Here is a 45,846-nt window from a genome sequence, read left to right on the forward strand (position 1 = left end):
GAATCACGGATTCCGCGGGGCCGTGGGCCTATGTCGTGCGATCGGGCCCGGCTCGGCGCCGAGACGCGGCTCAGAACCAGTCGGACTCGCGCACGGCCTTCATGGCCAGCCGCCGTTCGTCTTTCTCGAGGCGGTCGAGGTAGAGCAGCCCGTCGAGGTGGTCGGTCTCATGCTGCAGGGCCTGGGCCATGAGCCCCGTGCCCGAGAGCTCGATCTCGTTGCCGTCGAGGTCGATGCCTCGCACCCGGGCGAACGGATGCCGCGGGGTCTTGTGCCACAGACCCGGCACCGAGAGGCACCCCTCGTCCATGAGCTCCTTCTCGCCCATGACCTCGACGATCACGGGGTTCAGGATGTACCCGACTTCGCCGTCGACGTTGTAGCTGAAGGCGCGCAGATTGACCCCGATCTGGGATGCCGCGACTCCCGCGCGGCCCGGCAGCCTGACGCTGTCGAGGAGGTCGACGACGAGTGCGCGCACGCGATCGTCGACCTGTTCGACGGGGGCGGAGACGGTCTTCAAGACAGGGTCGCCGAACAGGCGAATGGGGCGTTCCGGCAAGGGTTCTCCGTTTCAGTGCTCGCGCTCGGCGGGCATGCCTTCGACCACGAGCGCCGCGAGCTCACGGGCCGCGTGCCGGGTGACGGGTCGCAGCTCGTGCCAGTTCACGACGGAACCGGCGGCGAGTTGGGGATCGTATGGGATGCGCACGATCTCGCGCACCCGAGATTGGAAGTGGGCCTCGATCTCGTCGACCTTCACGAGGTGCGTGCCCTGCGTGGCGAGATTGATCGCGACGACGGCATTGCGCACGAGTTCGCCGTAGCCGTTGGCCTCGAGCCACGTGAGCGTCTCGGAGGCGAGCCGCGCCTCGTCGACGCTGCCCCCCGACACGATCACGACCGAGTCGGCGCGCTGCAGGGTCGCCCGCATGACGGAGTGCACGATGCCGGTGCCGCAATCGGTGAGCACGATCGAGTAGTACCGCGCCGCGAGGCCCGCGACGACGTTGTAGTCGTTGTCGTCGAACGCCTCGGAGAGCGTCGGGTCGGTGTCGGACGCGAGGATGTCGAGCCGCGTCTCGTCGCGCGAGACGAATCGTGAGAAGTCGGTGTATCCGCCGATCGACGAGGCCTTCGCGACGACGTCGCGCACGGTCTCGCGGGTCTGACGGTCGACCCGCTCGGCGAGCGTGCCGCGGTCGGGGTTCGCGTCGATCGCGATGACGCGGTCGTCGCGGGCGTCGGCGAGGGCCATGCCGAGGAGCGCCGTGATCGTCGTCTTGCCGACGCCGCCCTTGCGCGTGAGAACGGGCACGAACCGCGCGCCGCCCTCGAACCGTCGCTGGATACGATGGCTCAGGGCCTTGTAGGCCTGCACCTTCGCCGAATCGCCGAGGTTCACGAGGTGCAGGGAGGCCTCGTAGACGAGCCGGTTGAAGCCGCCCTGCGGCGCGGGCCGCGTGGTGCGGTTCAGGTCGATGAGTCGATCGGCCGTGAGCGAATCGGCCGACTCCGGCACCTCGGCCGGCAGCGCGGGCTCACCCGGCACGTCGACGATCGCGACGTGACTGCCGGTGTCGGTGCTCACGCGCTCACGCCGGGTCTTCGTCGCGTCGGAGGCGAGCAGCGCGCTGTACGGCGACGGTTCGCGCCGCGACGCTCCGCGGTAGCCGGCACCGGCCAGGGCCGGCGTGATGACCTCGACCGACGTGGTGCTGGCGCCGCCGCCGACGAGGCTGCCGGGGTTGACCGCGACGTCATCGATGGCCACCGCCACCTCGTCGTCGGGCATCTCGTGCACCGGTGCCGGTGGCAGGTCGACCCGAACGCTCGGGTTCGCTGCCGCGTCGTCTGCCGAGTGCGCGCCGGACACCGTCGACCTGCGAGCCCGGGCGAGTGCGGATGTTCCCGCACTCGACCCTCGACGCGACGCAGTGTCGTCGTTGAAATCGTCTTCAGTCACCGATACCCCTCCTCATCAGTGCCAACCGGTTCTCAGCCTAGCGCGGCCGCACGACGACGAGCAGATCACCCGCCTCGACCTGCTGCGTCTTGGGGATCGCGACGCGCTCGACCACACCGGCGATCGGCGAGGTGATCGCGGCCTCCATCTTCATCGCCTCGATCGAGGCGACGCTCTGGCCCGCGGCGATCTCGGCACCGGCTTCGACCTGCAGCGTCACCACGCCCGAGAACGGCGCGGCGATCTGCCCGGGCTGCGAGGCATCCGCCTTCTCTGCCGTGCGGGTCTCGACGACGATCGACCGGTCGCGAACGAAGACCGGGCGCAACTGCCCGTTCAGGATCGTCATGACCGTGCGCATTCCCTTGTCGTCGGCCTCGCCGATCGCCTCGAGCCCGGCGTAGAGCCGCACGCCGGTCGCGATCTCGACGACGTGCTCGGCGCCCTGACGGAGCCCGTAGAGGTAGTCGGCCGTGTCGACCACCGACAGGTCGCCGAACAGCTCGCGGATCTGCTCGTACTGGCGCGTCGGCGCCGGGAAGAGCAGCGCGTTCAGCATCGCACGCCGAGAGGTGCTGTCGGCCTCGAGGGCGGCGCGCTGGTCTGCCGTGAGCTCGGTCACGTCGATGCGGATGTCGCGGCCCGCGAGCACCTTCGTGCGGAACGGCTCGGGCCAGCCGCCGGGCAGATCGCCCAGCTCGCCGGCCATGAAGCCGATCACCGAGTCGGGCACGTCGTACTTCTCGGGGTTCGCCTCGAAGTCGGCGGGGTCGGCCTTGACCGCGGCGAGGTGCAGGGCGAGATCGCCCACGACCTTCGACGAGGGCGTGACCTTCGGCACCCGGCCGAGGATGCGGTCGGCGGCGGCGTACATGTCCTCGATGAGTTCGAAGTCGTCGGCGAGGCCGAGCGCGATCGCCTGCTGACGCAGGTTCGAGAGCTGACCGCCCGGGATCTCGTGGTGGTACACGCGGCCGGTGGGGCCCGGCAGACCCGACTCGAACGGGCGGTAGAGGCGTCGCACGGCCTCCCAGTACGGCTCGAGATCGGAGACCGCGTCGAGCGAGATGCCCGTGTCGCGCTCGGTGTGCGCTAGGGCGGCGACGAGCGACGATGCCGAGGGCTGGCTCGTGGTGCCGGCCATGGGCGCGCTCGCGACGTCGACGGCGTCGACACCGGCCCGGCTCGCGGCCAGGAGCGTCGCCAGCTGGCCGCCGGCGGTGTCGTGGGTGTGCAGGTGCACGGGCACGTCGAAGCGCTCGCGCAGGGCGCCCACGAGCTTCTCAGCTGCCGTCGGGCGCAGGAGGCCCGCCATGTCCTTGATGGCGAGCACGTGCGCCCCAGCGCCGACGATCTGCTCGGCGAGCTCGAGGTAGTAGTCGAGGGTGTACAGATCTTCGGCCGGATCGAGCAGGTCGCCCGTGTAACACAGCGCAACCTCGGCCACCGCGTGACCGGTCGAGAGCACCGAATCGATCGCGGGTCGCATCTGCGAGACGTCGTTGAGCGCGTCGAAGATGCGGAAGATGTCGACGCCGGTCGACGCGGCCTCGCGCACGAACGCGTCGGTGACCTCGGTCGGATACGGCGTGTAGCCGACCGTGTTGCGACCGCGCAGGAGCATCTGGATGTTGATGTTCGGCAGCGCCTCGCGAAGCGAGCCGAGCCGCTGCCACGGGTCTTCGCCGAGGAAGCGCAGCGCGACGTCGTAGGTCGCCCCGCCCCACGCCTCGACCGAGAGCAGCTCGGGGGTCATGCGCGCCACGTACGGCGCCACGGCCACGAGGTCGCGCGTGCGCACCCGGGTCGCGAGCAGCGACTGGTGGGCGTCGCGGAACGTGGTCTCGGTGACCGCGAGCGGCGTCTGGGCGCGGAGCGCCTGTGCGAACCCGGTCGGGCCGAGCTCGAGCAGTCGCTGGCGCGACCCGGCGGGTGCCGGTGCCGAGAGGTCGATCGCAGGCAGCTTCTCGACGGGGCTGACGGTCGTCGGTGCCGGTCCGTTCGGCTGATTCACCGTGACATCCGCGAGCCAGTTCAGGATCTTGGTGCCGCGGTCTTTCGAGACGCGGCCGCGCACCAGCTGCGGGCGCTCGTCGATGAACGAGGTGCTGAGGTCGCCGGCGACGAACGCGGGGTCTTCGAGCACGGCCTGCAGGAACGAGATGTTCGTCGAGACGCCGCGGATGCGGAACTCGGCGAGGGCGCGCTTGGCGCGGGCGACGGCCGCCGGGTAGTCGCGGCCACGGCACGTGAGCTTGGCGAGCATCGAGTCGAAGTGCGGGCTGATCTGGGCGCCGGGGTTGATCGTGCCGCCGTCGAGGCGGATGCCGGCCCCGCCCGGTGAGCGGTAGGTCGTGATCTTGCCGGTGTCGGGCCGGAAGCCGGCCGTGGGGTCTTCGGTCGTGATGCGGCACTGCAGCGCCGCGCCGCGCAGCCGGATCGACTCCTGCTCGAGGCCGAGCTCGGCGAGCGACTCCCCCGCCGCGATGCGGATCTGAGAGACCACGAGGTCGACGTCGGTGACCTCTTCGGTGACCGTGTGCTCGACCTGGATTCGCGGGTTCATCTCGATGAACACGTGCTGACCCGCCCGCTCGCCCGCGGTGTCGAGCAGGAACTCGACGGTGCCGGCGTTGACGTAGCCGATCGACTTCGCGAATGCGATCGCGTCGCGGTAGAGCGACCGGCGCACCTCGTCGGAGAGGTTCGGGGCCGGAGCGATCTCGATGACCTTCTGGTGGCGGCGCTGCACCGAGCAGTCGCGCTCGAAGAGGTGCACGGTCTCGCCCGAGGCGTCGGCGAGCACCTGGACCTCGATGTGTCGGGGCCGCAGCACCGCCTGCTCGAGGAACATGGTCGGGTCGCCGAAGGCGCTGTCGGCCTCGCGCATCGCCTCTTCGAGGGCTGCGCGAAGGTCTTCCTTCACGGCCACGCGACGCATGCCGCGCCCCCCGCCGCCCGCGACCGCCTTGGCGAAGATCGGGAAGCCGACCTCGTCGGCCTGGGCCACGAGCTCTTCGATGTCGCGCGACGGCGGCGTCGACTTCAGCACCGGCACCCCCGCGGCGATCGCGTGCTCTTTCGCCGTGACCTTGTTGCCCGCCATCTCGAGCACGCGCTTGGGCGGGCCGATGAAGGTGATGCCCGCCGCCTCTGCGGCCTGCGCGAGCTCGGGGTTCTCGGAGAGGAATCCGTACCCCGGGTAGATCGCGTCGGCGCCCGACAGCTGCGCGACGCGGATGATCTCGGCGACGTCGAGATAGGCGCGCACCGGATGCCCCGGCTCGCCGATCTGGTATGCCTCGTCGGCCTTCAGCCGGTGCAGCGAGTTGCGGTCCTCGAACGGATACACCGCGACGGTCTTCGCACCGAGCTCGACGGCGGCTCGGAACGCCCGGATGGCGATCTCGCCGCGATTGGCAACCAGGATCTTCGTGAACATGCAGACCTTTCCGACGGACAGCGCAAAGTGAACAGTCGCACAGCGAACGTTTAGGTATCGCCCGAGTAGTAAAGGTAACGTATCTGTTCGTGCACGTACTCAGCGTCAGTTCTCTGAAGGGCGGTGTCGGGAAGACCACCGTCACCCTCGGGCTGGCGTCCGCAGCGTTCGCGCGCGGCGTCCGCACCCTCGTGGTCGACCTCGATCCGCAGTCCGACGTCTCGACCGGCATGGACATCCAGATGGCCGGTCATCTCAACGTCGCCGACGTGCTCGCCTCGCCCAAGGAGAAGATCGTGCGCTCGGCGATCGCGCCGAGCGGATGGGCCCGCTCGAACCCGCAGTCGACGATCGACGTCATGATCGGCAGCCCCTCGGCGATCAACTTCGACGGGCCGCACCCGTCGATCCGCGACATCTGGAAGCTCGAAGAGGCACTCGCCAACGTCGAGGCCGACTACGAACTCGTGCTCATCGACTGCGCACCGTCGCTGAACGCGCTCACCCGCACCGCGTGGGCGGCGAGCGACCGCGTCGCCGTCGTCACCGAGCCGGGGCTCTTCTCCGTGGCCGCCGCCGACCGAGCCCTCCGCGCCATCGAAGAGATCCGTCGCGGCCTCTCACCCCGGCTCCAGCCGCTCGGCATCATCGTGAACCGCGCCCGCGTGCAGTCGCTCGAGCACCAGTTCCGCATCAAAGAGCTGCGTGACATGTTCGGCCCGCTCGTGCTCTCGCCCCAATTGCCCGAGCGCACCTCGCTGCAGCAGGCGCAGGGCGCCGCGAAGCCGCTGCACATGTGGCCGGGCGAGAGCGCCGAAGAGATGTCGGCGAACTTCGATCAGCTGCTCGAACGGGTGCTGCGCACGGCTCGCATCGGCGAGTTCGCCGGTCTGCCCCTCGACGCCTAGGGCTCGCCCGCGCCTCGCCGCACTCAGCAGGGGCGCAGCAGTCTCAGGAGATCTTGCGCGAGCGCACGCCGCGACGTGCAGCGAGTTCATCCATCGGGTCGGCCGGCTCGGTGCCGATCTCGACGAGTGTCGTCTCGACCTCGCGCAGCACCTTGCCGACGGCGATGCCGAACACGCCCTGGCCGCGGTTGACGAGGTCGATGACCTCGTCGTCCGACGTGCACAGGTAGACGCTCGCACCGTCGCTCATGAGCGTCGTCTCGGCGAGGTGGTCGATGCCGGCCTCGCGGAGCTGGGTGACCGCGGTGCGGATCTGCTGCAGGGAGATGCCGGTGTCGAGAAGGCGCTTCACGAGCTTCAGCACGAGGATGTCGCGGAACCCGTAGAGGCGCTGGGAGCCAGAGCCCTGCGCGCTGCGAACCGTGGGTTCGACGAGCTGCGTTCGCGCCCAGTAGTCGAGCTGACGGTAGCTGATGCCCGCGGCCCGAGCCGCGATCGCGCCGCGATACCCGGTGACATCGTCGTGCTCGGGCATGCCGTCGGTGAAGAGCAACCCGAGGTCGTACCGCGAGCGCGGGGTCCGGTCGAGCTCACTCATCCGATTCGCCCCTCACTCTCCGCCAGCATCCACCGACGCGAGTTCCACGCTACCGAGGGTGCCGGGGTCTGTCGAACACATCCGGCCGAACGTCACGGCGTGTCGCGACTTCATCTCGCGAGTCGGCCGAGCGACGCCCGTACGACGCTCGAATGCACGGCATCGAGATGCCGGGCGAGTTCGAGCCCGCGTTCGACGGCACGCGCCTTGTCGGCGGCATCCGCTCGTCGTGACGGCGCGATCGCGCGCTCGACGAGTGCCGCCTCGCGCTCGGCCGCCGCACGCAGGCCCCGGAGGTGGCGCGGTTCGATGCCGACCTCGCGCAGCGCCACGAGCGAGCGGAGCACGCCGAGCGCCTCGTCGCCGTAGTACTCGGCCGCGGGCAGCAGCGACGCGGAGACCGCGTCGCCGAGCAGAGCGGCGGTGGCACCCGACTGTGCGATGAGCTCGTCGCGGCGGAACCTGCGCGCGCCGGCGAGGAAGGCCGCGGCGCTCGTCGCGCCGGGCAACGCCGGCGTCTCGCCCGCGTCGATCGCCTCGAGGTGCGTGCGGATCACCTTCAGCGGCAGGTAGTGGTCGCGCTGCATCGAGAGCACGACCGTGATGCGCTCGACGTCGGCCGTCGAGAACTTGCGATACCCGGCCGCGGTGCGCGCCGGCGAGACGAGACGTTGCTCTTCGAGGAAGCGCAGCTTCGACGGTGTCAGCTCGGGAAATTCGGGCTGAAGCCGTGCGAGCACCTGACCGATGCCCAGAAGTGGCGCCTGGCCGCTCGCGCGCGTGGACGCAGCGGAAACCGCCACTATTCGCTCGCCACCGGGGCCAGGTCGCGTCGCGAGGCGTAGAAGGTCAGCCGGAACTTGCCGATCTGCACCTCTGCACCGTCGCTCAAGAGCGCGGTCTCGATGCGCACGCCGTCGAAGTAGGTTCCGTTCAGCGAGCTGAGGTCGCGCACCTCGAACGCCGAGCGATGCCGCACGAACTCCGCGTGCTTGCGCGAGACGGTGACGTCGTCGAGGAAGATGTCGGCATCTGGGTGCCGGCCGACGACCGTGACGTCGGTGTCGAGCAGGAACCGGGCGCCGCTGTTGGGGCCGCGACGCACGATGAGCAGCGCCGAGCCGGAGGGCAACGCGGCGATCGCCTCGTGCTCTTCGGCCGTGACGTCGGCGTCGAGCGCGCTCAACTGCGCGGCCGCCTCACGGCTGAAGCCGATGGTCGTGTCGGTGGCACCGCTGACGGTGGCGTGCGTCGACGTTGTCGTCGACGGTTCACCACCGATCTCGTCGGTACCGCCGGTCTGAGTGCTGTCGGAATCCGCCACACTAACCTCCCTGTTCCAGCGTATCCGATCGAGGCTCGTCTGCCACCCGCGGAATACGGATGACGCGAGCGGTCTCGATCGCGTAGATGACACCCGCCCACCAGTAGAGGAACGCCCCCCAGAGGGTGATCGCCCACCCGACCGGTTGACTGACGGCAGCGACGGCCGGGAACGCGAGTCCGAGCATGATCACCGGCAACCCGAAGAACAGCGCGAATGTCGCGACCTTGCCGAGTTGGTGCACGGGCAAGGGCCCGAACCCGTAGTTGGCGAGCACGATGCCGAGGGCCAGCAGGAACACGTCGCGGGCGACGATGACGACGACGATCCACCACGGCACGAGGCCTTGCGCGGCGAGGCCGACGAGGGCGGCGAAGATGTACAGCCGATCGGCCGCCGGGTCGAGAAGCTGCCCGAGGCGGGTCACCTGACCGAGCCGACGCGCGAGGTAGCCGTCGAGCAGGTCGGTCAGGCTCGCCACGATGAGCACGACGAGCGACACCAGGTAGTCGCCGCGCACGATGAAGATCAGGAACACCGGCACGAGGGCCAATCGGAGCATGCTGAGGATGTTCGGGATCGTCCAGATCTCCGAACCGACATCCCCCGCGCGCTCCCCAGCCACGCGTCGATCCTATCGATCCGTAGAATGCCGCCATGGGTCCGCTCATCGTGTGTCTCGTCATCTGCGCAGCGATCACGCTCGCGACATGGGTCGCCTCGATCGCCACTCGCGAGTACTCGTGGGTCGATCGCATCTGGTCGATCGCGCCGATCGTCTACGTGTGGGTGTTCGCCGTCTGGTCGGGGTTCGACGGGCGACTCGTGCTCATGGCGGTGCTCGTCTCGGCATGGGGCATCCGCCTGACCTTCAATTTCGCGCGCAAGGGCGGATACCGGCCCGGCGGTGAGGACTACCGCTGGGCGGTGCTGCGCGGGCGGATGTCGCGTGCCGGGTTCGCCGTGTTCAACCTGTTCTTCATCTCGATCTACCAGAACATCGTGATCCTGCTGTTCTGCCTCCCGGCCGCCACGGTGTTCGCCGGCGGCGGCTCTCCGATCGGTGCGGCCGACGTGGTGCTGTGCGTCGTGTTCCTCGCCCTCCTCGCCGGGGAAACGGTGGCCGACCAGCAGCAGTGGGTGTTCCATCGATGGAAGGCCGCCGAGCTCGCAGCCGGTCGCACCCCGCAACCCGGGTTCCTGCAGAGCGGGCTGTTCCGATTCTCGCGCCACCCCAACTTCTTCTTCGAGCAGGCCCAGTGGTGGGTCTTCTACGGGTTCGCGGTCGCAGCGACCGGCGTCTGGCTGCACTGGTCGGTCGCAGGCGCCGTGCTGCTCACGACGCTGTTCATCGGCTCGACGATCTTCACCGAGTCGATCTCACGCTCGAGATACCCCGACTACGACGAATATCGCGCCCGCACCTCGCCGATCGTGCCATGGCCTCCGCGGCGATCCGCGCCTCGGGTCGACGAGCGCACCGCCTGGCGCTGAAGCGTCACAGACGGGCGGCGAGTCCTGACCACGCCTCGGCGAATCGAGGATGCAGCGGCAGCTCCGCGACCCGATCGACCCCGATCCAGCGCAGCTCGATGCTCTCGGGGTCGCTGACCACCGGTTCGAAACGCTCGGTGGCATCCGCGACGACCGTCGTGTACGACCAGTAGCCGAGGTCGAGCACGGTGCTGAACCGCACTACGACGAGGTGGGGCGGCACACCGGCCTCTTCGCCCGCCTCGCGGACGGCCGCCTCGACGGCGCTCTCGTGCTCGTGCCGCGCACCGCCGGGCATGCCCCAGGTGCCGCCGAAGTGGCTCCAGAGCGCGCGATGCTGCAAGAGCACCTCGGCGTCGGGGTTCACGACGAGCAGGCCCGCCGCCCCGTACCTGCCCCAGTGCTTCGAACCGTCGGGGCCCACGACCCACTCGTCGCCGCTCGCTCCGCTCATGAGTCCAGCATGACGCACGAACGGTCGGAGCGCGGGGGCCGGCCGTAGGCTGGTGGCATGAACGGCGAGTCCCCCGTGCGCGTCGACGCCTGGCTCTGGGCGGTGCGACAGTTCAAGACGCGCTCCGCTGCGACCTCGGCATGCCGTGCCGGGCACGTGCGCGTCAACGGCGAGCGGGCCAAGGCGGCCCAGCCGGTGCGGCCGGGTGACGAGGTGCGCGTGCGGATCGACGGCTTCGATCGCATGCTCGTCGTGCGCCAGACGCTCGTCAAGCGGGTCTCGGCGGCGATCGCCGCGACCGCCGTCGACGACCGCACGCCTCCCCCGCCGCCGCGCGAGACCGTCGCCGTCGTCGCGATGCGGGACCGCGGCGCGGGTCGGCCGACGAAGCGCGAGCGGCGCGATCTCGAGCGCCTCCGCGGTCGTTGAGCGGTTCCGGCGTAGCCTGATCGACGTGCACAAGGAACTCAGTCACGAACCCGACGCCCGCCGGTACGTGCTGCGGGTCGACGGCGACATCGCGAGCGTGCTCGACTACCGCGAGCTCGGCGACACCGTGGCGTTCACCCGGACGTTCACGAATCCGCCGTACCGTGGCAGCGGCCTGGCCGGCGAACTCGTCGAGTTCGCGGCCGACGACGTCGAGACGAACGGGGCGCGACGCATCCTGCCGAGTTGCTGGTACGTGGGCGAGTGGTTCGACCGGCATCCCGATCGGGCCGGCCTGCTCGATCCCCGCTCGGCCTGACCGGGCACCGGCCGAGCTCGTGCCGGGCGGCTCAGTACCAGTTCATCGACTGCGAGTGCGACCACGCGTTGCACGGGGTGCCGTACCCGCGGGCGATGTAGTCGAGGCCCCAGCTGATCTGGGTCGCGGCGTTCGTCTGCCAGTCGGCGCCGGCCGAGGCCATCTTGCTGCCCGGCAGCGACTGCGGAATGCCGGTGGCGCCGCTCGAGGCGTTGTACGCCGTGTACGACCATCCCGATTCCTTCTGCCAGAGCTGACTCAGGCACTGGAACTGCGACTCGTTCCACCCGTACTTCGACGCGGCGAGCGATCGCGCGGTGGCTTTCGCACCCTCGGGCGTGTTCGCCTGTGCGAGCGCGGCGGCCGCTGCAGCGGCCCGTTCGGCCTGCACGCGATCGAATTCGGCGGCGGCGGCCACGGCCTTCGCCGTCTCGGCCCTGGTCTGCTTGGTGAGGTCGACGATCGAGTCGATCGGCAGTCGCTCGTAGTCGCCGAGCGCGGCGACGGACGCCGCGAGACCGCTCGAGTCGACCTTGCCGTCGACGGCGGCGAGCGTGGCGCTCGCGACGGTCAGCGTGTCCTTCGCGCTGTTGCGCGTGCGCGCCTCGGCGATCGCACTGTAGGCGCCGAGTTGTTCGTGCTGCACGCCCATGGTCGCAGTGAGCGCGGTGGTCTCGTCGATGCTCGCTTGCGTGGTGATGGCCGACTGCACGGTGAAGCCGGTGCCGACGATGAGGCCGGCGGCCATGACGGCGCCGGCGGCGATCAGCCGCTTGCGGCCGATACGGCGGCGACGGATGCTGCGGCGCGGGTGCTGCCCATCGAGAGATGCTGCGGAGGCGGTGTCGGTGTCGAGCGTGGTTTCGGGCGTGGTGATGTCGTTGCGCATAGGTTCAGGGGTGCTCGGATCAGGTTGGGGGACGCCCCCGAGCGAGGGCACAAGTCAGACACTCTGCCCCGAGTTTCTGAAGGGTTCCTCACTTCTTCCTGTGCAGACCATGAAAGGGCGCCCCCGGTGCCGCGATACTGGAAGGATGCCCGTCACGCCCGCTCCGCCACGTCCCGCCGCAGAAGAACGGTGCCCGTGCGGCAGCGGCGAGGTCTATGGAGCGTGCTGCGGGCCGCTGCTCTCAGGCGATTCGCAGGCCCCGACCGCGGTGCGGCTCATGCGGTCGCGCTATACCGCCTTCGCCGTCGGCGACGCCGAGTACCTGCGAGCGACCTGGCACCGCGAGACGCGGCCGAGCGACCGCGACCTCGATCTCGACGCCGACACGACGTGGCTTGCGCTGGAGATCGTCGCGACCGAACGCGGCGGGCCGTTCGACCGCGACGGCGCGGTCGAGTTCCGCGCCACCTTCCGTGCCGATGGCGAACGCGGCGTGCTGCACGAGCGGAGCCGGTTCCGGCGCGAGGGAGGGCGCTGGTTCTACCTCGACGGCGAGTTCTGAGCCGGCCCGACGCTCAGTCGCGCTCGGCCTCCGTGCCGAACCCGTCGCGCAGGGCGCGTTCCTCTGACCCCTCGAGCTCTTCGAAGACCGTGATCTGCAGGCCTGCCGGCGCATCGAGTCTCGAGTTGAGCGACCGCCACGGCGTCTCGATCGGCTCGGCGACGATCTCCGCCCCGGCGTCGGCGAGGCGACGGGTCGTGCCGGCGCCGTCGGTCACCTCGAAGGCGAGGCGGATGCGCTGGCTCGGCCGCCCCGCTGCCTCGAGTTCGTCGATCACCCGCTTGTGGGTCGGATTCGCGATCTCGAGCGTGGCCCGGCCTGCCTCGAGGATCGTCACCCGGTCGTCGCCGCCCTCGGCGTACGCCATGAGTTCGGGCATGCCGAGGGCGTCCCGGTAGAACGCCACCGCCCGTTCGTAGTCCTCCGCCTCGATCACGACTCGGAGTTGCAGGACCGGTGGGTGCGCGGCATCCGTCATGACTGCATCCTCCCATCGAATCCTTCGTGATCAGGCCGCGTCGCGGGCGACGGGCCAGCACCGCGTCGTCACGCCGATGGCGTCCCACACGTTGATGACGATGATGAGCGAGACGAGCGCGGCCGTGCGCTCCTCGCCGAAGACGGCGGTCGCGGCGACGAGATCCGCTTCCGGCACGTGGGTCTCCGAGAGCCGGGTGATCGACTCGGTGAGGTGCAGAGCCGCCCGCTCCGCCGCGGTGAACAGCCCCGAGTCGCGCCATACCGCGACGGCGTGCAGCTTCTGGTCTGCGACGCCGGCGGTGCGTGCGCCCTTCGAGTGCATGTCGACGCAGTAGACGCATCCATTGATCTGCGAGGCGCGGAGCCGCACCATCTCGCGCAACTGCGGGTCGAAGTCGACCCGGTCGAGTTCGGCGGTGGCGGCGTGGTCGAGCGAGGCGACCGCACGGGAGAAGCGCGGAACGATCGCATCGAAATCGAGGCGGACAGGGACGGCGACGAGTGCATCGGTGATGGTCATGGTTCAACGCTACGAGCCGATCGGCCCACTGCTACAGTCCAATTCCATGGGCGAATCCTGGGCCATTCCCGGTCTCGATCTGCATCTCGATCTCGACCTGCGCCGAAAGGCGGCGTCGCTCGAGGAGTCGCTCCGCGCGGCGGTTCGCGAAGGGCGACTCGAGGCCGGCACGCGGTTGCCCGCGAGCCGCACCCTGGCCGCCGACCTCGGCATCGCCCGCAACGTGGTCGCAGAGGTCTACGGCGGTCTCGTCGCCGAGGGATGGCTCGAGGCGAGGGTCGGCGCGGGCACCTGGGTCGCCGAGCGGCGCGCGGCCGAGGCGCGGACCTCCACCGCCGACTCGTCGACGCTGCCGTGGTCGGGTCTCGACCTGCGCGGCGGCATTCCGGATGCCTCGTCGTTCCCACGTCGCGAATGGGCGGTCGCGGCACGGCGCTCGGTGCTGGGCCTTCCGGCGTCCTCGCTGGGGTACGGCCCGCCGGAGGGGTCCCCCGGGCTGCGCGCCACACTCGCCGAGTACCTCGCCCGCACCCGCGGCGTCTGGACGGACGGTGTGCGCATCGCCGTCACCCGCGGCTTCGGCGCGGCCCTGGCGACGGTCGCGCGCACGCTCGTGGCGAGGGGGGCACGACGCATCGCCGTGGAGGAGTACGGTCACGAGGCGCATCGCGGCATCCTGCACGCCGCGGGCCTCGAGCCGGTCGCGCTCCCGGTCGACGACGACGGCGCCGTCGTCGGCGACCTGAGCGGCCTCGCCGTCGACGCCGTGCTCCTGACGCCGGCCCACCAGTTCCCGACCGGCGTCGCGCTCTCCCCGTCGCGACGGCTCGAGGTCGTCGCGTGGGCGGAGCACACGGGGGCGTTCATCGTCGAAGACGACTACGACGGCGAATTCCGCTACGACCGGCGGGCGATCGGCGCGCTGCAATCGCTCGCCCCCGACCTGGTCGTCTACCTCGGCACGGCCTCGAAGAGCCTCGCTCCGGCCGTCGGTCTCGGGTGGGCGGTGGTGCCCGAGCGCCTGACCACGGAGTTCGCCGCGCAGCTCGTCGCCGCGAACGGCATCGCCGACGTGTTGAACCAGTCGACGCTCGACGCCTTCATGACGGCGCACGAATACGACCGCACCGTGCGGCGTCGTCGCGCCGAGTATCGTGCCCGTCGCGAAGTCCTCGAGGTGCGCGTCGCCGACGAGCTCCGCAGCTGCCGGATGAACGGCATGCGGGCCGGCCTGCACTGCCTCATCGAGCTGCCGGCCGACGCCGACGAGCGGAGCATCACGGCCGCCGCACTGCGGCTCGGCGTCCGCCTCGACGGGCTCCGTTCGTTCCGGCTCGGCGACGCCCCGTCGCTGCGGTCGCCGGCGATGGTCGTCGGCTACGGAGCCCCGGCGCCGCACCGGTTCGACACGGCCGTCGACCGTGCGATCGCCGCGATCCGTACGGGGCTTGCAACGTCGACCGCGACCGATCGCCGCTGACGCGAATGAGCGCCGACCGGCAGATCAGGCCCGTGCCTCGCCCAGCGCGTCGAGCGCACGATAGGCCCGATCGACGGCACCGCGCAACGCCTCGACGGGGACGGACCAGTCGTCGTGCGCGACGAGCGCCTCGGCCGGCATGAGGCCCGCAGCGTGGGCTGCGCGGAACCGGTCGGCGATCAGCCCGAGCTCGGCCGCCTGCCGTTCGACGAATGCGCGATCGACCACCCGGCCGTGGCCGGGCACCACCCGATCGGTCGGCCGCATGGCGGCGGCGAGGTCGACGAGCGCTCCCGGCCATCCGAGCGGATAGCTGCCCGACCCGTACATCACCGGCCCCGACTCCTCGATCAGGTCGCCGAGGATCCAGACGCGCTCGTCGGGCACGAAGAGCACGAGATCGGTGTCGGTGTGCGCGGGCGGCTGCGGCCGGAGCTCCACCAGGCGGTCGCCGAGGTTCAGCACGTGGGGTTCGGCGAGCGGATGCGTCGGAGGCGTCAGCACCACGTCGGCCCATCGCCGGTCGGGCTCGCGGCTCGGATCGGCGCGCCACGCCTCGAGACGCGGCCCCTCGAACTCGGCGAAGTGCGCCGCGGTGTTCGAGTGACCGTAGATCGAGGCATCCGTCGCCGTGCCCGGCCCGAAGACCTGATTGCCGAAGGTGTGATCGAAATGCGCGTGGGTGTTCACGACCCAGCGCACCGGTCGGTCGAACCTCGCCGCGAGGTCGACGGCGAGCTCCTCCGCCTCCATCGGCGCCGCGCGCGTGTCGACGAGCAGCAGCCCGTCGGCACCCTCGATCACGACGATCGAGATGTCGAACGGATCGTACCGGCGCTGGTGCACGCCGGGGGCGACCGTGAGCCACGCTTCCATGCCCCGAGCGTAGCGGCGCGCCGAGGGCGGGGCGGTGCGCCAGCGGCAAACGCGGCGCAGATCGTGCACAGATCAAAGGCAATCCAGAGGATCACGTCGTAGCGTGGCATCCGTGACCCCGCTCGACGGTACCCCGCCCACCCGCCACGGCACACCGCCCATGCTCACGGCTCGCGCGCAGCGCACGCTCGAGACCATCGACGGCCAGACGCTCGACGAGATGCGGGCCCTGCGTGACGAGACCGAGCGCTTCATGCTGCGCTACAAGTTCGGCATGGACGAGGTGATCACCAAGCTCTCGATTCTGCGCGAGGAGTTCAGCCAGACGCACGACTACAACCCGATCGAGCACATCTCGAGCCGCCTCAAGAGCCTCGACAGCGTCATCGAGAAGATGCAGCGCAAGGGCGTCGACCCGACGTTCGAGACGATCCGCGACACGATCACCGACATCGCGGGCGTGCGCGTGACGTGCAGCTTCGTCTCGGACGCCTACCGCATCTTCGAGCTGTTGACCGCGCAGCGCGATATCAAGGTGCTGCAGGTCAAGGACTACATCGCCGAGCCCAAGCCGAACGGCTACCAGAGCCTGCACGTCATCGTCGAGGTGCCCGTGTTCCTCTCGACCGGCGCGCACCCGGTCGCCGTCGAGGTGCAGATCCGCACGATCGCGATGGACTTCTGGGCGAGCCTCGAGCACAAGATCTACTACAAGTACGACCGCCAGGTGCCGCAAGAGCTGCTCGACGGGCTGACCGATGCCGCACACACCGCCGCCGAGCTCGACACGCGCATGGAGCGACTGCACCGCGAGGTGCGCGGGGCGCCGCGGCCGCCGATCGGCGCCGACGTGCACCCGGTGGCGGGGCGGCCGGGCAACTCCGTCTGAGCGCCCTCGATCGGCAGCGGCGACGGCCGACGACCGACGGATCGATTCAGCCCTGGCCGAGCGCGGCGAACTCCCGGGCGCCCTCGTCGGTGACGCGCAGCGAGCGATCACCTCGTCGGCGCTCGACCCATGCCTCGGAGATCAGCCGTTCGAGCACGTGTGCGCCGAGACGGCCTGCGAGATGCGGGCGGCGCTCGGTCCAGTCGAGGCAGCCGCGCACGGCGGGCCGCCGCGAGCGGCCCTCGGCACCGACGTCACCGACGGCCCCGGCGCCACCGGCGCCACCGGCGCCGACTCCCGCGGCGACACCGAGCCGTCTCGCGAGCGGCGTGCCCGGGTCGAGCACCCGTCCGGGCTCCCCGGCGATGAGCGGTGCGATCGCGCCCTCGCGCACGAGGGCATCGGCGAGCTCGAGTGCCAGCCTGCCCGCGAAGTGGTCGTAGCACGAGCGTGCGAGCGCGAGCCGCTCGGCGGTCACCGACTGCGTGTACGACGAGACCGCACGCCGCGGCGCGATCAGCTGGAGGGCCTCGACGGCGCCGGCGACCTCGGCGCTCGCCAGCGTGAAGTACCGGTGCCTGCCGAGCCGGCGATCGGTCACGAGCCCGCCCGCGAGCAGCTGCGCGAGGTGCGCGCTCGCGGTCGACGCGGTCACCCCCGCCAGCGACGCGAGCTCGCTCGCCGGCAACGACCGGCCGTCGAGCAGGGCCACGAGCATCACGGCGCGGGCCGGCTCGCCCATGAGACGGGCGGGTTCGGCGAGATCGGCGTCTCCGTTCATGCCTCCACGATACGTCGGCGACACTTCGGCGGCCATCGAAGCGACGCGGGGATAGCGTCGAACCATGATCGAGGTGATCGAACGAGCAGAGGTCGAACGCATCTTCCTCGACCCTGCGTCGCGGGTTCCCGAGGCCGGTATCGCATCGCGCGAATCGGCGTCGGTGTCGCCGCTCGCGCGGTTCCGCGCCGGTGTCTCGCGTTTCGTGAACGGCGCCGAGCACGATGCCCGGCGAGCGCGTCTCGACGCGCTGCTCGGCGACCTCGACTCGGCCGCCCTCGCGACGACCGCCCGCGCCGACGCCCTCGCGGGCACACCGATCGGCCGCATCCCGGTCACCGTGCTCGCGCAGGCGCTCGGTTTCGACCGTCCCGACGCGCTCCCGCCCCTCGTGGCGATCGTCGCGGCCGCGTACTCCACCGGAGTTGCCGCGGACCCCGAAGCTGCGGATGCCGCCGTGAGCGCGCTGCTCGAGACATCCGGCCCCGCAGATTACGACGAACGGGTGCTGCGCGTGCAGCTCCTCGTGCAGTCGCACGCGGCCACCACGACGCTCGTCGAGCGGGCGCTCACCCTCGCCCGGTCGCTCGGGGCAGCGGTGTCGACCCGCGAACTGCTGGAGGCAGTGCTCCGCGACGACTCCCCCGTGCCCGCCACGCGGCGGCTGGTCCCCGTACCGCGCGACGCCGGCGAGTCGATCGTCACGCTGCGCCTCGACGGTCCCGACCGCGAGTCGACGGCCGAGCAACCGCCGCGCATCCTCGCGTTCGGCGCCGGCCGCCGTGCCTGCCCTGCACAGCACCACGCCCTGGCGATCGCCGCTGCGATCGTCGAGTCCGCGCGCGGCGACGCGCCGAGCGAACGAGACCTCCCGTCATGCTGACCCCCGCTGAGTTCCACACCCTCCACCGCCCCGGTTCGCCGATACTGCTGCCGAACGCGTGGGATCCGGCCTCCGCGCGGTGGCTCGCCGCCGCAGGGCACCGTGCGATCGGCTCGACGAGCCTCGGTGTCGCCGTCACCGCCGGAAAGCGCGACGGCGTCGGCGAGATCGCCGCCGAGACCTTCGCGCTCGCGAGAGCAGCCGCGGCACACGGCATCGCGCTCAGCGTCGACCTCGAGGCCGGCTTCTCAGACGACCCCGGCGAGGTGGGCCGGTACGTCGCAGAACTCGCCGCGGTCGGCTGCGTCGGCGTGAACATCGAGGACTCGACCGAGCACGGCGAGCTGGTCGACCCCGAACTCGCCGCGGCGAAGGTCGCCGCGATCGCGGCGGCGGCGCCCGGGCTCTACGTGAACGCCCGCACCGACGGGTACTGGGTGGCGAACGAGGGCGATGCCGCCGGCCGCTTCGACGACGTGGTGGCCCGTGGCCGACGGTATCTTGCGGCCGGGGCATCCGGAATCTTCGTGCCCGGCGCGCTCGACCCCGCGACCATCGCCGCTCTCTTCCGGGCGATCGAGGCACCGCTCAACGTGCTCGTGCAGGCCGAGCTGCCGCTCTCGCGACTGGCCGAGCTCGGTGTCGCCCGGGTGAGCACGGGGTCGCTGCTCTTCCGCACCGCGCTCGGATCCGTCACGGCCGCCGTCGAGGCGCTGGGCGCCGACGACGCGACGGCGAACTCGCCGGGCGCGCCGCTTGCGGCGCCCTCGTACGCCGAGGTCGCCGGGCTGCCCCTCGCGACGCTCTGAGGCTATGGCTGCTGCTTCGCCCGGCTCGGCTGCACGCGCATCGGCTCGCCCGGCATCTTCGGGAAGTCGGGCGGGAACGGCAGCTCGCCGAGCCCGTCGTCGAGATCGCGCTGCCACCACTCGAGCAGCACGTCGATGCGCCCGGGCTCGTCGTGCATGCCGTGCCACGGGTCGCCGACGCGCTGCAGGCGCTCGGGCACGGTGCGCACCGTGTGGGCGCCGGGATCGGTCGAATCGAGTTCGTCCCACTCGAGCGGGCACGACACCGAGGCCTGCGGCAGTGGTCGCGGGCAGTACGCGCCCGCCATCGTGCGGTCGCGGTTCGCCTGGTTGTAGTCGATGAAGATGCGGTCGCCGCGCTCCTCCTTCCACCAGTTGGTGGTCACGTCGTCGGGCAGGCGCCGTTCGAGTTCACGGCCGAGCGCGATGACGGCGTGCCGCACGTCGAGGAACTCGTGCTCGGCCTCGATGGGCGCGAAGACGTGGATGCCGCGACTGCCCGAGCTCTTCACGAACGCGGTGAGCCCGACCTCGCCGAGCAGCTTCCGCAGCTCCAGCGCGACCGGCACCGCCTCGGCGAAGCCCGTGCCGGGTTGCGGGTCGAGGTCGATGCGCAACTGGTCGGGATTGTCGGGGTTCTCGGCCCGCGACGCCCACGGGTGGAAGACGATCGTGTTCATCTGCGCCGCCCAGACCGCCCCGGCCGGCTCGTCGATGACGAGCTGCGGATGCATGCGCCCGCTCGGGTAGGTGACCGGCACCGACCGCACCCACTCGGGCGCGCCCTTCGGCGGGTTCTTCGAGAAGAACTGCTCGCCGTCGACGCCGCCCGGGAATCGCTGCAGCGACACCGGCCGGTCGCCGTTCGCCTCGACGAACGGCGCGCCCACGGCGATGAAGTACTCGGCGAGCTCGAGCTTCGTGATGCCGGCCTCGGGCCAGATCACGCGTGACGGACTCGAGATCCGCACGTCGCGATCGCCGTGCGGACCGGGGACGGAGAGAATGACGGCATCGGCCATGGAGGCGACGCTACTCCCCTCGCCGTCGCGCCGCCCGGCGCCTCGCGGCGCGCGCCCTGAACGTCGTCAGGCGACCTGTGCGGCGCCCTGCGTCGCGTAGCGGCGCGCCGCCCGCGCTCTGGCCTTGGCGGCCTCCTCTTCGCGGTTCTTCGGCGGCGCGGTCGTGACGAGGTCGTCGAGCAGGTGACGGGTCACGTGCGCGATCTCGGCCACGGCCCGGTCGAACGCCTCGGCGTTGGCCTGCGACGGCTTCGTCGAGCCGCTCACCTTGCGCACGAACTGCAGCGCGGCCGCGTGCACCTCGTCGTCGGTGGTCTCCGGCTCGAAATTGTGAAGGGTGTGGATGTTCCGGCACATGCGACCAGCGTAACGCGCAGTGTCGAGGATGTCTCGGCTCAGCGAGACGGTACGAGTCAGCGCTGCTCGCGGCGAGAGGCCCGAGCCGCTTCGCGGGCGGCATCCCTCGCGGCATCGGCGGCGGCGGCCGCCTCGGGCGTCGGCGCCGTACCGCCCAGCGATCTCGGCTGCCACCACTTGCCCGTGCCGTCGTCGGGGTAGTCGGCCTGCAGTCGGTCGACCATGCGCTGCAGCGTCGCACGCAGGCGCTCGGTGACCGTGTGCGGGTCTTCATCGGCCGAGACGGCGATCGGCTCGCCGAAGGCGAAGCTCACCGGCACCCCGAATCGTTCGAAGAACCCGACCCTGTGCCCCTTCGTCATCAGGCGATGACCGCCCCAGACGGCGACCGGGATGATCGGCGCACCGGACTCGGCGGCGAGACGTGCCGCGCCCGTCTTGAGCTCGCGTACGGTGAACGACGCGCTCACACCCGCCTCGGGGAAGACGCCGAGCAACTCGCCCTCGCGCAGTGCCGTGACCGCCTTCGCGTAGGCCGCGGCACCGGCCTTCATGTCGACCGGGATGTGCTTCATGCTGCGGAGCATCGATCCGACGACCGGCTTGTCGAACACGCTCTGCTTCGCCATGAACCTGATGCGGCGGCGATTGGCCAGCCACGTCGCCCACTCGACGAGCGCGAACTCGAAGTAGCCGAAATGCGTCATCGCGATCACGGCGCCGCCGGTCGCGGGCACGTGCTCGGCGCCGGTCACGCGGCGCTTCAGCCCCCAGAATCCGAAGAGCGCGCGCCCGGCGGCGATCGCCGTGCTGTAGATCGGGTCACTCGGGCGTCGCGTCATATGCACAGCGTATTCCTCGGCACTGGGCGCGAGCTGCGCTCGTGGCCGGAACAACTCGCCACTCGCTGCCCGATCCTCGCCGAACCTCTGGCCGTCACATCGACGCGCGGTGCGGCCCTGCGACCGGCTGCAGCCGGAACAGCCGCACCACTCGGCCCGACTCCCGTTCGTAGGCCCGATAGCCCGGCCACTGCGCTTCGATGCGCGCCCAGGCCGCATCGCGCTCGTCGTCGCCGATGAGGCTCGCGTGCACCGGCATCCTGCGCCCTCGAACCGTGATCGCGGCGTCAGGGCGGGCCAGCAGATTGTAGGTCCAGCCGGGATGCCGGTCACGGGCGAAGCTCGTGCCGGCGACGATCGCGCGCCCCATGCCGTCGGCCGTGTACATGAGCGCGGTGTCGCGCGGCTCGCCGCTCTTCGCCCCCGTGGTGTGCAGTACGAGCGACGGCACGAGCAAGGCGCTGAGCTGCACCCTCCTGCTCGAGACCGCGCCGATCAGCCGCTCGGCCGGCGGCAGCACGCGCGGGGCGGCCCACCGGAAGAGACGAGTGCGGGTCAGCGGCGACACCACGGAACGGACGAGCTGCAGCACGATGGGCATCCACCCATTGTGTAGGTCACGGCGCCCCGCGTCACGAGTCGTCGGCGCCCCGTCGCTCGTCGTCGGCGCCAATGACGATGTAGGCGCCGGCCATCAGGATGACCTGGCTCGACAGGTTCAACCAGATGAGCAGGGCGATGAGCGAGCCGAAGGAGGCGAGCAGCGGATTGCTCGACGCCCCGCCGACGAAGAGGCTCGACGCCACCTGCAGAACCGACAGCCCGAGACCGCCGAGCAGCGCACCCGTCCAGAGCGGACGCGCACCCGGCCGCATGCCCGACAGCAGCCGGAACATGACGACGATCAGCAGCGTGTCGATCGTGAAGGTGACGGCGATCGAGACGAAGCGCGAGGCCGCATCGAAGACGGCATCGTGGTGTGCGACGCCGAGCCAGCCGAGCAGGCTGCCGAGTGCCGTCGTGCTGAAGACGGTCACGGCGGCGGCGGCGACGAACCCGGCGCCGAACCCGATCGCGAGCAGCAGATCGCGGGCCATCACCCAGACGAAGAAGGTCTGGTCGTCGGGTTGGTCGCCGAGTCGGCGGAACGCGGTGCGCAGCGAACCGATCGCACCGATCGCGGCGCCGACCAGACCGACGAGGGCGAGGATGCCGGCGATGCTGAGGGTCAGCGGCTGCACGACGTCGCCGGGCGCGATGATGCCGCCCTCGCCGAACAGCCCCGGAATCGCCGCGTCGACCGTCTCGACGAGTGCCTCGAGCGCGTCGGGGTTGCCCGCGAGCCAGATGCCGGCGATCGCGAAGCCGAGGAACACGCCGGCGAAGACCGAGAACAGCACCCGATACGTGACGCTGTCGGCGAGCATGGGCCCGTGGCGCTCGAGGTAGAGCGTGAAGGCGCGCGCGGGCTTCAGGGCGAGCGCCCAGTGCGTCAGCCGCGTACCGAGCGCGACGAGCCGGGCGAAGGGGCCGTGTTTCGCCGGCTTCCCGCCCTCGCCGTCGCGTTCGGTCATGCCGTCAGGCTACCGAGGAGACGGCGTGGATCAGTACCAGCCGGACGACTCCGACTTGTCCCACGCGGCGCACGGCGTGCCGTAGCGGCCCGCGATGTAGCCGAGGCCCCAGGTGATCTGGGTGGCGGGGTTGGTCTGCCAGTCGCTGCCGGCCGTGCCCATCTTGCTGCCGGGCAGGGCCTGCGGGATGCCGTAGGCGCCGCTCGAGGAGTTCGAGGCGTAGACGTTCCAGCCCGACTCCTTGTTCCAGAGCGAGACGAGGCAGCCGAACTGGTCGTCGCCCCATCCGTACATCGAGGCCATGAGGTCTCGGGCGATCGCCTGGGCGCCGCTGGGGTTCGCAGGCCCGGTGGGTCGCGATCCGGTCGACGGCGCCGAAGCCTCCGCCTCTGCGGCTGCGGCGGCCGCTGCCGCGGCGGCGGCCGCAGCTGCGGCGGCCTGCTCGGCGGCGATGCGGTCGGCTTCGGCCACGGCGGCCCGCACCGGCTGCGCGTGCGCCTCGGTGCGGTCGGCGAGCTCGAAGACGCGCTCGGGGGTGAGCAGACGATAGTTGCCGAGTGCGGCGACCGACGACGTGAGCTGCGTGGCATCGGCCTTGCCCTGCGCCGCGGCGATCGTGTCGTTCGCCGCGGCGAGCGTGTCGTTCGCGGTCTTGACGGCGCGGGCCTCGAGGATGCCGGCGTGCGAGCCGAGCTGCTCGACATCGAGGTTCGCGGCGTCGCGCAGCGCATCGGTCACGGCGATGCTGTCGTTCGTCGCGGCGACGGCGGACTGCACGGCGAAGCCGGTGCCGACCATGGCGCCGACGGCGACGACGGCACCGGCCGCGAGCATCGGAGCGCTACGCCAGAGTGGACGGTTGCGGCGCGCCCGCGGGCGGAGTGCTCCGTTCTTGCGGGCTTCGGACTGGGTGGTTTCAGAGGAAGAAGACTGGTTCTGCATGACTTTCACGAGGCGGATCGCCACGGCGCACAGCGCTCGACGACCCTTGTTCGACGTTCCACGGGCGGGGGCGCCCGGGCGAAGTGGCCAGTCTGCCGAGGCCTTCTGGACAGAACCTCAGCTTCTCCTGTGAAAGTCATGGGTGCGGGGCGGTCGCCTTCAGTACCAGTTGTTCGCTTGGAAGTGCGCCCACGCCCCGCAGGGCGTGCCGTATCTGCCCGCGACGTAGCCGAGGCCCCAGCGGATCTGCGTGGCCGCGCTCGTCAGCCAGTCGGCCCCCGCGGAGGCCATCTTGCTGCCGGGCAGCGCCTGCGGAATCCCGTAGGCGCCACCGGGGCTTCCCGCGGTGACATTCCACCCGGACTCCCTGTTCCAGAGGGCCACGAGGCATCCGAACTGGTCGTCGCCCCACCCGTAGCTCGCCGCCATCATGTCGCGGGCGATGACCTGTGCCTCACTCGGGTTCACGGGTGCGGCGGGGGCGGGCTCGCCGGCCGGCGGTTGCGCGGCGCGTTCGGCGGCGGCACGTTCGGCCGCGGCCTGCGCGGCGGCCGCCGCCGCGGCCTGCTCTGCCGCGACCCGGTCGAATTCGGCGACCGCGGCCTCCACCGTGGCGGCGTGAGCGCGGGTCGCGTCCGCGAGGGCGAAGACGCGTTCGGGCGCGAGGTACTGAAACGACTCCAGTGCGGCGACGGATGCTTCGAGGCCCGAGGCATCCGATTTGCCGCTCGCCGCGGCGAGCACGGCTGCAGCGGCGCTGAGCGCATCGGAGGCGTCGTTCGCGGCCCGGGCCGTGAGGATTCCCTCGTGCGCGCCCAGTTGGCTCGCATCCAGGTCGGTCGCCGCCGCGAGCTCAGCCGTCTCCGCGATGCCCACCGCGCGTTCGGCGTCGGCCTCACCGCCGACCATGCCCGTGCCCGCGACCGCGGCGAGCCCGAGCACCGCGGCTGCCGAGGCGACTGCCCGCCAGCGCCGCTTCGGCGTGCGCCCGCGCGGGAGACGCGGTCCGGTCGTTCCGCCCGTCGTGGGCCGTGCGGTCGAGATTCCGGACGCTTCATTCATGCTTCTCCCCAGCGGGGGACGCGACGCACCGGCCGATCCCCCATCGTGCAGCGATCCGCGAGCGTCTTCCGCCCGCGGAAGTTGCCAATCCGAACAGGGTAACCGAAGGGTTCCTCGGCTTTGCAAGCCCTCGGTGACAGATGTCACCCCATCGGGTGCCACGGCCGGGCACCGCGCACGCCCTGAGTCGCGCCCTGAGTCACGCCGGGCGTCGCGCCCGGAGTCACACGGCTTCACGCGGCGGGCCGCGCCGATGCGCGTGAGTAGGGTGGTCGACGTGCGTTCCCCTCTTCTGCCCCTTCTCGTGATCGGCGTGCTCGCCCTCTGCGGCTGTGCCGCATCGGCCCCTGCGCCCGAACCCGCATCGGCATCGTCATCGGCATCGAACTCGGCCGATGACGCCGCCTCCGCCGCAGCAGCCGACACCCTCGCCGACTGCGAGGGCGTCGGCGTCGTCGTCGACTTCGGCCTGCTCGAGGCGCAACGCGTGTCGAGCTGCATCGACGCGTCCGCCGGCACCGGCGCGTCGTCGGCGCTCGACGAGGCCGGCGTCACGACCGAGGGTTCGGCCGAGTGGGGCGACGCGATCGTCTGCCGGGTGAACGACCGGCCCGGCGCCGACGAGACCGTCGAGGTCGCCGGCGAGGCGTCGTTCGTCGAGTCGTGCCAGTCGATGCCGCCCGCCTACGCCTACTGGGCGCTCTGGGTGAAGCCCGCCGCCGACGCCGAGTGGGAGTATGCGCAGGAGGGGCTCGGCTCCCTCGAGCTCGAGCCGGGGCAGAGCATCGGTCTCGTCTACACCACCGGCACGGAGACACCCACCCCGGCCGGCTGATGCGGTACCGCGCGGCACCTCTGCGGGCTGCGGCGATCGTCGCGGCGGTGTTCGTCGTGTCGCGCGTCGCCTACCGTGTGGTGTTCGGCGGCGCGTCCGGCGGCGGAGCCCTGCTCGTCGATCTGCCGAAGGTTCCGCTCGACGGCCCGTTCGCGCACATCGCGCTCTTCGGGCCGATCACGACCGGCGGCCTCTGGAACGCGGCGGTGAGCGCAGTGCCGTTCGCAGCCGTCATCCTCACCTTCGGCGTGCTCAACGCCCTCATCGACGTGCAGCGCCTTTTCGTGCGCGGCTCGACCCGCGGCCCGATTCGCGCCGTCTCACGCGCCCTCGTCATCGCCTGGGCCACCGCGCCTGCGCTCGCGCACTCGGTGCGGCGGGTGCGCCGCGCGGCCGCGCTTCGCGGCGAACGCGGGCCGGCAGCCCTCCTCGTGCCCGTGTTCGAGCACACGATCGAGCGAGCGCTCGCGCTCGCCGCCTCGATGGAGGTGCGCGGATTCGCGGCATCCGCGAGGCCGAGGTTCGATGCCGAACAACCGGCGCGGTTCAGCGCCGTCTCACTCGACCAGGGCGGCGGTTGGCGGCTCGACGGCGTCGATCTCGTGCTCTCGCCCGGCACCCTCACGGTCGTCACGGGCGCGACCGGCTCGGGCAAGTCGAGCGTGCTCGACGCGATGAGCGGCCTCTTCCAGCATTTCGAGGGCGGCCGGCAGCGTGGACTCATCGAGATCGGCGGGCTCGACCGGCACGATCATCCTCCGCGCGAGACGGCGGGTGTCGTCGGCGCCGTCGCCCAGCAGGTGCGCCTCTCGTTCGCGGCCGAAACGGTGCGTGACGAAATCGGCTTCGCGCTCACGACGCACGGGCTCGAATCCACGCTCATCGCCGAACGGGTTCACCGCACGGCCGAAGAACTCGGCATCGACCACCTGCTCGACCGGCCCGTGACCGCACTCTCGGCCGGAGAGGCGACGCTCGTCGCCATCGCTGCGGCCCTCGTGTCGAAGCCGGCGCTGCTGCTCGTCGACGAGCCGCTCGCCGAGCTCGATGCCGCGGCACGCCTGCGGGTCTGCGCGGTGCTCGACGCGGTTGCGCACGAGTCGGGCGCCTGCGTCGTGATCGCCGAGCACCGCACCGCCGAGTGGCAGGGCATCGCCGACATCTGGCTCGAGATCCGAGATGCCCGAGTCGCCGAGGCCGCCGAGCCGACTGCCGGCCCGTACGACGACCCCGTGCTCGCGGCTCCGCCCGACGGGTCGGCTCGCGTTGCCGCCGCCACCCCGATCGACGCGGGCGATCGCACGGCGCCGGGGCCGCGGCATCCGCTCGCCTCGATTCGGGGCCTCGACGCCCGACATGGCGACGCGATCGCGGTGCGCGCCGCGAGCTTCGAGCTGTCGCCTGGCGAGGTGGTCGCGATCGCCGGGTCGAACGGGGCCGGCAAGTCCAGCCTGCTGGGTGCGATGGCGGTGCCGGATGCCGCGGGGCGCGTGTCGATCGACGGTGTCGACGTCGCGGCGCTCAGCCCGCCGGCGCGGCGCGGTGCGATCACGCTCGTGCCCGAGCAGTTCGATGACCTCTTCTTCGCGACGACCGTCGCGGGCGAGTGCCACCGGGCCGACCGTCGCACTACGCCGGCGACACCCACGGCGACGACCTTCACCGCGCTGCTCGGTCGCGATCTCGACGCGTCGTCGCTGCTGCGCCACCCCCGCGACCTCTCGGCGGGCGAGCGCCTGTGCCTCGCGATCGCGATTCAGCTCGCGCCCTCGCCCGCGGTGCTGCTCGTCGACGAGCCGGCCCGCGGTCTCGATGCCGCGGCACGAAGGCTCGTCGGCGAGGCGCTCGTGCGGGTCGGTCGCACGGGCAGGGCGGTGCTGTTCGCGACGCACGACCGTGAGTTCGCCGCGCGGTACGCGAGCCGTGCGCTCTCGATCGACCGCGGCACGGTGTCGTCGGTTTCGCAGCCCGCGGCGGTGATCGCATGACCGTGATCGAGCGGGCCGACCGTGTGCAGCAGCGCCGCGGCGCACAGCCTGCGGCGCACAGCACACGGCGCGAGTCGCTCACCACGCTCGCACTCGTGACCGGCAGCCTGCTCGCCCTCGCCGCGTTCGGGTGGCCGCTCGTCGCGACCGCGGTGCCGGCGGATGCGCAGCGTGCCGCGCCGTTCGTGGCCTTCGCGGTGCTGCCCGCCGTCATCGCCGTCGTGCTCGCCGCCCTCGATCGGCAGATGCACTCGGCAAAGGCGGTGGCGCTCCTCGGCGTGCTCGCGGCGATCGGTGCGGGCATCCGCATCGCGGGCGCAGGGGTCGGCGGCCTCGAGGCGGTGTTCATCCTGCTGATCCTCGGGGGTCGGGCGTTCGGCGCGCGGTTCGGGTTCCTGCTCGGCATGCTCACGATCGCCGTCTCCTCGGTGCTGTGGGGCGGCTTCGGCCCGTGGACGCCGTTTCAGATGTTCACGTGCGCCTGGGTGGCCGCGGGCGCCGGGCTGCTGCCGGCGATCCGCCCGCGGGCCGCGACGACCGCCGCCGTGCGCCGTGCGACGGCGCTCGAGATCGCGATGCTCGCTGCCTACGGCGCCGTCGCGGCCTACGCCTTCGGCCTGCTCATGAACATCTGGTTCTGGCCGTTCGCCGTCGGCATGGGCACCGAGATCTCGTACGACGGGTCGGCGCCGATCGGCGAGAACCTCGCCTCGTTCGCGCTGTACTCGCTCGTGACCTCGACGCTCACCTGGGACACGGTCCGCGCGGTCACGACCGTCGTCGGCATCGTACTGATCGGCCCGGCCGTGCTTGCGGCGCTCCGGCGGGCGAAGCTGCCGGCGCGGTCGAGACTCTAGACCGAGAAGTACTTCGCCTCGGGGTGGTGGAAGACGAATGCGTCGGTCGACTGCTCGGGGTGCAGCTGCAGCTCTTCAGAGAGCACGACGCCCATGCGCTCGGGCTTCAGCAGCTCGACGACCTTGGTGCGGTCCTCCATGTCGGGGCAGGCCGGGTAGCCGAGCGAGAAACGCGCACCGCGGTACTTGAGCTTGAAGAGGCTCTCGACGTCGTCGGGCTCTTCGCCGCCGAAGCCGAGCTCGTCGCGCACGCGCGAGTGCCAGTACTCGGCGAGCGCCTCGGTGAGCTGCATGGCGAGCCCGTTCAGTTCCATGTAGTCGCGGTAGCGGTTCTCGGCGAAGAGCTTCGCGGTCGCCTCGCTGACTCGCTGTCCGGCGGTCACGAGCTGCATGGCGACGACGTCGACCCGGCCCGAGTCGCGCGAGCGCACGTAGTCGGCGAGACAGAGGTGGCGGTCGCGACGCTGCCGCGGGAAGTGGAATCGCAGTCGGTCGCCGCCGATCGGCCCGCCCGATCCGCCGTCGGGCGCGAGCAGGCCGGCCGCGCCGAGCACCCCCTCGGGGTCGTCGCCGTGGTGCAGCACGACCAGGTCGTCGCCCTCGGCGACGACCGGGAAGTAGCCGTAGGCGACCGAGGCGTCGAGCAGCCCCTCGGCGAGGATGCGGTCGAGCCAGTACCGCAGGCGCGGGCGACCCTCGGTCTCGACGAGCTCGTCGTAGCTCGCGCCGTCGTCGGCACGGCTCGGCTTCAGGCCCCACTGCCCCATGAAGGTCGCGCGCTCGTCGAGGAACGCGGAGTATTCGGCGAGCGCGATGCCCTTGACGATGCGGGTGCCCCAGAACGGCGGTGTCGGCACGGGGTTGTCGGCCGCGACATCCGATCGTGCCGGCATCTCTTCGGGCTCGGTGACCGTCAGCAGCCCGGGCCGGTGGATGCGCTTCTTGAGCGGCGGCAGCCCCACGGTCGCAGGGTCGGCCCCGCGGGCGATCGCCACGAGCGGCTCCATGAGCGCGAGCCCCTCGAACGCGTCGCGGGCGTAGCGCACCTGCCCGTCGAAGATGCCCGCGAGGTCGTCTTCGACGTAGGTGCGGGTGAGCGCGGCGCCGCCGAGGATGATCGGCCAGCGCGAGCTCAGCCCCCTGGCGCTCAGCTCCTCGAGGTTCTCCTTCATCACCACGGTCGACTTCACGAGCAGGCCCGACATGCCGATCACGTCGGCGTCATGCTCTTCGGCCGCCTTGATGATGTCGGCGATGGGCTGCTTGATGCCGAGGTTGATCACCTCGTAGCCGTTGTTCGAGAGGATGATGTCGACGAGGTTCTTGCCGATGTCGTGCACGTCGCCGCGCACCGTGGCGATGACCATCTTGCCTTTGCCGCCGGCAGAGGACTTCTCCATGTGCGGCTCGAGCAGGGCGACGGCGCTCTTCATCACCTCGGCCGACTGCAACACGAACGGCAGTTGCATCTCGCCCGAGCCGAAGCGTTCGCCGACGACCTTCATGCCCTCGAGCAGGTGCAGGTTGATGATGTCGATCGCGCTGAGCCCGCCGGCGCGCGCGAGATCGAGGTCGGCTTCGAGTCCCTTGGCCTCGCCGTCGATGATGCGGCGTTCGAGGCGTTCGGCGACGGGAAGCGCCGCGAGTTCGGCGGCGCGCGCGTCGCGCATCGTGGCCATGTCGACGCCCGCGAACAGGTCGAGCATCGCCACGAGCGGGTCGTAGGTGAGGGCGCCGTCGGCGTCGTACTCGCGACGGTCCCAGACGAGGTCGAGGGCGACCTTGCGCTGGTCTTCGGGCACCGAGGCGAGCGGCACGATCTTGGCCGCGTCGACGATCGCGCTCGTGAGGCCGCCCTCGACCGCCTCGTGCAGGAACACCGAGTTCAGCACCGAACGCGCGGCCGGGTTCAGCCCGAACGACACGTTCGAGACGCCGAGCGTCGTGTTGATGCCGGGGTACTTCGCCGTGATCTGGCGAATGGCCTCGATCGTCTCGATGGCATCGCGCCGCGTCTCCTCCTGCCCGGTCGCGATCGGAAAGGTGAGGGCGTCGACGATGATGTCGTCGACGCGCATGCCCCACTCGCCGACGAGCGTGTCGACGAGTCGGGAGGCGATCGCGACCTTGTGCCCGGTCGTGCGCGCCTGCCCCTCTTCGTCGATCGTGAGGGCGATCACCGCGGTGCCGTGCTCTTTAACGAGCGGCATGATGCGTGCGAAGCGACTCGTCGGCCCTTCGCCGTCTTCGAAGTTCACCGAGTTGACGACGGGCCGCCCGCCGATGAGCTCGAGCCCCGCCTGCAGCACGGCCGGCTCGGTCGAGTCGACCACGAGGGGCAACGTCGAGGCGCTCGCGAGTCGCGAGACGATCTCGCGCATGTCGGCGGCGCCGTCGCGGCCCACGTAGTCGGTGCACACGTCGAGCAGGTTGGCGCCGTCGCGCACCTGGTTGCGGGCGATCTCGACGCAGTCGTCCCAGCGCCCGTCGAGCATCGCCTCGCGGAACGCCTTCGAGCCGTTGGCGTTGGTGCGCTCGCCGATCGCGAGGTACGAGCTCTCCTGCTCGAAGCTGACGTGCTGGTAGAGGCTCGCGACGCCGGGGTCGCTTTCGTGCGCCCCGGCCGTCGAGGCGAGAGTGGATGCCTCGGCCCCGCGCAGCCTCGCGACGACGGCGCTCATGTGGGCGGGCGTGGTGCCGCAGCATCCGCCGACGAGGTTCAGGCCGAACTCGCGCACGAACTGCTCGTGCGCGGTCGCGAGCTCGTCGGGGGTGAGCGGGTAGCTCGCACCGTTCGCGCCGAGCACCGGCAGGCCGGCGTTCGGCATGCACATGACGGGAACGTTCGAGAACTTCGAGAGGTGGCGCAGGTGCTCGCTCATCTCGTCGGGGCCGGTCGCGCAGTTCAGGCCGATCGCGTCGACGCCGAGCGGTTCGAGTGCCGTGAGCGCAGCGCCGATCTCGGAGCCCATGAGCATGGTGCCGGTCGTCTCGACCGTCACCTCGACGAAGATCGGCAGCCGCACGCCGGTGGCGGCGATCGCCTGCTTGCAGCCGTTCACGGCGCTCTTGGTCTGCAGCAGGTCTTGCGAGGTCTCGACGAGGAAGGCGTCGGCGCCGCCGCGGATCAGGCCCTCTGCCTGCAGGGCGAAGGTCGACTTGAGGTGGGCGTACGTCGTGTGGCCGAGGCTCGGCAGCTTCGTGCCGGGCCCCATGGAGCCGAGCACCCAGCGCTCGCGGCCGTCGCGCGCCTGCCAGGCCTCAGCCCGCTCGCGGGCGATCGCGGCGCCCGCCGCGGCGAGCTCCTCGATGCGGTCGTCGATGCCGTAGTCCGAGAGGTTCGACCAGTTCGCGCCGAAGGTGTTCGTCTCGACGGCGTCGATGCCGGTCTCGAAGTAGGCGTCGTGGATCTGCCCGATGATGTCGGGGCGGCTCACGTTCAAGATCTCGTTGCAGCCCTCGAGCTGCTGATAGTCGTCGAGACTCGGGTCGTGCTCCTGCAGCATCGTGCCCATCGCGCCGTCGGCGATGACGACCCGCGCGGCGAGCGCCTCGAGCAGGTGCACCGAGCGCTCGGGCCGCACCGCGCCCTCGATGTCGACGGATGCGGGGGCGCGCTGCACGGTCTCTTCGCTCACCCGGCAATCGTAACGATCGGGCGAACTCGGCCTCGGCGTGTGACGATTCCGTCGTCACCCGGGCCACGCGGCATCCGCTCACAGACAACCCACAGCTGCGCGGGCGCATTCGCGGAACACTCACGTGCCCGCCGTCGTTTTCTCTGGTGACGCCGCAGCCGGCGGCGTCGAATCAGGAGGACCACGTGTCACAGGACTACCGGAAGACTCCCGAGGCCATCGCCCGCCTCACGCCCAAGCAGTACTCGGTCACGCAGGAAGACGGCACCGAGCCGGCCTTCCGCAACGAGTACTGGAACAACCACGACCCCGGCATCTACGTCGACGTCGTCTCGGGGCAGCCGCTGTTCGCCTCGACCGACAAGTACGACAGCCGTTCGGGCTGGCCGAGCTTCACGAAGCCGATCGAGCCCGACGCGGTGACCGAGAAGACCGACCGCTCGCTCTTCATGAAGCGTGTCGAGGTGCGGTCGAGCGGCGCCGACAGCCACCTCGGCCACGTCTTCGACGACGGCCCGGCCGAGGCCGGTGGGCTCCGCTACTGCATGAACTCCGCGGCCCTGCGTTTCGTCCCGCTCGCCGAGCTGGACGAGGCGGGCTACGGTCGATACCGCGCACTGTTCGAGAATCAGGAGAACGCACGATGACCGCACGAACCGAGACCGCGATCCTCGCCGGCGGCTGTTTCTGGGGGATGGAGGATCTGATCCGCAAGCGCCCCGGCGTCATCAGCACGCGCGTCGGCTACACGGGCGGCGACGTGCCGAACGCGACGTACCGCAACCACGGCACGCATGCCGAGGCGATCGAGATCGTCTTCGACCCCGAGGTCGAGTCGTTCCGCGACCTTCTGGAGTTCTTCTTCCAGATCCACGACCCGTCGACGAAGAACCGCCAGGGCAACGACATCGGCACGAGCTACCGCTCGGCGATCTTCCCGACGAGCGACGAGCAGGAGGTCATCGCGTACGAGACGATCGCCGACGTCGACGCCTCGGGCCTCTGGCCGGGCCCCGCGACGACCGAGGTCTCCCCCGCAGGCCCGTTCTGGGAGGCCGAGCCCGAGCACCAGGACTACCTGGAGAAGTACCCGAACGGCTACACCTGCCACTTCGTACGGCCGGGCTGGAAGCTGCCGAAGCGCGACAGCGAGCCCGCGGCGTAGTCCCGCCTGAACTCGAGCCCTCGGCGATCGACTGATCGTCGAGGGCTCGAGTGCGTCTGGCGCCGGGTCTGGTGCCGCATCTGGCGCGAACCCTGCCGGCCGGGCAGGATGGCCTGGTGCAACCACTCAGCGACGAGCGGGCACCCCTCGAGGGTGTCGTCGAGACCTCCACCGGCGCCCTCCGCGGCGAGACGATCGACGGCGTCGCCCGTTACCTGGGGGTGCCGTACGCGGCCCCGCCCTTCGGGGAGCACCGATTCCGCCTGCCCGCGCCGGTCGCACCGTGGTCGGGTCTGCGTGACGCGACCGACTTCGGGCCGACCGCACCGCAGGTGCCGTACGCCGGCGCGCTCGGCGAGCTGCTGCCGACGGTCGAGATTCCGGGCGACGAGATCCTGCACGTCAACATCTGGGCGCCGGTGGATGTCTCGGGCGCGCCCTACCCCGTCATGGTCTGGATGCACGGCGGATCGCTCAAGCACGGCTCGAACGCCCTGCCCGGGTACGACGGCTCGGCCTTCGCGCGCGACGGGGTGGTGTTCGTCTCCGTCAACTACCGGCTCGGCAGCGAGGGCTTCTCGGTGCTCGAGGGCGCGCCACTGAACCTCGGGCTGCACGACCAGCTCGCTGCCCTGCGCTGGGTGCAGCGCGAGATCGCGGCCTTCGGCGGCGACCCCGATCGGGTCACGGTGTTCGGGCAGTCGGCGGGCGGTGCGACCGTTGCCGCGCTCGCCGCGTCGCCCGTTGCGAGCGAGGTGATGCAGCGGGCGATCGTCATGAGCGGGCCGCTCGAGGCGAAGGCGCCAGGAGACGCCGGGAAGCTCACCACCCTCATCGCCCGCCGACTCGGCATCGCGGCGACACGCGACGCATTCGCGGAGGTCGAGCCGGATCGGCTCGTGGCGGCTCAGGCCGAGGTGCTCACGGGCGCCTCCCCGCTCGGCGGCGGCCCGGCGTTCACCATCGCGATCGATGGCGACCTCGTGCCCGCATCGCCGTCCGACGCCTTCGCGGCCGGCGCCTCCTCACAGTTGCCCCTCCTCATCGGCACGACGACCGAGGAGTACCGCTTGTGGCTCGTGCCGAGCGGCGCCGTGGACAAGATCACGCGACTGCACCTGGCCATCGGCCGTCGCGCGGCGAAGATCTCCGCGGCGGCGGTGCGACGGTATCGCGCGAACCGGCCTGGGGCCAAGCACGGCGAGGTCTTCGGCGCCATTCTCACCGACGTGCTGCTGCGGCGTTCCGCCTACCGGATCGCCGATGCGCGCGCAGCGACCGGCGCCCCGACCTGGGTCTACGAGTTCGCGTGGCGGAGCCCGATACGGGGCCTCGGCGCCGCTCACGCCGTGGAGCTCGGCTTCGTCTTCGACGGGCTGGCCGCGCCCGACTCGGTCGCCCTCGCCGGGGCATCCGCACCGCAGTCGCTCGCCTTGGCCATGCACGACGCGTGGGTCGCCTTCGCGACGTCTGTTGCACCCGGCTGGCCGCAGTGGGGCGCCGAACGCACCGTGCGCGTCTTCGACGGCGTCGACGACCCCGTCGGTCCGGCACCGCGTCTCGATGAGCTGCAGGAGCTCGGCGGCCTGTCGGCTGCGACGGCACCGACGAATCGGTGAGCACCGCGAGCAGCGGCACCGATGTGCGGTACTGCATGTGCAGAACGTCGAATCGCTGAGCAACTTCGTGCACTCTGCACATTGGGTGGTGGTTCCTCGCTGACTAGCGTGAGCGAAAACATTCCCCCAGCTTGAAGGACGCTCATGGCTCGCTTGGCTCACGCAGACGACTTCGCCCTCTCCCGTGTCACCCCCGAGGCGCAGAAGCCCTGGTTCGGTATCGCAGTGCAGCGATTCGGTCAGGTCTCCGCACTCTCCCAGTTCCTCCTCGGCGCCACGCTCGGCTACAGCATGACCTTCGGCGAAGCTGCGCTTGCGTTGCTGCTCGGCTCGATCATCCTCGAGGTGATCATGTGCATCGTCGGCATCATCGGCCAGAAGGAGGGCCTGAACACGGCGCTCCTCGCCCGCTGGACCGGCTTCGGCGAGATCGGCGCCTCGCTCGTCGGCCTTGCGATCGGCATCAGCCTGATCGGCTGGTTCGGCATCCAGAGCGCCATCTCGGCCGAGTCGCTCGACGTGCTCATGCCGGGCGTCATGCCCGCCTGGGCGTGGAGCCTCATCTTCGGCCTCATCGTGACGGCGATCGTCGCGTTCGGCTTCAAGGGCATGCAGTGGCTCGCGAACATCACGGTGCCGCTGTTCCTCATCCTCGTGGGCTGGTCGGTCATCAGCGAGCTCGCGCAGCACGACATCGTCGAGCTCCTCACCGGCCCCGCCCCCGGCCCCGCCATGAGCGTCTGGACCGGTACCGGCATCGTCGCCGGCGGCCTCATCGTCGGCGCGATCATCACCGCCGACATGACGCGCTTCAACCGCTCGAAGGCCGACGTCATCAAGCAGACCGTCGTCGGCGTCAGCCTCGGCGAGTTCGTGATCGGCCTCGCCGGCGTGCTCCTCGCCCACGCGGCGGCCTCCGGCAACATCGTCGCCATCGTGACCTCGTCGATCGGCTTCGTCGGCCTCATCATCGTGATCACCGGCACGCTGAAGATCAACGACTGGAACCTGTACTCCTCGACGCTCGGCCTCGTCAACTTCATCTCGACGGCCTTCAACCGCAACCTGCACCGCGTGACCACGACGATCGTGCTCGGCGTCGTGGGCTCGGTGCTGGCCGCCGTCGGCATCCTCGGCCAGTTCACCGAGTTCCTCATCATCCTGGGCGTCGCCTTCCCGCCCATCGCGGGCATCATGGTCGCCGAGTACTTCGTGGTGAAGCGCTGGCGCACCGACCTCGACGAGACGCGCGAGTCCGGCCGGCTTCCCGAGACCGCCCCGCGCATCGTGCCGGCGACGATCGTCATCTGGGTGGTCTCCGCGCTCGTCGGCTACTTCGTCACGTGGGGCATTCCACCCGTGCTCTCGCTCGTCGTGTCGATGGTGCTCTACATCGTCGCCGGCAAGCTCGGCTGGGTGAGGGGCATCGGCACCGCGCGCACCAACCAGGTCGAGGCGCCCGTCGAGCAGGTCTCGGCCCGGTCCTAGTCGACAGTCCCCCGAACTTCGCATCACACGCACCACCCAGAAAGCGAGAACCATGCATATCGGCATCGACGTCGGCGGCACCAACACGGATGCAGTGCTCATGGACGGCACGCGAGTACTCGCGGGCGTCAAGCACTCCACCACTCCGGATGTCACGAGCGGCATCGTGCAGGCGATCGAAGACCTGCGATCGGGCCACGCGTTCGCGGGCACCGACATCGATGCGGTCATGATCGGCACGACCCACTTCATCAACGCCCTCGTGCAGGCGAAACGACTCGCCCCGACGGCGGCCCTGCGACTCGGCCTGCCCGCGACGAAGGCGCTGCCGCCGCTCGTCGACTGGCCGGCGCCGCTCGTCGAGGCGATCAGCGCGAAGAGCTACCTCGCGCACGGCGGCTACGAGTTCGACGGCCGCCCGATCTCCCCGCTCGACCCCGAGGAGTTGCGCGGCCACGCTGCGGACATGAAGGCGAACGGCATCCGCTCGGTCGCGATCTCCTCGGTGTTCAGCCCGGTCAACCACGACCTCGAGGTCGAGGCCGGCCGCATCATCGCCGAGGAGCTCGGACCGGACGTCGCCATCTCGCTCTCGCACGAGATCGGCCGCATCGGCCTGCTCGAGCGCGAGAACGCGACGATCATCAACGCGGCGCTGCGCGAGCTCGCCTCGGAGATCGTCGACGGCCTCACGGCCGCCGTGCGCAAGCAGGGCATCGAGGCACCCATCTTCCTCAGCCAGAACGACGGCACCCTCATGGACGAGGACTACGTGCGCCTCTACCCCGTCGCCACCTTCGCGTCGGGCCCGACGAACTCGATGCGCGGCGCCGCCCTCACGAGCGGCCTCGACACCTGCGCCGTCGTCGACGTCGGGGGCACGACCGCCGACATCGGCCTGCTCATCAACGGCTTCCCGCGCGAGACGTCGAACGAGGTCAAGGTCGCGGGCATCCGCACGAACTTCCGCATGCCCGACGTGCTCTCGCTCGGCATCGGCGGCGGCAGCATCGTCGACGTCGAGACAGGCGAGGTCGGCCCCGAGTCGGTCGGCTACCGCCTCACGACCGAGGCACTGGTCTTCGGCGGTTCGACCCTGACCGCGACCGACATCGCGGTCGCCGCGGGCCGCGCCGAGGTGGGCGACGCCTCGAAGGTCGCTCACCTCGACCCGGCGCTCGTCGAGCGTGTGCTCGCGCGCATCGCCGAGCGCGTCGCCGAGGCCGTCGACCGCATGCGCACCTCCCCCGAGCCGATCCCGGTCGTGGCGGTCGGCGGCGGCTCGATCCTGCTGCCCGATGCCCTGCCGCTCTTCGGCGGGGTGCACCGGCCAGAGAACTACGCCGTCGCGAACGCGATCGGCGCCTCCATCGCCCAGGTGGGCGGCGAGATCGACAAGGTCTACGCGATCGAGCCGGGCCGCCGCGACGAGGCGCTCGCCGCGGTGCGCGCCGAGGCCGTCGACAAGGCGATCGCCGCGGGCGCCTCGCCCCGTTCGGTCGCGATCGTCGACTTCGACGAGGTTCCCATCCCGTACCTGCCGGGCAACGCCACGCGCATCCGCGTCAAGGCCGTCGGCGACCTCGACATGGGGGCCTGACATGAGCTGGACGATCACGGCCGCCCAGATCCCCGACATCGCCCGCGGGGCCGCGGTGCTCGGCACCGGCGGCGGCGGCGACCCCTACATCGGCGCACTGCTCGCGACGCAGGCGCTGCTCGAGCACGGCGACGTCACGGTCGTCTCGCTCGACGAGGTGCCAGCCGATGCCGTCGTGCTGACCGTCGCCATGATGGGCGCTCCGACCGTCATGGTCGAGAAGCTGCCGAGTCTCGACGAGGTCACCGCGCCCGTGCATGCGCTCGGCACCTACCTCGGCCGCCCGGTGACGCACATCGCGTGCGCCGAGATCGGCGGAGTGAACTCCACGATCCCGATCGCCGCCGCCGCAGCACTCGGGTTGCCGCTGCTCGACGCCGACGGCATGGGCCGCGCCTTCCCCGAGCTGCAGATGGTGCTGCCGACGCTCTACGGCGTCACCGCCTCACCCCTCGCGTTCAGCGACGAGAAGGGCAACACCGGCGTGCTGCAGACGGTCGACAACAGCTGGACCGAGCGCATCGCGCGCGTCGCCTGCGTCGAGATGGGATGCTCCGTCATGATCTCCGGCTTCTCGATGTCAGGCGATCAAGCCCGCGAAGCACTCGTGCCCGACTCGCTCACCCTCTGCGCCGAGATCGGCCGCACGATCGTCGCGGCACGCGCCGAGAAGGCCGACCCGGTCGACGCCGCCGTCCGACTGCTCGGCGGCCGCGAGCTCTTCGCGGGCAAGGTCGTCGACGTGCAGCGCGCGACCACGACCGGCTTCGCACGCGGCACGGCGCGCATCGATGGCACGGATGCCTCGGTCACCCTGTCGTTCCAGAACGAGCACCTGATCGCCGAATCCGACGACGGCGCGATCCTCGCGACGACCCCCGACCTGATCATGGTGCTCGACCACGACTCGGGCGAGCCGATCACGACCGAGGCCCTTCGCTACGGGCAGCGGGTGCGCGTGATCAGCGCGCCGAGCGACGAGCGCTGGCACTCGCCGGAGGCGCTCGCGATGGTGGGCCCCGGGTACTTCGGCTACGACCTGCCCTCGCACCGCTTCGACGGCACCGTCGAGGCGCCGGGCGGGGCATCCGTGGAGGCGGCCGCATGAGCTGGCAGCTGACCGCGGCCGACCTGCCCGACCTCGCCCGCGGCGCGACCCTGCTCGGCACCGGTGGCGGCGGCGACCCGTACATCGGCAAGATGCTCGTGGAGCGGGTGCTCGGCGACGGCTCGATCACGATCCTCGACCCCGACGAGCTCGACGACGACCTCTTCGTCATCCCCACCGCCCAGATGGGCGCGCCGACCGTCATGATCGAGAAGATCCCGGCGGGCACCGAGCCGACGCTCGCACTCCGCACCCTCGAAGAGCATCTCGGCAAGCGAGCGGATGCCACGATGCCGATCGAGTGCGGCGGCATCAACTCGATGATCCCGCTCATCGTCGCAGCCGAGACCGGGCTCCCGGTCGTCGACGCCGACGGTATGGGCCGCGCCTTCCCCGAGCTCTCGATGGAGACGTTCGCCGTGTACGGGGTGCACGGTTCGCCCCTGGCCCTCGCGGGCGAGCGCGGCGAGCAGGTCATCATCGACACGGGCGACGACGACCGGCAGATGGAGTGGCTCGCCCGTGGCATCACGATCCGGCTGGGCGGTGTCGGGCACATCGCCGAGTACGCGATGAGCGGCGCCGACGTGAAGCGCACGGCGGTGCCGCGCACGATCTCGATGGCGCTCGCGCTCGGTCGGGCGATCCGCCTCGCCCGCGAATCGCACCGTTCGCCGTTCGAGGCGATCGCCGACACGCTCGCGCCGACGCTCTACTCGCACATGCGGGAGCTCTTCGTCGGCAAGGTGACCGACGTCGAGCGACGAACGACCGACGGGTTCGCGAAGGGTCGTGCGGTGATCTCGCCGCTCGATCCGGCGAGCGCGGAGACGTTCGAGATCTCGTTCCAGAACGAGAACCTCGTGGCGCGGCGGGGCGGCGAGGTCGTCGCGATCGTGCCCGACCTCATCTGCGTCGTCGATCACGAGTCAGCGGAGCCGATCACCACCGAGGGCCTGCGGTACGGCCAGCGGGTTCGCGTGCTCGGCATCTCGACGCCCGAGATGATGCGCACCGACGCGGCACTGCGGGCGTTCGGCCCGTCGGCGTTCGGTCTGACCGACCCCTTCGTGCCGGTGGAGTCGCGCGCCTAGGCTTGACGCATGGCGAGAACCCTCGAGCACGCTCAGTTGGCTGCGCTCGCGCGAGGGTTCTCACTGCTCGGCTCGGGCGGCGGCGGCACGACGACCATGCTCGAGCTGGCGCTGGACGGTGACGAGCACTGGCCGGTCACGCTGCACGAACTCGGCGACCTCGACCCGGCGCTGCCGTGCCTCGGCGCGGCCTTCGTCGGCTCGACCATGCTGCTCGGCGAGCGGCTTCCCGGCGCGGCCCCGTTCGCGCGGCTGATCGCGGCGGCCGAACGCTGGCTCGGTCACCCGGTGCCCGTGGTCTGCTCGCTCGAGGGCGGCGGTCTGAACGGACTCACCCCGTTCACCCTCGCGGGCGACCGGCTCCTCGTCGACGCCGACCTGACCGGCCGGGCGGTGCCGGGTCTCGACCAGATGTCGCTGCTCGTGGATCGGGTGCCCGGCGTCATCGCCGCGTGCGACACCGGCGCGGGCGGGGTGATGCTCGTCGAGACCGATCGACCGATCGACCTCGAACGAGTGATCCGCTCGGCCATCATCCAGGTGGGCGGCGTCGGCGGCACCGTCTTCGCCGGCTTCACGGTGGGAGATCTCGTCGAGCACTCGGTGCACGGCAGCACGCGGCGGGCACTCGAGCTCGGCACCGCGTTCCTCCGAGCGCGGTCGGCTCCCCTGCCCGAGCTGGCGACGGCACTCGGCGGCCGGGTGCTCGGCCAGGGCCGCATCACCGCCGTCGAGCCCGATCCTCGCGACCCCTACGTCAACTCGATCGGCGTCGACGGCGAGCACGGCCAGGTGCATCGCATCCTCACCCGTTCCGAGACGCTCGCGTTCATGACCGACGGGCGCCTCGAGGCCTCCGCTCCGACGATCATCGTCGTGCTCGATGCGGTGTCACGCGACATCCTCGAGGTGACCGACCTCACCCTCGCGCGCACGGTCGCCGTGCTCGAACTGCCGGCACCGGGCTGGTGGTCTGTGCGCGACGAGCGCCTTCGCCACGTCGTGCCGTCGGCGTACGGCCTCGCAGACCTCGACGGAGTCGCATGAACGAAGAACTCCGGCTGAGCGCGCTGCTCGCACATCCCGTCAACGGCGGCCTGCGGGTCGTGGCCGGTCCGACTGACGCCTCGTGGGCCGATGTCGCCGTCGAGACGACCGAGGCCGAACTGCCCGAGCGGGGAGAAGCCGGCATCGCGATCCTCACCGCTCCCCCTCCCGCCACCCCGTGGCAGCGGGATGCGCTCATCCGCCGCACCCGGGACCGCGGGTTCCTGGCGCTCGCCGTGCCCGGCGCCGACGACTTCGGCGCGGGCAGCCGCAGCCTCGCTGCCCGGCTCGGGTTGACGCTCCTGCACGTCGACAAGCCGATGCAGCTCGCGAAGGCGTGCTGGCACCTGCTCGAGGCCCGCGACGCGCTCACCCTCGGTTACGTGCGAAAGGTCGCCCAGTCGATCGAATACCACGCCGAAGGTCTCTCCGACCTGCTGCGGCACCTGAGTTCGAGCGTCGGCCACGGAATCGCCCTCGTCGATTCCGAGGGCGTGCTGTTCGAGGCCGGCGGGCGGCTCGATGCATCGGTGCACGCGGCGATCGACTTCGCGCCGTGGCTGGATCTCGCGAGGGCCGGCGCGGGCGCCGCGGCATCCGTCCGGGTCGACAGCCCGAGCCGTGAGGGGCTGCGAATCGCCTTCTTCGGCGACGGTCTCAGCGACCCGCAGTTGAGCGGCCTGGCGGTCGCCGCCGAGGTCGCGATGCCGGCGGTCGCCGCGCGCATCCTGATCGACGAGGTCGCCGAGGTGAGCGACGCGTCGGTGTCGTCGGCGGTGCTGCGCGACTTCATCGACCTGCGCGGTGCGCCGGATGCCGACGTCGAGCGGCGAATGCTCGAGCGCGGATGGCGCACGGCCGGTTACCACCTCGCCTTCCGCATCATCGGCCGCGCCCGACTCGACACGTTCCAGTTGCTGCGCTTCGTCACGCGCGGGCTCGGCGCCGTTTCGGCCGACTCCCACGCGACGACGAGCGGCCGCGGGGTGACCGGGTGGCTCACCTTCGCCGAACCGCCGGCCGCACAGCAGGTCGAGGGGTACATCACGGCGCTCCGCGCCCTGCATGTGGCCGCCCGCCGCGATTTCAACGTCGCCACGGGGGTCGGTTCGGTCGAGAACGGATCCGCCGGCCTCACGGCGTCGCTCAGTGAAGCAGCGGATGCCGCGCGCATCGCGGTCGATCGTTCGGCGACGGGCTGGTTCGTGCGCGTCGACGGGCTCGGCCTGGAACAACTGCTGCTCGCATGGACGGGCAACGACACCTTCGTACCCGCCGCGAGGTCGCTGCTCGCCCCGCTGCAGGATGGCGGCGGCGAACTGCTCGAGACCCTGTCGGCCTATCTCGACCACGAGTCCGGCATCGCGGCGACGGCTGCGGCGCTCGGGCTGCATCGCAACACCGTGTCGGTGCGCATCCAGCGGGCGCAAGAGTTGCTCGGCGTCGACATGGCCGATCCCGAGGCGCGGCTCGCGCTGCACCTCGCCTGCCGGGCCGTGCGCGAGTCGGGCTGATGCGACGTCGGTCGCCGTGTTCTCTGGCGCGCGACCTCAGAGCCGCAGCGGCCCCGAGCCGTGTTCGCCGAGCTCGTCGTCGGGGTTCAGCAGTCGGCACGCCTTCATCGAGAGGCAGCCGCAGCCGATGCACCCCGTCAGCTCGCGTTCGAGTTGTTCGATGCCGAGTCGGCGCAGTTCGAGCTGCCGCTTCCAGCGGCGCGACGCCGCCTGCCAGTCCTCATGACTCGGCGTCGTGTCGAGCGGCACGTTCTCGAACGCCGTCTGCACGTCGGAGAGCGGGATGCCGAGGCGCTTGGCGACCGAGATGAGCGAGACCCGGCGCAGCATGTGCCGCGGGTAGCGACGCTGATTGCCGCCGGTGCGGTGCGAGGCGATGAGCCCGAGGTCTTCGTAGAAGCGCAGCGCCGACGGCGCCACGCCGGTGCGCCGGCTCATCTCGCCGACGGTTAGCAGTTCGTCGGGCGCGTGCCGGCCGGCCGCGACCTCGTCGGCTGCGGTCCCGTCGACGGGGCCGCCCGCGTCGATCGGCAGTGCGTCACGCTGCGACATCCAACCCCCTTCATTTGACTTCAAGGGTACTTGAGGTTTTACGGTAGAGGCATGCGAATCGTGAAGTCGGTGACATCGAGATGACCTATGTGATCGCGCTGCCGTGCGTCGACGTCAAAGACAAGGCCTGTATCGACGAGTGCCCCGTCGACTGCATCTACGAGGGCGAACGATCGCTCTACATCCACCCCGACGAGTGCGTCGACTGCGGTGCCTGCGAACCCGTCTGCCCCGTCGAGGCCATCTACTACGAAGACGACCTGCCCGAGATGTGGTCCGACTACTACAAGGCCAACGTCGAGTTCTTCGAGATCTCTCCGGGCGGCGCCCCGGCGCTCGGCTCGCCGGGTGGGGCGGCGAAGACCGGCGTGCTGCCCTTCGACCACCCGATCGTCGCGGCGCTGCCGCCGCAGGCGACGCATTCATGACGGGCGCCGCGATCTCGAACGACCCGAGCACCCGCACCGCCGCCGCACCCCCCGCATCCGCCGCCGCACCCCCTGCCGCCCCCGTCGACACCACCGCCGCGTTCAAGACCGCGTTCCGCGATCACCCGGCGGGCGTCGCGCTCATCACCGGCATGACCCCCGACGGCCCCGTCGGCCTGACCGCGTCGAGCGTCGCCTCGGTGTCGGCCGAGCCGCCCGCCCTCTCGTTCTCGGTGACGCGGGCCACGGGCTCGGCCGGTGGGCTGCTCGCCGCAGACAGCGTGCTCGTGCACTTCCTCGGCGCCCAGCACGTCGACGTCGCGCAGGCGTTCGCGCACTCGGGCCGGCCGCGGTTCACGCCCGAGCAGGGGTGGTCGCGCCTCGAGACCGGTGAGCCGTGGCTCGCCGACTCCCCCGCGGCGCTGCGCTGTCGTACGCTGCACGTGGTGCAGGTCGGCGGTTCCTCGCTCGTCGTCGCCGAGGTGATCGACGTGCTGCTCGGCGAGCAGGCGCCGTCGCTCGTCTACCGTGACCGCCGATTCCACCGTCTCGACCACGACACCCCCGAACTCTGAGCTGTCAGCCCGCCGCAAGCACCCGCGAGCGGCACATCGAAAGGAAGCACCAGGATGCCCGCCTATTCACTGCCCGACCTGCCCTACGACTACTCCGCGCTCGAGCCGCACATCTCGGCGACGATCATGGAGCTGCACCACTCGAAGCACCACCAGGCCTACGTCACGGGTGCGAACACGGCGCTCGAACAGCTCGCCGAGGCGCGCGAGAGCGGCAACCTCGCGAACGTCAACAAGCTCGAGAAGGACCTCGCGTTCAACCTCGGCGGTCACATCAACCACAGCGTCTTCTGGCAGAACATGTCGCCCGACGGCGGCGGCTCCCCCGCGGGCGAGCTGGCCGCGGCGATCGACGACGGCTTCGGCTCGTTCGACGCGTTCCGCGCGCACTTCACGGCGACGGCGCTCGGCGTGCAGGGCTCTGGCTGGGCGGTGCTCGCGTGGGACTCGGTGGGCGCGCGCCCCGTGATCTTCCAGCTCTTCGACCAGCAGGGCAACGCGCCGCTCGGCGTGACCCCGCTGCTGCAGCTCGATGTCTGGGAGCACGCCTACTACCTCGACTACCGCAATGTGCGCGCCGACTACGTGAAGGCATTCTGGGAGATCGTGAACTGGGCCGATGTGCAGGCGCGGTTCGCAGCTGCCAGCACCGCGACGGCCGGTCTGATCGTGCCGAGGGCCAGCTGAGCACTCCGCCCGAACCCCCTCGCGCGCCACGGCGCCGGCGCCGACCGCGCCGGCGCCCCTCGGTCGCGCTGCTCTCGGTGCAGCTTCGGCGCTACGCGCTCGCGGCCATCGTCGTGCTCACCGCGATCGGCACGCTCATCGCCTGGCTGAACCGGTGAGCCGCCCGCCGACGCAACCGAGCTGAGTTCTGCTCGGTTGAGCTGCTCAACTGAGTTCTGCTCGATGCCCCGTCTCGGCTAAGATGGGAAGTTCTGCGTCAAGCGACCCTCGAGGTCGCCGAAAGGGAGGAACTCCGCGATGACCACGGAATCCGTGTGGATGACCCCGGCCGCGTTCGAGCGGCTGGAAGCAGAACTCGCCGAGCTCTCGCGGCCCGGCCGAACGCTGACCGACACCGAGCAGGCACGCGCGACCGAGCTTCGCGCCACGATCCGCAATGCCGAGGTCGGCCTGAAGCCCGACGACGGCCTCGTCGAGCCCGGCATGCGCATCACCGTTCGCTTCGACGACGACGCCGAACCCACGAGCTTCCTGCTCGGCAGCCGTGAGCTCGCCGACCTCGACGCGGCCGTCGACCTCGACGTGTACTCGCCGACCTCGCCGCTCGGCGCGGCCATCACGGGTCGCTACGTCGGCGACACCGTTTCGTATCAGGCGCCGAACCGCGCCATGCAGGTCACGGTGCTCGAAGCGGTGCCGTTCGGCTGAAATACCATGAGCGAGCGGATGCCGCGGGGTGCATGCACCCC

Annotated in this window: 47 protein-coding genes; 25 read left to right on the forward strand and 22 right to left on the reverse strand. The window is 70.9% G+C overall.

Going from position 1 to position 45,846, the window contains the following annotated elements; genetic code table 11:
• Window positions 1–70: 70 nt before the first annotated feature.
• The 3 genes from def to ACWGST_RS11165 are packed head-to-tail and all read right to left on the reverse strand — an operon-like array spanning window position 71 to window position 5,408.
• Window positions 71–562 carry a peptide deformylase gene (gene def / locus ACWGST_RS11155; RefSeq protein WP_452046736.1) on the reverse strand — a complete coding sequence of 164 codons (492 nt, stop codon included), beginning with the start codon at window positions 560–562 and terminating at the stop codon, window positions 71–73.
• 12 nt (window positions 563–574) lie between these two features.
• A complete protein-coding gene (locus tag ACWGST_RS11160) occupies window positions 575–1,966 on the reverse strand; it encodes a MinD/ParA family ATP-binding protein (protein ID WP_452046737.1) in 1,392 nt (463 codons plus the stop codon).
• Between the two features lie 37 nt (window positions 1,967–2,003).
• Entirely contained in the window at window positions 2,004–5,408 is a 3,405-nt protein-coding gene (locus tag ACWGST_RS11165) for a pyruvate carboxylase (protein ID WP_452046738.1), read from the reverse strand.
• 89 nt (window positions 5,409–5,497) lie between these two features.
• On the opposite strand from ACWGST_RS11165, the gene ACWGST_RS11170 reads away from it, so the two are divergent.
• Window positions 5,498–6,316: a ParA family protein gene (locus ACWGST_RS11170; RefSeq protein ID WP_452046739.1), complete on the forward strand. Its 819-nt coding sequence runs from the start codon at window positions 5,498–5,500 to the stop codon at window positions 6,314–6,316.
• Between the two features lie 43 nt (window positions 6,317–6,359).
• Here ACWGST_RS11170 and ACWGST_RS11175 read toward each other — a convergent pair whose 3' ends face one another.
• The 4 genes from ACWGST_RS11175 to ACWGST_RS11190 form a co-directional block, all read right to left on the reverse strand.
• Entirely contained in the window at window positions 6,360–6,914 is a 555-nt protein-coding gene (locus ACWGST_RS11175; RefSeq protein ID WP_452046740.1) for a MerR family transcriptional regulator, read from the reverse strand.
• A 110-nt stretch (window positions 6,915–7,024) separates the two neighbouring features.
• Window positions 7,025–7,720 (reverse strand): transcriptional regulator FtsR, encoded by a 696-nt coding sequence (ftsR, locus tag ACWGST_RS11180; protein WP_452046779.1) that lies wholly within the window; start codon window positions 7,718–7,720, stop codon window positions 7,025–7,027.
• Window positions 7,717–8,196 (reverse strand): FHA domain-containing protein, encoded by a 480-nt coding sequence (locus tag ACWGST_RS11185; protein WP_452046780.1) that lies wholly within the window; start codon window positions 8,194–8,196, stop codon window positions 7,717–7,719. The genes ftsR and ACWGST_RS11185 overlap by 4 nt, the downstream gene beginning before the upstream one ends.
• Window positions 8,197–8,239: 43 nt before the next feature.
• On the reverse strand, window positions 8,240–8,863 hold the full coding sequence (locus tag ACWGST_RS11190; RefSeq protein ID WP_452046741.1) for a CDP-alcohol phosphatidyltransferase family protein: 624 nt from the start codon (window positions 8,861–8,863) through the stop codon (window positions 8,240–8,242).
• A 32-nt stretch (window positions 8,864–8,895) separates the two neighbouring features.
• Here ACWGST_RS11190 and ACWGST_RS11195 point away from each other — a divergent pair, with 32 nt between their 5' ends.
• Window positions 8,896–9,732 (forward strand): DUF1295 domain-containing protein, encoded by an 837-nt coding sequence (locus tag ACWGST_RS11195; protein ID WP_452046742.1) that lies wholly within the window; start codon window positions 8,896–8,898, stop codon window positions 9,730–9,732.
• A 4-nt stretch (window positions 9,733–9,736) separates the two neighbouring features.
• Here ACWGST_RS11195 and ACWGST_RS11200 read toward each other — a convergent pair whose 3' ends face one another.
• Window positions 9,737–10,186 carry an NUDIX domain-containing protein gene (locus ACWGST_RS11200; protein WP_452046743.1) on the reverse strand — a complete coding sequence of 150 codons (450 nt, stop codon included), beginning with the start codon at window positions 10,184–10,186 and terminating at the stop codon, window positions 9,737–9,739.
• A 57-nt stretch (window positions 10,187–10,243) separates the two neighbouring features.
• On the opposite strand from ACWGST_RS11200, the gene ACWGST_RS11205 reads away from it, so the two are divergent.
• Both ACWGST_RS11205 and ACWGST_RS11210 read left to right on the forward strand, forming a co-directional pair.
• Complete coding sequence (locus ACWGST_RS11205; RefSeq protein ID WP_452046744.1) at window positions 10,244–10,615, forward strand: RNA-binding S4 domain-containing protein; 372 nt, start codon at window positions 10,244–10,246, stop codon at window positions 10,613–10,615.
• 25 nt (window positions 10,616–10,640) lie between these two features.
• On the forward strand, window positions 10,641–10,934 hold the full coding sequence (locus ACWGST_RS11210; protein ID WP_452046745.1) for a GNAT family N-acetyltransferase: 294 nt from the start codon (window positions 10,641–10,643) through the stop codon (window positions 10,932–10,934).
• Between the two features lie 31 nt (window positions 10,935–10,965).
• Here the strand turns inward: ACWGST_RS11210 and ACWGST_RS11215 are convergent, their stop codons facing one another.
• Entirely contained in the window at window positions 10,966–11,823 is an 858-nt protein-coding gene (locus ACWGST_RS11215) for an aggregation-promoting factor C-terminal-like domain-containing protein (RefSeq protein ID WP_452046746.1), read from the reverse strand.
• A gap of 145 nt (window positions 11,824–11,968) precedes the next feature.
• Between ACWGST_RS11215 and ACWGST_RS11220 the strand changes: the two genes are divergently transcribed.
• Window positions 11,969–12,385: a YchJ family protein gene (locus tag ACWGST_RS11220; protein ID WP_452046747.1), complete on the forward strand. Its 417-nt coding sequence runs from the start codon at window positions 11,969–11,971 to the stop codon at window positions 12,383–12,385.
• 13 nt (window positions 12,386–12,398) lie between these two features.
• Here the strand turns inward: ACWGST_RS11220 and ACWGST_RS11225 are convergent, their stop codons facing one another.
• Both ACWGST_RS11225 and ACWGST_RS11230 read right to left on the reverse strand, forming a co-directional pair.
• The gene (locus ACWGST_RS11225) at window positions 12,399–12,863 is read right to left on the reverse strand and encodes a VOC family protein (protein WP_452046748.1); all 465 of its coding nucleotides are present in this window, start codon (window positions 12,861–12,863) and stop codon (window positions 12,399–12,401) included.
• A 30-nt stretch (window positions 12,864–12,893) separates the two neighbouring features.
• Complete coding sequence (locus tag ACWGST_RS11230) at window positions 12,894–13,385, reverse strand: carboxymuconolactone decarboxylase family protein (RefSeq protein WP_452046749.1); 492 nt, start codon at window positions 13,383–13,385, stop codon at window positions 12,894–12,896.
• A gap of 46 nt (window positions 13,386–13,431) precedes the next feature.
• On the opposite strand from ACWGST_RS11230, the gene pdxR reads away from it, so the two are divergent.
• Window positions 13,432–14,865, forward strand: a complete 1,434-nt coding sequence (gene pdxR, locus ACWGST_RS11235) for a MocR-like pyridoxine biosynthesis transcription factor PdxR (RefSeq protein WP_452046750.1) — start codon at window positions 13,432–13,434, stop codon at window positions 14,863–14,865.
• 24 nt (window positions 14,866–14,889) lie between these two features.
• On the opposite strand, the gene ACWGST_RS11240 is transcribed toward pdxR, so the two are convergent.
• Window positions 14,890–15,741, reverse strand: a complete 852-nt coding sequence (locus tag ACWGST_RS11240; protein WP_452046751.1) for an MBL fold metallo-hydrolase — start codon at window positions 15,739–15,741, stop codon at window positions 14,890–14,892.
• Between the two features lie 160 nt (window positions 15,742–15,901).
• Between ACWGST_RS11240 and ACWGST_RS11245 the strand changes: the two genes are divergently transcribed.
• The gene (locus ACWGST_RS11245; RefSeq protein WP_452046781.1) at window positions 15,902–16,630 is read left to right on the forward strand and encodes a GTP pyrophosphokinase; all 729 of its coding nucleotides are present in this window, start codon (window positions 15,902–15,904) and stop codon (window positions 16,628–16,630) included.
• Between the two features lie 46 nt (window positions 16,631–16,676).
• On the opposite strand, the gene ACWGST_RS11250 is transcribed toward ACWGST_RS11245, so the two are convergent.
• A complete protein-coding gene (locus ACWGST_RS11250; protein WP_452046752.1) occupies window positions 16,677–17,411 on the reverse strand; it encodes an ArsR/SmtB family transcription factor in 735 nt (244 codons plus the stop codon).
• Between the two features lie 64 nt (window positions 17,412–17,475).
• Here ACWGST_RS11250 and ACWGST_RS11255 point away from each other — a divergent pair, with 64 nt between their 5' ends.
• Entirely contained in the window at window positions 17,476–18,294 is an 819-nt protein-coding gene (locus ACWGST_RS11255) for a hypothetical protein (protein ID WP_452046753.1), read from the forward strand.
• Complete coding sequence (locus ACWGST_RS11260) at window positions 18,288–19,103, forward strand: isocitrate lyase/PEP mutase family protein (RefSeq protein WP_452046754.1); 816 nt, start codon at window positions 18,288–18,290, stop codon at window positions 19,101–19,103. The genes ACWGST_RS11255 and ACWGST_RS11260 overlap by 7 nt, the downstream gene beginning before the upstream one ends.
• Window positions 19,104–19,105: 2 nt before the next feature.
• On the opposite strand, the gene ligD is transcribed toward ACWGST_RS11260, so the two are convergent.
• The 7 genes from ligD to ACWGST_RS11295 form a co-directional block, all read right to left on the reverse strand.
• Window positions 19,106–20,125, reverse strand: coding sequence for a non-homologous end-joining DNA ligase (ligD, locus tag ACWGST_RS11265; RefSeq protein WP_452046755.1), 1,020 nt, complete (start codon window positions 20,123–20,125; stop codon window positions 19,106–19,108).
• 66 nt (window positions 20,126–20,191) lie between these two features.
• Window positions 20,192–20,482 carry a DUF2277 domain-containing protein gene (locus tag ACWGST_RS11270; protein ID WP_452046756.1) on the reverse strand — a complete coding sequence of 97 codons (291 nt, stop codon included), beginning with the start codon at window positions 20,480–20,482 and terminating at the stop codon, window positions 20,192–20,194.
• Between the two features lie 56 nt (window positions 20,483–20,538).
• Window positions 20,539–21,324 carry a lysophospholipid acyltransferase family protein gene (locus ACWGST_RS11275; RefSeq protein ID WP_452046757.1) on the reverse strand — a complete coding sequence of 262 codons (786 nt, stop codon included), beginning with the start codon at window positions 21,322–21,324 and terminating at the stop codon, window positions 20,539–20,541.
• Window positions 21,325–21,418: 94 nt separating this feature from the next.
• A complete protein-coding gene (locus ACWGST_RS11280; RefSeq protein ID WP_452046758.1) occupies window positions 21,419–21,925 on the reverse strand; it encodes a nitroreductase family deazaflavin-dependent oxidoreductase in 507 nt (168 codons plus the stop codon).
• A gap of 31 nt (window positions 21,926–21,956) precedes the next feature.
• Window positions 21,957–22,898 (reverse strand): YihY/virulence factor BrkB family protein, encoded by a 942-nt coding sequence (locus ACWGST_RS11285; protein WP_452046759.1) that lies wholly within the window; start codon window positions 22,896–22,898, stop codon window positions 21,957–21,959.
• 30 nt (window positions 22,899–22,928) lie between these two features.
• Complete coding sequence (locus tag ACWGST_RS11290; RefSeq protein ID WP_452046760.1) at window positions 22,929–23,732, reverse strand: aggregation-promoting factor C-terminal-like domain-containing protein; 804 nt, start codon at window positions 23,730–23,732, stop codon at window positions 22,929–22,931.
• 267 nt (window positions 23,733–23,999) lie between these two features.
• Entirely contained in the window at window positions 24,000–24,902 is a 903-nt protein-coding gene (locus ACWGST_RS11295; protein ID WP_452046761.1) for an aggregation-promoting factor C-terminal-like domain-containing protein, read from the reverse strand.
• Window positions 24,903–25,179: 277 nt separating this feature from the next.
• Here ACWGST_RS11295 and ACWGST_RS11300 point away from each other — a divergent pair, with 277 nt between their 5' ends.
• From ACWGST_RS11300 to ACWGST_RS11310, 3 genes are read left to right on the forward strand one after another with little or no spacing between them, the layout of a single operon-like run.
• A complete protein-coding gene (locus tag ACWGST_RS11300; protein ID WP_452046762.1) occupies window positions 25,180–25,737 on the forward strand; it encodes a hypothetical protein in 558 nt (185 codons plus the stop codon).
• On the forward strand, window positions 25,737–27,725 hold the full coding sequence (locus ACWGST_RS11305; protein WP_452046763.1) for an ATP-binding cassette domain-containing protein: 1,989 nt from the start codon (window positions 25,737–25,739) through the stop codon (window positions 27,723–27,725). Before ACWGST_RS11300 ends, ACWGST_RS11305 begins: the two co-directional genes overlap by 1 nt.
• The gene (locus ACWGST_RS11310; RefSeq protein ID WP_452046764.1) at window positions 27,722–28,582 is read left to right on the forward strand and encodes an ECF transporter S component; all 861 of its coding nucleotides are present in this window, start codon (window positions 27,722–27,724) and stop codon (window positions 28,580–28,582) included. The genes ACWGST_RS11305 and ACWGST_RS11310 overlap by 4 nt, the downstream gene beginning before the upstream one ends.
• Here ACWGST_RS11310 and metH read toward each other — a convergent pair.
• Window positions 28,579–32,166 carry a methionine synthase gene (gene metH, locus ACWGST_RS11315; protein ID WP_452046782.1) on the reverse strand — a complete coding sequence of 1,196 codons (3,588 nt, stop codon included), beginning with the start codon at window positions 32,164–32,166 and terminating at the stop codon, window positions 28,579–28,581. The two genes, ACWGST_RS11310 and metH, sit on opposite strands and share 4 nt — an antisense overlap.
• 239 nt (window positions 32,167–32,405) lie before the next feature.
• Between metH and msrB the strand changes: the two genes are divergently transcribed.
• From msrB to ACWGST_RS11360, 9 genes are all read left to right on the forward strand, one after another.
• Entirely contained in the window at window positions 32,406–32,867 is a 462-nt protein-coding gene (msrB, locus tag ACWGST_RS11320; RefSeq protein WP_452046765.1) for a peptide-methionine (R)-S-oxide reductase MsrB, read from the forward strand.
• Complete coding sequence (gene msrA / locus ACWGST_RS11325) at window positions 32,864–33,385, forward strand: peptide-methionine (S)-S-oxide reductase MsrA (RefSeq protein WP_452046766.1); 522 nt, start codon at window positions 32,864–32,866, stop codon at window positions 33,383–33,385. The genes msrB and msrA overlap by 4 nt, the downstream gene beginning before the upstream one ends.
• Before the next feature lie 116 nt (window positions 33,386–33,501).
• Window positions 33,502–35,004, forward strand: a complete 1,503-nt coding sequence (locus ACWGST_RS11330) for a carboxylesterase/lipase family protein (RefSeq protein WP_452046767.1) — start codon at window positions 33,502–33,504, stop codon at window positions 35,002–35,004.
• A 144-nt stretch (window positions 35,005–35,148) separates the two neighbouring features.
• Window positions 35,149–36,492: a purine-cytosine permease family protein gene (locus tag ACWGST_RS11335; protein WP_452046768.1), complete on the forward strand. Its 1,344-nt coding sequence runs from the start codon at window positions 35,149–35,151 to the stop codon at window positions 36,490–36,492.
• A gap of 52 nt (window positions 36,493–36,544) precedes the next feature.
• Window positions 36,545–38,092, forward strand: a complete 1,548-nt coding sequence (locus ACWGST_RS11340) for a hydantoinase/oxoprolinase N-terminal domain-containing protein (RefSeq protein ID WP_452046769.1) — start codon at window positions 36,545–36,547, stop codon at window positions 38,090–38,092.
• Between the two features lies 1 nt (window position 38,093).
• The gene (locus ACWGST_RS11345; RefSeq protein WP_452046770.1) at window positions 38,094–39,200 is read left to right on the forward strand and encodes a DUF917 domain-containing protein; all 1,107 of its coding nucleotides are present in this window, start codon (window positions 38,094–38,096) and stop codon (window positions 39,198–39,200) included.
• Window positions 39,197–40,294, forward strand: a complete 1,098-nt coding sequence (locus tag ACWGST_RS11350; RefSeq protein WP_452046771.1) for a DUF917 domain-containing protein — start codon at window positions 39,197–39,199, stop codon at window positions 40,292–40,294. Before ACWGST_RS11345 ends, ACWGST_RS11350 begins: the two co-directional genes overlap by 4 nt.
• A gap of 9 nt (window positions 40,295–40,303) precedes the next feature.
• On the forward strand, window positions 40,304–41,341 hold the full coding sequence (locus tag ACWGST_RS11355) for an S-methyl thiohydantoin desulfurase domain-containing protein (RefSeq protein WP_452046772.1): 1,038 nt from the start codon (window positions 40,304–40,306) through the stop codon (window positions 41,339–41,341).
• Entirely contained in the window at window positions 41,338–42,855 is a 1,518-nt protein-coding gene (locus tag ACWGST_RS11360; protein ID WP_452046773.1) for a PucR family transcriptional regulator, read from the forward strand. Before ACWGST_RS11355 ends, ACWGST_RS11360 begins: the two co-directional genes overlap by 4 nt.
• 36 nt (window positions 42,856–42,891) lie before the next feature.
• Here ACWGST_RS11360 and soxR read toward each other — a convergent pair whose 3' ends face one another.
• Window positions 42,892–43,407, reverse strand: a complete 516-nt coding sequence (soxR, locus tag ACWGST_RS11365) for a redox-sensitive transcriptional activator SoxR (RefSeq protein ID WP_452046774.1) — start codon at window positions 43,405–43,407, stop codon at window positions 42,892–42,894.
• A gap of 80 nt (window positions 43,408–43,487) precedes the next feature.
• Here soxR and fdxA point away from each other — a divergent pair, with 80 nt between their 5' ends.
• The 4 genes from fdxA (at window position 43,488) to ACWGST_RS11385 (ending at window position 45,805) form a co-directional block, all read left to right on the forward strand.
• Window positions 43,488–43,835, forward strand: a complete 348-nt coding sequence (fdxA, locus tag ACWGST_RS11370; RefSeq protein WP_452046775.1) for a ferredoxin — start codon at window positions 43,488–43,490, stop codon at window positions 43,833–43,835.
• Window positions 43,832–44,410, forward strand: a complete 579-nt coding sequence (locus tag ACWGST_RS11375) for a flavin reductase family protein (RefSeq protein WP_452046776.1) — start codon at window positions 43,832–43,834, stop codon at window positions 44,408–44,410. Before fdxA ends, ACWGST_RS11375 begins: the two co-directional genes overlap by 4 nt.
• A gap of 54 nt (window positions 44,411–44,464) precedes the next feature.
• Window positions 44,465–45,097 carry a superoxide dismutase gene (locus ACWGST_RS11380; protein WP_452046777.1) on the forward strand — a complete coding sequence of 211 codons (633 nt, stop codon included), beginning with the start codon at window positions 44,465–44,467 and terminating at the stop codon, window positions 45,095–45,097.
• 297 nt (window positions 45,098–45,394) lie between these two features.
• A complete protein-coding gene (locus ACWGST_RS11385; RefSeq protein ID WP_452046778.1) occupies window positions 45,395–45,805 on the forward strand; it encodes a GreA/GreB family elongation factor in 411 nt (136 codons plus the stop codon).
• Window positions 45,806–45,846: the final 41 nt, after the last annotated feature.

The sequence above is a fragment of the Agromyces sp. NPDC055520 genome, from assembly GCF_053619715.1.

Bases quoted from the DNA above. Each gene is read 5' to 3' on its own strand.
- ACWGST_RS11355 (WP_452046772.1), top strand. From the start codon at position 40,304: ATGGCGAGAACCCTCGAGCACGCTCAGTTGGCTGCGCTCGCGCGAGGG.
- ACWGST_RS11305 (WP_452046763.1), top strand. From the start codon at position 25,737: ATGCGGTACCGCGCGGCACCTCTGCGGGCTGCGGCGATCGTCGCGGCG.
- ACWGST_RS11350 (WP_452046771.1), top strand. From the start codon at position 39,197: ATGAGCTGGCAGCTGACCGCGGCCGACCTGCCCGACCTCGCCCGCGGC.
- ACWGST_RS11310 (WP_452046764.1), top strand. From the start codon at position 27,722: ATGACCGTGATCGAGCGGGCCGACCGTGTGCAGCAGCGCCGCGGCGCA.
- ACWGST_RS11260 (WP_452046754.1), top strand. From the start codon at position 18,288: ATGCTGACCCCCGCTGAGTTCCACACCCTCCACCGCCCCGGTTCGCCG.
- ACWGST_RS11340 (WP_452046769.1), top strand. From the start codon at position 36,545: ATGCATATCGGCATCGACGTCGGCGGCACCAACACGGATGCAGTGCTC.
- ACWGST_RS11380 (WP_452046777.1), top strand. From the start codon at position 44,465: ATGCCCGCCTATTCACTGCCCGACCTGCCCTACGACTACTCCGCGCTC.
- ACWGST_RS11345 (WP_452046770.1), top strand. From the start codon at position 38,094: ATGAGCTGGACGATCACGGCCGCCCAGATCCCCGACATCGCCCGCGGG.
- ACWGST_RS11175 (WP_452046740.1), bottom strand. From the start codon at position 6,914: ATGAGTGAGCTCGACCGGACCCCGCGCTCGCGGTACGACCTCGGGTTG.
- ligD (WP_452046755.1), bottom strand. From the start codon at position 20,125: ATGGCCGATGCCGTCATTCTCTCCGTCCCCGGTCCGCACGGCGATCGC.
- ACWGST_RS11360 (WP_452046773.1), top strand. From the start codon at position 41,338: ATGAACGAAGAACTCCGGCTGAGCGCGCTGCTCGCACATCCCGTCAAC.
- ACWGST_RS11205 (WP_452046744.1), top strand. From the start codon at position 10,244: ATGAACGGCGAGTCCCCCGTGCGCGTCGACGCCTGGCTCTGGGCGGTG.
- ACWGST_RS11290 (WP_452046760.1), bottom strand. From the start codon at position 23,732: ATGCTCGCGGCCGGTGCCGTCGTCGCCGTCGGCGCCATGGTCGGCACC.
- ACWGST_RS11385 (WP_452046778.1), top strand. From the start codon at position 45,395: ATGACCACGGAATCCGTGTGGATGACCCCGGCCGCGTTCGAGCGGCTG.
- fdxA (WP_452046775.1), top strand. From the start codon at position 43,488: ATGACCTATGTGATCGCGCTGCCGTGCGTCGACGTCAAAGACAAGGCC.
- ACWGST_RS11215 (WP_452046746.1), bottom strand. From the start codon at position 11,823: ATGCGCAACGACATCACCACGCCCGAAACCACGCTCGACACCGACACC.
- ACWGST_RS11295 (WP_452046761.1), bottom strand. From the start codon at position 24,902: ATGAATGAAGCGTCCGGAATCTCGACCGCACGGCCCACGACGGGCGGA.
- ACWGST_RS11220 (WP_452046747.1), top strand. From the start codon at position 11,969: ATGCCCGTCACGCCCGCTCCGCCACGTCCCGCCGCAGAAGAACGGTGC.
- ACWGST_RS11335 (WP_452046768.1), top strand. From the start codon at position 35,149: ATGGCTCGCTTGGCTCACGCAGACGACTTCGCCCTCTCCCGTGTCACC.
- ACWGST_RS11165 (WP_452046738.1), bottom strand. From the start codon at position 5,408: ATGTTCACGAAGATCCTGGTTGCCAATCGCGGCGAGATCGCCATCCGG.
- ACWGST_RS11225 (WP_452046748.1), bottom strand. From the start codon at position 12,863: ATGACGGATGCCGCGCACCCACCGGTCCTGCAACTCCGAGTCGTGATC.
- ACWGST_RS11240 (WP_452046751.1), bottom strand. From the start codon at position 15,741: ATGGAAGCGTGGCTCACGGTCGCCCCCGGCGTGCACCAGCGCCGGTAC.
- ACWGST_RS11270 (WP_452046756.1), bottom strand. From the start codon at position 20,482: ATGTGCCGGAACATCCACACCCTTCACAATTTCGAGCCGGAGACCACC.
- ACWGST_RS11195 (WP_452046742.1), top strand. From the start codon at position 8,896: ATGGGTCCGCTCATCGTGTGTCTCGTCATCTGCGCAGCGATCACGCTC.
- ACWGST_RS11230 (WP_452046749.1), bottom strand. From the start codon at position 13,385: ATGACCATCACCGATGCACTCGTCGCCGTCCCTGTCCGCCTCGATTTC.
- ACWGST_RS11200 (WP_452046743.1), bottom strand. From the start codon at position 10,186: ATGAGCGGAGCGAGCGGCGACGAGTGGGTCGTGGGCCCCGACGGTTCG.
- soxR (WP_452046774.1), bottom strand. From the start codon at position 43,407: ATGTCGCAGCGTGACGCACTGCCGATCGACGCGGGCGGCCCCGTCGAC.
- ACWGST_RS11375 (WP_452046776.1), top strand. From the start codon at position 43,832: ATGACGGGCGCCGCGATCTCGAACGACCCGAGCACCCGCACCGCCGCC.
- pdxR (WP_452046750.1), top strand. From the start codon at position 13,432: ATGGGCGAATCCTGGGCCATTCCCGGTCTCGATCTGCATCTCGATCTC.
- ACWGST_RS11285 (WP_452046759.1), bottom strand. From the start codon at position 22,898: ATGACCGAACGCGACGGCGAGGGCGGGAAGCCGGCGAAACACGGCCCC.
- ACWGST_RS11275 (WP_452046757.1), bottom strand. From the start codon at position 21,324: ATGACGCGACGCCCGAGTGACCCGATCTACAGCACGGCGATCGCCGCC.
- ACWGST_RS11250 (WP_452046752.1), bottom strand. From the start codon at position 17,411: ATGAACGGAGACGCCGATCTCGCCGAACCCGCCCGTCTCATGGGCGAG.
- ACWGST_RS11245 (WP_452046781.1), top strand. From the start codon at position 15,902: ATGCTCACGGCTCGCGCGCAGCGCACGCTCGAGACCATCGACGGCCAG.
- ACWGST_RS11255 (WP_452046753.1), top strand. From the start codon at position 17,476: ATGATCGAGGTGATCGAACGAGCAGAGGTCGAACGCATCTTCCTCGAC.
- msrA (WP_452046766.1), top strand. From the start codon at position 32,864: ATGACCGCACGAACCGAGACCGCGATCCTCGCCGGCGGCTGTTTCTGG.
- ACWGST_RS11280 (WP_452046758.1), bottom strand. From the start codon at position 21,925: ATGCCCATCGTGCTGCAGCTCGTCCGTTCCGTGGTGTCGCCGCTGACC.